General features: G+C 71.8%; 69 protein-coding genes and 2 pseudogenes (2 of these 71 cut by a window edge). 10 read left to right on the top strand and 61 right to left on the bottom strand.

The window, feature by feature from the left end:
* Nucleotides 1-1150 carry the 5' portion of a glutamine--fructose-6-phosphate transaminase (isomerizing) gene (gene glmS, locus F1D97_RS16030; RefSeq protein WP_236121491.1) on the bottom strand. 707 nt of this gene lie to the left of the window's left edge, so only the first 1150 of its 1857 coding nucleotides appear in the window; the start codon lies at nucleotides 1148-1150; its stop codon lies off the left edge, out of view.
* A 109-nt stretch (nucleotides 1151-1259) separates the two neighbouring features.
* Between glmS and coaA the strand changes: the two genes are divergently transcribed.
* Nucleotides 1260-2225 carry a type I pantothenate kinase gene (gene coaA / locus F1D97_RS16035; protein WP_236121492.1) on the top strand — a complete coding sequence of 322 codons (966 nt, stop codon included), beginning with the start codon at nucleotides 1260-1262 and terminating at the stop codon, nucleotides 2223-2225.
* Between the two features lie 40 nt (nucleotides 2226-2265).
* Here coaA and F1D97_RS16040 read toward each other — a convergent pair whose 3' ends face one another.
* The 6 genes from F1D97_RS16040 to F1D97_RS16065 all read right to left on the bottom strand — a co-directional run bounded on the left by F1D97_RS16040 (nucleotide 2266) and on the right by F1D97_RS16065 (nucleotide 7738).
* Complete coding sequence (locus F1D97_RS16040; protein WP_236121493.1) at nucleotides 2266-2991, bottom strand: DedA family protein; 726 nt, start codon at nucleotides 2989-2991, stop codon at nucleotides 2266-2268.
* Between the two features lie 214 nt (nucleotides 2992-3205).
* Entirely contained in the window at nucleotides 3206-3856 is a 651-nt protein-coding gene (gene def, locus F1D97_RS16045; RefSeq protein WP_236121494.1) for a peptide deformylase, read from the bottom strand.
* On the bottom strand, nucleotides 3853-5199 hold the full coding sequence (gene glmM / locus F1D97_RS16050) for a phosphoglucosamine mutase (protein ID WP_236121495.1): 1347 nt from the start codon (nucleotides 5197-5199) through the stop codon (nucleotides 3853-3855). The genes def and glmM overlap by 4 nt, the downstream gene beginning before the upstream one ends.
* A gap of 147 nt (nucleotides 5200-5346) precedes the next feature.
* Nucleotides 5347-5832 carry a 30S ribosomal protein S9 gene (gene rpsI / locus F1D97_RS16055; protein WP_236121496.1) on the bottom strand — a complete coding sequence of 162 codons (486 nt, stop codon included), beginning with the start codon at nucleotides 5830-5832 and terminating at the stop codon, nucleotides 5347-5349.
* Between the two features lie 36 nt (nucleotides 5833-5868).
* Nucleotides 5869-6318 (bottom strand): 50S ribosomal protein L13, encoded by a 450-nt coding sequence (gene rplM, locus F1D97_RS16060; protein WP_236121497.1) that lies wholly within the window; start codon nucleotides 6316-6318, stop codon nucleotides 5869-5871.
* A 511-nt stretch (nucleotides 6319-6829) separates the two neighbouring features.
* Nucleotides 6830-7738, bottom strand: coding sequence for a LysR family transcriptional regulator ArgP (locus F1D97_RS16065; RefSeq protein ID WP_236121498.1), 909 nt, complete (start codon nucleotides 7736-7738; stop codon nucleotides 6830-6832).
* Between the two features lie 71 nt (nucleotides 7739-7809).
* Between F1D97_RS16065 and F1D97_RS16070 the strand changes: the two genes are divergently transcribed.
* Nucleotides 7810-8415, top strand: coding sequence for a LysE/ArgO family amino acid transporter (locus F1D97_RS16070; RefSeq protein WP_236121499.1), 606 nt, complete (start codon nucleotides 7810-7812; stop codon nucleotides 8413-8415).
* Between the two features lie 25 nt (nucleotides 8416-8440).
* Here the strand turns inward: F1D97_RS16070 and F1D97_RS16075 are convergent, their stop codons facing one another.
* The gene (locus F1D97_RS16075) at nucleotides 8441-10123 is read right to left on the bottom strand and encodes an ABC-F family ATP-binding cassette domain-containing protein (protein ID WP_236121500.1); all 1683 of its coding nucleotides are present in this window, start codon (nucleotides 10121-10123) and stop codon (nucleotides 8441-8443) included.
* 85 nt (nucleotides 10124-10208) lie between these two features.
* Here F1D97_RS16075 and F1D97_RS16080 point away from each other — a divergent pair, with 85 nt between their 5' ends.
* Nucleotides 10209-10643 carry a DUF5709 domain-containing protein gene (locus tag F1D97_RS16080; protein ID WP_236121501.1) on the top strand — a complete coding sequence of 145 codons (435 nt, stop codon included), beginning with the start codon at nucleotides 10209-10211 and terminating at the stop codon, nucleotides 10641-10643.
* Nucleotides 10644-10712: 69 nt separating this feature from the next.
* Complete coding sequence (locus tag F1D97_RS16085; RefSeq protein ID WP_236121502.1) at nucleotides 10713-11567, top strand: CAP domain-containing protein; 855 nt, start codon at nucleotides 10713-10715, stop codon at nucleotides 11565-11567.
* Between the two features lie 3 nt (nucleotides 11568-11570).
* Here the strand turns inward: F1D97_RS16085 and F1D97_RS16090 are convergent, their stop codons facing one another.
* From F1D97_RS16090 to F1D97_RS16130, 10 genes and pseudogenes are all read right to left on the bottom strand, one after another.
* A complete protein-coding gene (locus F1D97_RS16090; RefSeq protein WP_236121503.1) occupies nucleotides 11571-14300 on the bottom strand; it encodes a cation-translocating P-type ATPase in 2730 nt (909 codons plus the stop codon).
* 39 nt (nucleotides 14301-14339) lie between these two features.
* Nucleotides 14340-15233, bottom strand: a complete 894-nt coding sequence (truA, locus tag F1D97_RS16095; protein WP_236121504.1) for a tRNA pseudouridine(38-40) synthase TruA — start codon at nucleotides 15231-15233, stop codon at nucleotides 14340-14342.
* 322 nt (nucleotides 15234-15555) lie between these two features.
* Nucleotides 15556-15897, bottom strand: a complete 342-nt coding sequence (locus F1D97_RS16100; RefSeq protein WP_236121505.1) for a hypothetical protein — start codon at nucleotides 15895-15897, stop codon at nucleotides 15556-15558.
* Nucleotides 15894-16019: a hypothetical protein gene (locus F1D97_RS17395; protein WP_255701579.1), complete on the bottom strand. Its 126-nt coding sequence runs from the start codon at nucleotides 16017-16019 to the stop codon at nucleotides 15894-15896. The genes F1D97_RS16100 and F1D97_RS17395 overlap by 4 nt, the downstream gene beginning before the upstream one ends.
* A 298-nt stretch (nucleotides 16020-16317) precedes the next feature.
* Nucleotides 16318-16674: a hypothetical protein gene (locus F1D97_RS16105; RefSeq protein WP_236121506.1), complete on the bottom strand. Its 357-nt coding sequence runs from the start codon at nucleotides 16672-16674 to the stop codon at nucleotides 16318-16320.
* Nucleotides 16675-16935: 261 nt separating this feature from the next.
* Nucleotides 16936-17250: a hypothetical protein gene (locus F1D97_RS16110; protein ID WP_236121507.1), complete on the bottom strand. Its 315-nt coding sequence runs from the start codon at nucleotides 17248-17250 to the stop codon at nucleotides 16936-16938.
* A 69-nt stretch (nucleotides 17251-17319) separates the two neighbouring features.
* A pseudogene (locus tag F1D97_RS16115) lies at nucleotides 17320-17619 on the bottom strand (integrase core domain-containing protein); the annotation flags it as partial.
* Between the two features lies 1 nt (nucleotide 17620).
* Nucleotides 17621-18967: an IS30 family transposase gene (locus F1D97_RS16120; protein ID WP_449727692.1), complete on the bottom strand. Its 1347-nt coding sequence runs from the start codon at nucleotides 18965-18967 to the stop codon at nucleotides 17621-17623.
* 148 nt (nucleotides 18968-19115) lie between these two features.
* Nucleotides 19116-19652 (bottom strand): annotated as a pseudogene (locus F1D97_RS17580) (DDE-type integrase/transposase/recombinase); the annotation flags it as partial.
* Nucleotides 19649-19933, bottom strand: a complete 285-nt coding sequence (locus F1D97_RS16130) for a transposase (RefSeq protein ID WP_236121509.1) — start codon at nucleotides 19931-19933, stop codon at nucleotides 19649-19651. The pseudogene F1D97_RS17580 and the gene F1D97_RS16130, both read right to left, overlap by 4 nt.
* Before the next feature lie 90 nt (nucleotides 19934-20023).
* Between F1D97_RS16130 and F1D97_RS16135 the strand changes: the two genes are divergently transcribed.
* Nucleotides 20024-20206, top strand: a complete 183-nt coding sequence (locus tag F1D97_RS16135; protein WP_236121510.1) for a hypothetical protein — start codon at nucleotides 20024-20026, stop codon at nucleotides 20204-20206.
* Nucleotides 20207-20227: 21 nt separating this feature from the next.
* Here F1D97_RS16135 and F1D97_RS16140 read toward each other — a convergent pair whose 3' ends face one another.
* The 8 genes from F1D97_RS16140 to F1D97_RS16175 form a co-directional block, all read right to left on the bottom strand.
* Nucleotides 20228-20590 (bottom strand): barstar family protein, encoded by a 363-nt coding sequence (locus tag F1D97_RS16140; protein ID WP_236121511.1) that lies wholly within the window; start codon nucleotides 20588-20590, stop codon nucleotides 20228-20230.
* Between the two features lie 146 nt (nucleotides 20591-20736).
* Nucleotides 20737-21456, bottom strand: a complete 720-nt coding sequence (locus tag F1D97_RS16145; RefSeq protein WP_236121512.1) for a ribonuclease domain-containing protein — start codon at nucleotides 21454-21456, stop codon at nucleotides 20737-20739.
* Entirely contained in the window at nucleotides 21453-21767 is a 315-nt protein-coding gene (locus tag F1D97_RS16150) for a hypothetical protein (RefSeq protein ID WP_236121513.1), read from the bottom strand. Before F1D97_RS16150 ends, F1D97_RS16145 begins: the two co-directional genes overlap by 4 nt.
* Complete coding sequence (locus F1D97_RS16155) at nucleotides 21767-22336, bottom strand: hypothetical protein (protein WP_236121514.1); 570 nt, start codon at nucleotides 22334-22336, stop codon at nucleotides 21767-21769. Before F1D97_RS16155 ends, F1D97_RS16150 begins: the two co-directional genes overlap by 1 nt.
* Complete coding sequence (locus tag F1D97_RS16160) at nucleotides 22333-22530, bottom strand: hypothetical protein (protein ID WP_236121515.1); 198 nt, start codon at nucleotides 22528-22530, stop codon at nucleotides 22333-22335. The genes F1D97_RS16155 and F1D97_RS16160 overlap by 4 nt, the downstream gene beginning before the upstream one ends.
* A 32-nt stretch (nucleotides 22531-22562) precedes the next feature.
* Nucleotides 22563-23180: a hypothetical protein gene (locus F1D97_RS16165; protein ID WP_236121516.1), complete on the bottom strand. Its 618-nt coding sequence runs from the start codon at nucleotides 23178-23180 to the stop codon at nucleotides 22563-22565.
* The gene (locus tag F1D97_RS16170; RefSeq protein WP_236121517.1) at nucleotides 23177-23590 is read right to left on the bottom strand and encodes a hypothetical protein; all 414 of its coding nucleotides are present in this window, start codon (nucleotides 23588-23590) and stop codon (nucleotides 23177-23179) included. Before F1D97_RS16170 ends, F1D97_RS16165 begins: the two co-directional genes overlap by 4 nt.
* Complete coding sequence (locus tag F1D97_RS16175; RefSeq protein WP_236121518.1) at nucleotides 23587-25068, bottom strand: RHS repeat-associated core domain-containing protein; 1482 nt, start codon at nucleotides 25066-25068, stop codon at nucleotides 23587-23589. The genes F1D97_RS16170 and F1D97_RS16175 overlap by 4 nt, the downstream gene beginning before the upstream one ends.
* A gap of 31 nt (nucleotides 25069-25099) precedes the next feature.
* Between F1D97_RS16175 and F1D97_RS16180 the strand changes: the two genes are divergently transcribed.
* The 3 genes from F1D97_RS16180 to F1D97_RS16190 all read left to right on the top strand — a co-directional run bounded on the left by F1D97_RS16180 (nucleotide 25100) and on the right by F1D97_RS16190 (nucleotide 27096).
* Nucleotides 25100-25867, top strand: a complete 768-nt coding sequence (locus F1D97_RS16180; RefSeq protein WP_236121519.1) for an ROK family protein — start codon at nucleotides 25100-25102, stop codon at nucleotides 25865-25867.
* A gap of 67 nt (nucleotides 25868-25934) precedes the next feature.
* The gene (locus F1D97_RS16185; protein ID WP_236121520.1) at nucleotides 25935-26501 is read left to right on the top strand and encodes a hypothetical protein; all 567 of its coding nucleotides are present in this window, start codon (nucleotides 25935-25937) and stop codon (nucleotides 26499-26501) included.
* Nucleotides 26502-26550: 49 nt separating this feature from the next.
* Nucleotides 26551-27096: a DUF488 domain-containing protein gene (locus F1D97_RS16190; RefSeq protein ID WP_236121521.1), complete on the top strand. Its 546-nt coding sequence runs from the start codon at nucleotides 26551-26553 to the stop codon at nucleotides 27094-27096.
* On the opposite strand, the gene F1D97_RS16195 is transcribed toward F1D97_RS16190, so the two are convergent.
* Nucleotides 27078-27824 carry an alpha/beta fold hydrolase gene (locus F1D97_RS16195; RefSeq protein WP_236121522.1) on the bottom strand — a complete coding sequence of 249 codons (747 nt, stop codon included), beginning with the start codon at nucleotides 27822-27824 and terminating at the stop codon, nucleotides 27078-27080. The two genes, F1D97_RS16190 and F1D97_RS16195, sit on opposite strands and share 19 nt — an antisense overlap.
* A 153-nt stretch (nucleotides 27825-27977) precedes the next feature.
* Between F1D97_RS16195 and F1D97_RS16200 the strand changes: the two genes are divergently transcribed.
* The gene (locus tag F1D97_RS16200; protein ID WP_236121523.1) at nucleotides 27978-32525 is read left to right on the top strand and encodes a beta strand repeat-containing protein; all 4548 of its coding nucleotides are present in this window, start codon (nucleotides 27978-27980) and stop codon (nucleotides 32523-32525) included.
* 129 nt (nucleotides 32526-32654) lie between these two features.
* Nucleotides 32655-33041 (top strand): VOC family protein, encoded by a 387-nt coding sequence (locus tag F1D97_RS16205; protein ID WP_236121524.1) that lies wholly within the window; start codon nucleotides 32655-32657, stop codon nucleotides 33039-33041.
* A gap of 80 nt (nucleotides 33042-33121) precedes the next feature.
* Here the strand turns inward: F1D97_RS16205 and rplQ are convergent, their stop codons facing one another.
* The 34 genes from rplQ to rplD all read right to left on the bottom strand — a co-directional run.
* Nucleotides 33122-33643 carry a 50S ribosomal protein L17 gene (gene rplQ / locus F1D97_RS16210; RefSeq protein WP_236121525.1) on the bottom strand — a complete coding sequence of 174 codons (522 nt, stop codon included), beginning with the start codon at nucleotides 33641-33643 and terminating at the stop codon, nucleotides 33122-33124.
* A gap of 78 nt (nucleotides 33644-33721) precedes the next feature.
* Nucleotides 33722-34732, bottom strand: a complete 1011-nt coding sequence (locus tag F1D97_RS16215) for a DNA-directed RNA polymerase subunit alpha (RefSeq protein WP_236121526.1) — start codon at nucleotides 34730-34732, stop codon at nucleotides 33722-33724.
* Between the two features lie 149 nt (nucleotides 34733-34881).
* Complete coding sequence (rpsK, locus tag F1D97_RS16220; protein ID WP_019136350.1) at nucleotides 34882-35283, bottom strand: 30S ribosomal protein S11; 402 nt, start codon at nucleotides 35281-35283, stop codon at nucleotides 34882-34884.
* A gap of 47 nt (nucleotides 35284-35330) precedes the next feature.
* Nucleotides 35331-35711, bottom strand: coding sequence for a 30S ribosomal protein S13 (gene rpsM / locus F1D97_RS16225; RefSeq protein ID WP_236121527.1), 381 nt, complete (start codon nucleotides 35709-35711; stop codon nucleotides 35331-35333).
* Between the two features lie 160 nt (nucleotides 35712-35871).
* Entirely contained in the window at nucleotides 35872-35985 is a 114-nt protein-coding gene (rpmJ, locus tag F1D97_RS16230) for a 50S ribosomal protein L36 (RefSeq protein WP_013117849.1), read from the bottom strand.
* Nucleotides 35986-36043: 58 nt separating this feature from the next.
* Nucleotides 36044-36265, bottom strand: a complete 222-nt coding sequence (gene infA / locus F1D97_RS16235; RefSeq protein WP_013770189.1) for a translation initiation factor IF-1 — start codon at nucleotides 36263-36265, stop codon at nucleotides 36044-36046.
* Between the two features lie 309 nt (nucleotides 36266-36574).
* A complete protein-coding gene (gene map / locus F1D97_RS16240) occupies nucleotides 36575-37417 on the bottom strand; it encodes a type I methionyl aminopeptidase (protein ID WP_236121528.1) in 843 nt (280 codons plus the stop codon).
* Nucleotides 37418-37440: 23 nt separating this feature from the next.
* On the bottom strand, nucleotides 37441-38019 hold the full coding sequence (locus F1D97_RS16245; protein ID WP_236121529.1) for an adenylate kinase: 579 nt from the start codon (nucleotides 38017-38019) through the stop codon (nucleotides 37441-37443).
* A complete protein-coding gene (gene secY / locus F1D97_RS16250; protein WP_236121530.1) occupies nucleotides 38016-39314 on the bottom strand; it encodes a preprotein translocase subunit SecY in 1299 nt (432 codons plus the stop codon). The genes F1D97_RS16245 and secY overlap by 4 nt, the downstream gene beginning before the upstream one ends.
* A 112-nt stretch (nucleotides 39315-39426) precedes the next feature.
* Entirely contained in the window at nucleotides 39427-40197 is a 771-nt protein-coding gene (locus tag F1D97_RS16255) for a hypothetical protein (protein ID WP_236121531.1), read from the bottom strand.
* A complete protein-coding gene (locus F1D97_RS16260; protein WP_236121532.1) occupies nucleotides 40194-40952 on the bottom strand; it encodes a hypothetical protein in 759 nt (252 codons plus the stop codon). The genes F1D97_RS16255 and F1D97_RS16260 overlap by 4 nt, the downstream gene beginning before the upstream one ends.
* Nucleotides 40949-41587 (bottom strand): hypothetical protein, encoded by a 639-nt coding sequence (locus F1D97_RS16265; RefSeq protein ID WP_236121533.1) that lies wholly within the window; start codon nucleotides 41585-41587, stop codon nucleotides 40949-40951. Before F1D97_RS16265 ends, F1D97_RS16260 begins: the two co-directional genes overlap by 4 nt.
* Entirely contained in the window at nucleotides 41584-42195 is a 612-nt protein-coding gene (locus F1D97_RS16270; RefSeq protein WP_236121534.1) for a signal peptidase I, read from the bottom strand. The genes F1D97_RS16265 and F1D97_RS16270 overlap by 4 nt, the downstream gene beginning before the upstream one ends.
* Before the next feature lie 77 nt (nucleotides 42196-42272).
* On the bottom strand, nucleotides 42273-42947 hold the full coding sequence (locus F1D97_RS16275; protein WP_236121535.1) for an alternate-type signal peptide domain-containing protein: 675 nt from the start codon (nucleotides 42945-42947) through the stop codon (nucleotides 42273-42275).
* A 74-nt stretch (nucleotides 42948-43021) separates the two neighbouring features.
* The gene (locus F1D97_RS16280; protein WP_236121536.1) at nucleotides 43022-45193 is read right to left on the bottom strand and encodes a CshA/CshB family fibrillar adhesin-related protein; all 2172 of its coding nucleotides are present in this window, start codon (nucleotides 45191-45193) and stop codon (nucleotides 43022-43024) included.
* A 300-nt stretch (nucleotides 45194-45493) separates the two neighbouring features.
* Nucleotides 45494-46180, bottom strand: a complete 687-nt coding sequence (gene rplO / locus F1D97_RS16285; protein WP_236121537.1) for a 50S ribosomal protein L15 — start codon at nucleotides 46178-46180, stop codon at nucleotides 45494-45496.
* 2 nt (nucleotides 46181-46182) lie between these two features.
* On the bottom strand, nucleotides 46183-46365 hold the full coding sequence (gene rpmD, locus F1D97_RS16290; RefSeq protein ID WP_094180742.1) for a 50S ribosomal protein L30: 183 nt from the start codon (nucleotides 46363-46365) through the stop codon (nucleotides 46183-46185).
* Nucleotides 46365-47009: a 30S ribosomal protein S5 gene (gene rpsE, locus F1D97_RS16295; protein WP_236121538.1), complete on the bottom strand. Its 645-nt coding sequence runs from the start codon at nucleotides 47007-47009 to the stop codon at nucleotides 46365-46367. Before rpsE ends, rpmD begins: the two co-directional genes overlap by 1 nt.
* Before the next feature lie 31 nt (nucleotides 47010-47040).
* Nucleotides 47041-47412: a 50S ribosomal protein L18 gene (gene rplR / locus F1D97_RS16300; protein WP_236121539.1), complete on the bottom strand. Its 372-nt coding sequence runs from the start codon at nucleotides 47410-47412 to the stop codon at nucleotides 47041-47043.
* 3 nt (nucleotides 47413-47415) lie between these two features.
* Nucleotides 47416-47952 carry a 50S ribosomal protein L6 gene (gene rplF / locus F1D97_RS16305; RefSeq protein ID WP_236121540.1) on the bottom strand — a complete coding sequence of 179 codons (537 nt, stop codon included), beginning with the start codon at nucleotides 47950-47952 and terminating at the stop codon, nucleotides 47416-47418.
* A gap of 27 nt (nucleotides 47953-47979) precedes the next feature.
* Nucleotides 47980-48378, bottom strand: coding sequence for a 30S ribosomal protein S8 (gene rpsH, locus F1D97_RS16310; protein ID WP_236121541.1), 399 nt, complete (start codon nucleotides 48376-48378; stop codon nucleotides 47980-47982).
* 77 nt (nucleotides 48379-48455) lie between these two features.
* On the bottom strand, nucleotides 48456-48641 hold the full coding sequence (locus tag F1D97_RS16315; protein ID WP_048342538.1) for a type Z 30S ribosomal protein S14: 186 nt from the start codon (nucleotides 48639-48641) through the stop codon (nucleotides 48456-48458).
* Between the two features lie 4 nt (nucleotides 48642-48645).
* Complete coding sequence (gene rplE, locus F1D97_RS16320; protein WP_094180747.1) at nucleotides 48646-49218, bottom strand: 50S ribosomal protein L5; 573 nt, start codon at nucleotides 49216-49218, stop codon at nucleotides 48646-48648.
* Nucleotide 49219: 1 nt separating this feature from the next.
* Complete coding sequence (gene rplX, locus F1D97_RS16325; protein ID WP_236121542.1) at nucleotides 49220-49561, bottom strand: 50S ribosomal protein L24; 342 nt, start codon at nucleotides 49559-49561, stop codon at nucleotides 49220-49222.
* A gap of 2 nt (nucleotides 49562-49563) precedes the next feature.
* Nucleotides 49564-49932, bottom strand: coding sequence for a 50S ribosomal protein L14 (gene rplN, locus F1D97_RS16330; RefSeq protein ID WP_013882866.1), 369 nt, complete (start codon nucleotides 49930-49932; stop codon nucleotides 49564-49566).
* Nucleotides 49933-50140: 208 nt separating this feature from the next.
* Nucleotides 50141-50425: a 30S ribosomal protein S17 gene (gene rpsQ / locus F1D97_RS16335; protein ID WP_236121543.1), complete on the bottom strand. Its 285-nt coding sequence runs from the start codon at nucleotides 50423-50425 to the stop codon at nucleotides 50141-50143.
* A gap of 8 nt (nucleotides 50426-50433) precedes the next feature.
* Nucleotides 50434-50673: a 50S ribosomal protein L29 gene (gene rpmC / locus F1D97_RS16340; protein WP_094180750.1), complete on the bottom strand. Its 240-nt coding sequence runs from the start codon at nucleotides 50671-50673 to the stop codon at nucleotides 50434-50436.
* Entirely contained in the window at nucleotides 50673-51089 is a 417-nt protein-coding gene (gene rplP / locus F1D97_RS16345; RefSeq protein ID WP_094180751.1) for a 50S ribosomal protein L16, read from the bottom strand. The genes rpmC and rplP overlap by 1 nt, the downstream gene beginning before the upstream one ends.
* A gap of 3 nt (nucleotides 51090-51092) precedes the next feature.
* On the bottom strand, nucleotides 51093-51917 hold the full coding sequence (gene rpsC, locus F1D97_RS16350; RefSeq protein ID WP_236121544.1) for a 30S ribosomal protein S3: 825 nt from the start codon (nucleotides 51915-51917) through the stop codon (nucleotides 51093-51095).
* Between the two features lie 2 nt (nucleotides 51918-51919).
* On the bottom strand, nucleotides 51920-52285 hold the full coding sequence (rplV, locus tag F1D97_RS16355) for a 50S ribosomal protein L22 (RefSeq protein ID WP_048342530.1): 366 nt from the start codon (nucleotides 52283-52285) through the stop codon (nucleotides 51920-51922).
* Nucleotides 52286-52335: 50 nt separating this feature from the next.
* Nucleotides 52336-52617, bottom strand: coding sequence for a 30S ribosomal protein S19 (rpsS, locus tag F1D97_RS16360; RefSeq protein WP_236121545.1), 282 nt, complete (start codon nucleotides 52615-52617; stop codon nucleotides 52336-52338).
* Nucleotides 52618-52632: 15 nt separating this feature from the next.
* Nucleotides 52633-53469 carry a 50S ribosomal protein L2 gene (rplB, locus tag F1D97_RS16365; RefSeq protein WP_236121546.1) on the bottom strand — a complete coding sequence of 279 codons (837 nt, stop codon included), beginning with the start codon at nucleotides 53467-53469 and terminating at the stop codon, nucleotides 52633-52635.
* A gap of 16 nt (nucleotides 53470-53485) precedes the next feature.
* On the bottom strand, nucleotides 53486-53788 hold the full coding sequence (rplW, locus tag F1D97_RS16370) for a 50S ribosomal protein L23 (protein ID WP_048342528.1): 303 nt from the start codon (nucleotides 53786-53788) through the stop codon (nucleotides 53486-53488).
* Nucleotides 53785-53817, bottom strand: partial view of a 50S ribosomal protein L4 gene (rplD, locus tag F1D97_RS16375; RefSeq protein ID WP_094182299.1) — the 3' end only. Its footprint extends 654 nt past the window's final position; 33 of the gene's 687 nt are visible here — the last part of the coding sequence; its start codon lies beyond the right edge, outside the window; it ends in the stop codon at nucleotides 53785-53787. The genes rplW and rplD overlap by 4 nt, the downstream gene beginning before the upstream one ends.

The raw sequence follows: 53817 nt of genomic DNA on the forward strand, positions 1-53817 counted from the left end.
AGCCGTGCGTGTTGACGATCGCGAGGACCTTCGCACCCTGCTCGCGCGCGTGCCGCACGGCCATGAGCGTGTCCATGGTCTCGCCGGACTGCGACACGGCGACCACCAGCGTGCGCTCGTTCACGACCGGGTCGCGGTAGCGGAACTCGTGCGCGAGCTCGACCTCGACGGGGATGCGGCACCAGTGCTCGATCGCGTACTTCGCGACGTGCCCCGCGTACGCGGCGGTGCCGCACGCGACGACGACGATCTTGTCGACCGAGCGCAGCACCGACTCGTCGATGCGCACCTCGTCGAGCACCAGGCGGCCGCTGACGTCCGTGCGGCCGAGCAGCGTGTCCGCGACCGCGTGCGGCTGGTCGTGGATCTCCTTGTCCATGAAGGAGCGGAAGCCGCCCTTCTCCGCGGCGGCCGCGTCCCAGTCGACCGTGTAGCGGCGCGCGTCGGCGGGAGCGCCGTCGAAGTCGGTGACGCTCACCGAGGTCGGCGTGATCGTCACGACCTGGTCCTGGCCCAGCTCGAGCGCCTCGCGCGAGTGCGCGATGAACGCCGCGACGTCCGAGCCGAGGAAGTTCTCCCCCTCGCCCAGCCCGACGACGAGCGGCGAGTCGTGCCGCGCGCCGACGACCGTGTCCGGCACGTCGGCGTGCACGGCCAGCAGCGTGAACGTGCCCTCGAGCGCGCGCGCGACGCGACCCATCGCGGTCGTCAGGTCGCGGGTCTCGCGGTAGGCGCGCGCGAGCAGGTGCGCGACGACCTCGGTGTCGGTCTCCGAGGCGAACTCGACGCCGTCCGCGACGAGCTGCGCCTTGAGCACGGCGAAGTTCTCGACGATGCCGTTGTGGATCACCGCGAGGTCGCCCGCGACGTGCGGGTGCGCGTTGACGTCCGTCGGACCGCCGTGCGTGGCCCAGCGCGTGTGGCCGATCGCGGCGGTCGCGTCGGGCAGCGGGTGCGCGTCGATCTCCTCGACGAGGTTGGCGAGCTTGCCGGCCTTCTTGGCGGTCGCGAGCGCACCCGACGTGCCGACGAGCGCGACGCCCGCGGAGTCGTACCCGCGGTACTCGAGCCGCCGCAGGCCCTCGATCACGACGTCGAGGGGGCGGGCGCTGGCGACCGGGCTACCGACGTAGCCGACGATTCCACACATGCCGGCGAGTCTATCCGCCGCCCCGTGCGCGACCGGTGGCGCGGCAGGTCGCCCACGTCACGTCGCCGCCCGTCACGTCCCTGCTCGCCGCGTCCGGCACAATCGGTGTGTGCTCCCGTCGTCGTCGACGCCGTCCCTGGCTCCCGCCACCCCGTACGTCGACCTCGACCGCGAGGCGTGGCGGCGGCTGTCGGCGTCCACCCCCCTGCCGCTCACCGACGCGGACGTCGAGCGCCTCGCGGGCATCGGCGACCCGATCGACCTCGCCGAGGTGGACGCGATCTACCGCCCGATCTCGCGGCTGCTCGACCTGTACATCGAGGCCACGCGCGGCCTGCACGCCGCGTCGTCGACGTTCCTGCGCGAGGACATCACGCCCACGCCGTTCGTCATCGGCGTCGCGGGCTCGGTCGCGGTCGGCAAGTCCACGACGGCCCGCCTGCTGCGCGAGCTCCTGGCCCGGTGGCCCGCGACCCCGCGCGTGCAGCTCATCACCACCGACGGGTTCCTGTACCCCAACGCGGAGCTCGAACGTCGCGGCCTCATGCAGCGCAAGGGCTTCCCCGAGTCGTACGACCGGCGCGCGCTGCTGCGGTTCGTCTCCAAGGTCAAGGCGGGCAAGCCCGAGGTCACCGCGCCGGTGTACTCGCACCTGACGTACGACATCGTCCCCGACGAGCACATCGTCGTGCGGCGCCCCGACGTGCTCATCGTCGAGGGCCTCAACGTCCTGCAGCCCGCGCGGCCGTCCGCGGAGGGCAGCTCGAGCCTCGCGGTGAGCGACTTCTTCGACTTCTCGATCTACGTGGACGCCAAGCCGCGCGACGTGCGCCAGTGGTACGTCGACCGGTTCCTCAGCCTGCGGCAGACCGCGTTCGCCGACCCGGCGTCGTACTTCCACCGGTACGCGTCGCTGTCCGACGACGAGGCCGTCGAGCGCGCCGAGTCGATCTGGGACTCGATCAACTCCCCGAACCTCGAGCAGAACATCCTGCCGACGCGCAGCCGCGCGACTCTGGTGCTCACCAAGGGCTCGGACCACAGCGTCCAGCGCGTGCGCCTGCGCAAGCTCTGAGCGCCGCGCCGGGCCACTCGCCGGGCCGCTCGCCGGGCCGCTACGGGGTGGGCCGGCCGTGGTGCTGCGGCGTGCGCACCTCGTCGGCCGGTGCGATCGCGGCGGGCTCGTCCGAGCCGTCGCGACCCGACGCCTCGTCGGCCTCGAGGATCGCGGCACCCTCGGGGTCCTTGCGCGCGAGCCACCTGCGCAGCGCCCAGTCGACGACGATGCCGATGACGACACCCCCGACGACCCCGACGACGACGCCCCACAGCGGCGAGTGGTCGCGCAGCGCGGCGCCCGCGCTCACGCCGATCACGGTCGAGTACACCGCCCAGGTGACCGCGGCGATCCCCGCCAGGAACGTGAACCGCCGGCGCGGGAAGCCGACCGCACCCGCGGTCATGTTCACCGCGACACGACCGACCGGGATGTAGCGCGCCGCGATGATGAACGACGCGCCGCGTCGCTCGAGCGCCCGCTCGGCCCACGCCAGCGCGGACTGCCCCCGGCCCGAACGGAAGATCCGCAACCGGTGCACGGGCACCTTGCGCCCGATGCTGAACGCGATCTGGTCACCCGTGAACGCGCCGAGCGCGGCGACGGGCACGACGAGCCACAGGTTCGGCTCACCGCCCGGGCCGACGGCGAGCGCGGCGAGCGCGATCACGACCGACTCGCTGGGGATCGGCGGGAAGAAGCCGTCGATCGTCGCGAACAGGTACATGACCAGGTAGATCCACGGCGAGGCCGCGAGATCGAGCGCCCACTGCTCCAAGCCCATCCCGCTCCCCTCAGGTCCCCCTCGCGGCCCGCTGACCACGCGCCCTGGTCCACCGTACGGGCCCGCGACCCCTCGTGGCATCCGTGACCACCCGGGGCTCACCCCCTGGTCGGGGCCGAACCACCTGATCGGGCAACCGCCTCGCCTGCCCCAACGCGCGCGGGCACCTCAGGGTTCCGTGCCCGACGCGTCCGTCCTGGTCGGCCGCCCCCGGTCAGGCGGGCAGCGGGAAGCCGAGCGCCGCCGAGGCCGCCTCGGGGCGCGGCTCGCCCGCCCACCGCAGCCCGAGCTCGTCGGACGCCGCGAGCGAGCGCAGCTCCGCCCGGTCCAGGTACAGCGTGCCGCGCAGGTGGTCGGTCTCGTGCTGCACGATGCGCGCCGGCCAGCCGGTCAGCACCTCGTCGAGCGCGGCACCCGTCTCGTCGGAGCCCGTGAGCCGCACGCGGCGGTGCCGCGCGACGACCGCCTGGTAGCCGGGGACCGACAGGCAGCCCTCGTAGAACGCCGCGCGCTCGTCGTCGACCGCCGCGTACGACGGGTTGACCAGCACGCGGGGCTGCACGCGGACCCGCTCGCGCACCTCCGCGACGCGCTCGTCGGTCACTCCCGGGTCCTCGACCACGGCGATCGCGAGCGGGAGACCGATCTGCGGTGCCGCGAGCCCGACCCCGGGTGCGTGCCGCATGGTGCGGTGCATGAGCGCGACGAGGGCCGCGAGCTCGTCGTCCGCGAGCTGACCGTCGTACGGGTGCGCCGTGGCCCGCAGCACGGGGTGCCCCGCCCGCACGATGGGCGCGACGTCCTCACCGGCCGCCTCGACGACCCGCAGGACCAGGTCGCGCAGCCGGGCGTCCAGCGACGTCACAGGGCGAGCCGCTCACGCACCACGTCCGCGAGGCCCGCCGCGACGTCGTCCGCCTCGGCCTGCGTCGCCGCCTCGACCATGACGCGCACGAGCGGCTCGGTGCCGCTGGGACGCAGCAGCACGCGGCCCGTGCGGCCCAGCTTCGCCTCCGCCGCGGCGACGGCCGCGAGCAGCGCCTCGTCGTCCGTGCGGTTCTTGTCGACACCCGGCACGTTGACGAGCGTCTGCGGCAGGCGCTCGACGAGCTTGGCCAGCTCGTGCAGCGGCGTGCCCGTCGCCGCGACGCGCGACGCGAGGTGCAGCGCCGTCAGCACGCCGTCACCCGTGGTCGCGTGCTTCGACATGATGATGTGCCCCGACTGCTCGCCGCCGAGCGTGTACCCGCCCGCGCGCATCGCCTCGAGCACGTACCGGTCCCCCACCGCGGTGTCGAGCACCCGGATGCCGACGGACTCCATCGCGAGCTTGAGCCCCAGGTTGCTCATCACGGTCGCGACGAGCGTGTCCTGCGCGAGCTCGCCCGCGTCGCGCAGCGCGACCGCGAGGACGCCCATGATCTGGTCGCCGTCGACGAGCGTGCCCGAGCGGTCCACCGCGAGGCAGCGGTCCGCGTCGCCGTCGAACGCGACGCCCAGGTCCGCGCCCGACGCCACGACGAACGCCTGCAGCTGCTCGGGGTGCGTGGACCCGCACTTCTCGTTGATGTTGCGACCGTCGGGCGAGGCGTTGATGACGACGACGTCCGCGCCGGCCTCGCGCAGCGCGACCGGGCCGACCTCGCTCGCCGCGCCGTTCGCGCAGTCCACCGCGATGCGCAGCCCGGTCAGCGGCGTGCCGATGCTGCCGACGAGGTGCTGCACGTACGCGTCGCCCGCGCCGCCCGTGTCGACGCGGATCCGGCCGACCGCGCCACCCGTCGGGCGGTCCCAGTCCTCACCGATGCGCGCCTCGATCTGCGCCTCGAGGTCGTCGTCGAGCTTGTGCCCGCCGCGCGCGAGGAACTTGATGCCGTTGTCCGGCATCGGGTTGTGCGACGCGGACAGCACGACGCCGATGTCGACGCCCGTCGTCGCGGTCAGGTACGCGACCGCGGGCGTGGGCAGCACGCCCACGTTGTGCACGTCGACGCCCGCCGACGCGAGGCCGGCGGCGATCGCCGCGGTCAGGAACTCGCCCGACGCACGCGAGTCGCGCCCGACCACCGCACGGGGCCGGTGCCCCTCGAACTCCCCGCGTGTGCCGAGCACGTGCGCCGCCGCGACCGCCAGGTCGAGCGCGAGCTCCGCCGTGACGTCCCGGTTCGCGAGCCCGCGCACCCCGTCGGTACCGAACAGCTGGCCCATGTCAGACCCCTTCGTCGTCGCGCTGCAACGTTACTGGTCCCGCGACCTGCTCGCGGGCGGGCACCGGCGTCCCGCAGGACGCGGCCCGGACATGCCGATGGCCCCGACGGTCGTGCGACCGCGGGGCCATCGGGCCGCGCTGGAAGATCAGCGCTTCGAGTACTGCGGCGCCTTGCGGGCCTTCTTGAGACCGGCCTTCTTGCGCTCGACCACACGCGCGTCACGCGTGAGGAAGCCGGCCTTCTTGAGGGCCGGGCGGTTCGACTCGGCGTCGATCGCGTTGAGCGCACGCGCGATGCCGAGGCGGACGGCACCGGCCTGGCCGGACACGCCACCACCGGTCACGCGGACGATGACGTCGAAGCGACCCTCGACGTCCACGACCTTGAGCGGGGAGTTGACGAGCTGCTGGTGCACCTTGTTCGGGAAGTAGTCCTCGAGGGTGCGACCGTTGATCTTCCACTCACCGGTGCCGGGGACGAGGCGCACGCGCGCGATCGCCTCCTTGCGGCGGCCGAGCGCCTGGCCCGGCGCGGTGATGCTCTGGCCACGGCCGGTCGGGGCCGAGGTCTCGCTGGTGTAGCTGCTGGGCGCGTCGCCCTCGAGGTCGATGTCGACCGTCGTCTCTGCCACGGGGATGTCCTGTCGTCTCTACTGTCGCGCCGGCCGTCAGGCCTGCTGCGCGACCTGGGTGATCTCGAACGGCTTCGGCTGCTGCGCCTGGTGCGGGTGCTCGGCGCCCGCGTAGACCTTGAGCTTGCCGAGCTGCTGACGGCCGAGCGAGCTCTTCGGGAGCATGCCCCGGACAGCCTTCTCGATCGCCCGCTCGGGCTGCTTGGCCAGGAGCTCCGAGTACGGGGTGGCCCGCAGACCGCCCGGGTAGCCGGAGTGGCGGTACGCGAGCTTGGTCTCGCGCTTGTTGCCGGTCAGCGCGACCTTGTCCGCGTTGATGACGATGACGAAGTCACCGCCGTCGACGTGCGGCGCGAAGGTCGCCTTGTGCTTGCCGCGCAGCAGCGTGGCCACGTGGGTGGCCAGACGGCCGAGGACGACGTCGGTCGCGTCGATGACGTACCAGTTCCGCTCGATCTCGCCCGGCTTCGGGGTGTACGTACGCACGGTCGTTGCCTTTGTCTCGTGTTGCGTCGTGTGGCGGCCGTCCATCCGCGCGCGGGCGCGGCGGGACGGTCGATGCTGTCGGTGGCGCATCCGCGACCGGCGAGTGGGAACGCACCGACCTACCATCGCCTCCGCGTGGTGAGAAGCCACGGGCGCACGACAGGGACGCACAACGACTCAACAGACTACCTGTGCCCGAGAACACGGGTCAAAACCACGTCCGTCACACCGCCACCCCTGCGCGCCGTCACCCCGGGGCCCTCCCGTCACCCCTGGGCCCTACCGTCACCCACTCCTCGTTCCCCCACACCGCCGACCCCGCCATCCCTCCGGCTATGAGCGCCGGCAGCCGGAGCAACCGCGGGGTCGACCGGTCCTCCTTCGTCGAGACCGCGGTTGCTCCGGGAATGGACGACGAGAGCCGGAGCAACCCCGGGTTCGGCGGCCAGTCAGTCGGACGGTCGGGCGGTTGGGGTCAGCCGGGCGGTTGGGGTCGGCCGGGCGGTTCGGGTCAGCGGAGGGCGGTGGTGGCGGCGCGGACGACTCGGGTGGTGAGGTCGTCGAGGGTCGGGGTGCGCAGGGACCAGTGCTGCCAGTAGAGCGGGACGTCGAGCCAGCGGCCCGGCGCGAGGTCGACGAGCGTGCCGTCCGCGAGCCCCGACCCGGCGGCGGACTCCGGCGCCATCCCCCAGCCGAGCCCCGCGGCGAGCACCTCGAGGAACGCGGCGTTGGACGGCACGTAGTGCACCGGCGGGCCGACCTCGCGTCCGACGAGCGCCGCGGCGAACCGGTGCTGCAGCGTGTCGGCGCGGTTGAACGCGACCATCGGGGCCCGCGCGAGCGACGAGCCGTCGACCCCGTCGGGGAACCAGCGGTCGCGGGCCGCGGGGGCGACGAGCGCGAGGTACCGCATCGCGCCGAGCGGCCGGACCCGGCAGCCCTGGACGGCGTGCGCGTCGGCCGTGACCGCCGCGGTGACGGTGCCGTCGCGCAGGAGCTCGGCCGTGCGGTCCTGGTCCTCGCGTCGCAGGTCGACGACGACGCCCTCGGGCAGCCCGACGAGCGCGGCGGGGAACCAGCTCGACAGCGAGTCGGCGTTGACGGCGACCGTGAGCCGCGTGGGCGATCCGGCCGCACTCTCGTCGGACGCGGCGTCGGACCTCGTGCCCCCGAGCTTGGCCACGGCGTCGCGCTCGAGCAGCGCGAGCTGACCCGCCAGGCGCGCGAGCACCGCGCCGGGTTCGGTCGCGCGGCACGGCCGCGCACGCACGACGAGCACGCGGCCGACCCGTTGCTCGAGCGCGCGCACGCGCTGGCTCACGGCGGACGGGGTGACGTGCAGGCGGGCGGCGGCGGCGTCGAACGTGCCCTCGTCGAGCACGGCCGCGAGCGCGCGGAGCTGCTCGGCATCCAGGTTCATGAAGCCAGGCTAATGCTAACCAAGAAACCTGAGATGGACTGCATCCGAGCGATCGACCTAGCGTCGTCGTCGTGCCCTCCCTCCTCGGTGCCCTCGCGGCCGGGTTCGTCACGTGCCTCGGCCTGATCGTCGCGATCGGGGCGCAGAACGCGTTCGTCCTGCGTCAGGGCATCCGCCGCGAGCACGTCGCGGTCGTCGTCGCGCTGTGCCTCACCGGCGACGTCGTGCTCACCGCGGCGGGGATCGCGGGGCTCGGGCCGCTCGTGTCGGCGCACCCGGCGGCCCTGACCGTGACGCGCTGGTGCGGTGCGGTCTTCCTCGCCTGGCTCGCCGTCGCGGCCGTGCGCCGCGCCCGCCACCCCGAGCGCCTCGACCCCGCCGCGGCCGGCCCCGCGTCGCGGCGCAGCGTGGTCACCACGTGCCTCGCGCTGACGTTCCTCAACCCGCACGTGTACCTGGACACGGTCGTGCTGCTCGGTTCGCTCGCGCACGTGCAGCCGCACCCGTGGGGGTTCGGCGTGGGCGTGGTGCTCGGCAGCGCGGGCTGGTTCAGCGCGCTGGGCTTCGGGGCGACGCGGCTCGCGCCGCTGTTCGCCCGGCCGCGCGCGTGGCAGGTGCTCGACCTCGTCGTCGCCGCCGTCATGGCGACGCTGGCGGTCACGCTCGTCGTCGCCTGACGGGCCGACGACGAGCGAGCGCCCCTCAGCGCACGCGGTCGACGCGCCCCTCGTCCCACACGGCGGTCGGCGTCTCGCGCACGCGGCCGTCCGCGCCGAACACGAGGTAGCGGTCGAACGTGCGCGTGAACCAGCGGTCGTGCGTGACGGCCAGGACCGTGCCGTCGAACGCCGCGAGCCCGTCCTCGAGCGCCTCGGCCGAGTGGAGGTCGAGGTTGTCGGTGGGCTCGTCGAGCAGCAGCAGGGTCGCGCCGCCGAGCTCGAGCAGCAGGATCTGGAACCGCGCCTGCTGACCGCCGGACAGCGTCTCGTAGCGCTGCTCGGCCTGCGCGACGAGCTCGTACCGGTCGAGCGCCCGGCTCGCCTGCTCGCGCCCCAGGCCCGCGCGGCGGCCGTCGCCGCGGTGCAAGATGTCGAGCAGCGTGCGCCCCTCGAGGTCGAGGTGGGTGCGGTTCTGGGCGAACCAGCCGGGCCGCACGCGCGAGCCGAGCACCACGGTGCCGGTGTGCTCGACCGGCTCGACCACGGCGTCGTCGGCGGGCTCGTGCTCCGGGCCCGGGTCCGAGCCGCCGCCCGCGAGCAGCCGCAGGAAGTGCGACTTGCCCGAGCCGTTGGAGCCGAGGACCGCGACGCGCTCGCCGTAGAACACCTCGAGGTCGAACGGCTGCATGAGCCCGGTCAGCTCGAGGTGCTTCGCGACGACCGCGCGCTTGGCGGTGCGGCCGCCGCGCAGGCGCATCGTCACCGACTGCTCGCGCACGCGCACCGCGGGCGGGCCGGCATCCTCGAACTTGCGCAGGCGGGTCTGCGCGGCCTGGTAGCGCGAGGACATGCCGTCGTTGTAAGCGGCCTTCTGCTTGAGCGTCGTGACGAGCGTGCGGAGCTTGGTGTGCTCCTCCTCCCAGCGGCGCAGCAGCTCGTCGGCCCGGCTCAGACGCTCCTCGCGGGCCTCGTGGTACGTCGCGAAGCTCCCGCCGTGCACCCACACCGACGCGCCCGCGGGCGACGGCTCGAGCGTCGCGACGTGCGTGGCGACGCGGGACAGCAGCTCGCGGTCGTGACTCACCAGCAGCACGGTCTTGCCCGCGGTGACGAGCCTGTCCTCGAGCCAGCGCTTGGTGGGCACGTCGAGCGCGTTGTCGGGCTCGTCGAGCAGCAGGACCTCGTCGGGACCGCGCAGCAGGGCCTCCAGGACGAGCCGCTTCTGCTCGCCGCCGGACAGCGTGCGGACCTCGCGGTACTGCGCGCGCTCGAACGGGATCGACAGCACCGCGTCGGTCACCCGGTCCCAGCCCGCCTCGGCCTCGTACCCGCCGACGTCCGCCCAGTCGACGAGGGCCTGCGCGTACCGCAGCTGCGCGGGCTCGTCGTCGACCTGCATCATCGCGAGCTCGGCCGCGGTGAGCTCGGCGGCCGCGTCACGCACCGCCGCGGGCGCGAGCGAGGCGAGCAGGTCCCGGATGCTGCGGTCGTCGTCGATGCGCCCCACGTCCTGGCGCATGACGCCCAGCCCACCGGACCGCGCGACCGAACCGGCGTGGGCCTGCTCGTCGCCCGTCACGATGCGCAGCAGCGTGGACTTGCCCACCCCGTTGGGGCCGACGAGCGCGACCCGCGCACCGTCGCCCACCCGGAACGTGACGTCGTCGAGCAGCGGTCGGCCGTCGGGCAGCACGTACCCGACACCCATGACGTCGAGGTGTCCCACGACCGTCAGTGTGGGGCGCTGCGCCGTCCGGGCCAAAGTGTTTGCGCCGGTGGCGAGCGCGGTGCGGCGGTGCGAAGGTCGAGTCATGACCGACACGCCTGCCAGCAGCACCGACCCGGCCCTCGGCTCGGAGGGCGACACCGACCAGCTCCCCCGTGAGGACACGCTCGTCGACCGGGGTGTCGACGACCTGCTCGACGAGGGCTACTCCCCGCCCGAGCGGGACAACCGCTCGCACTACGGCGAGACGGCGTGGGAGGAGAAGCACCGCGAGACGATCGACCAGCGCATCGGGCAGGAGGAGCCCGAGGTCTGGGAGCAGACGCCGCGGGTGACGGGTGACCGCGAGGAGAACCGCGCCGGTCGGCTGGTGGAGGACGACGACGCCGTGACGGCCGGCGGCACCGACGCGTTCGCGGTCGACTCGGGAGTCGCGGGCGGGGCTGCGAGCGCCGAGGAGGCCGCGATGCACGTGGTCGAGGAGGTCTACGTCGACCCCGCGTACCGCGACGAGGACTGAGCACACGATCGGGGGCAGTCTTCCGGGACGGGCTGCCGCGTCAGGTCACGATCCGATAACGTCCGGTTCGTGCCGGTTCCCCCCTCCTCCCCCGGACGCCGCCCGCAGGGTCCTGACCTGGGCGTGCACGGCGCTCTGCCCCGTGACCCGCGCCGCCGCGACCTGCGGCGTCGCGCCGCGTCGCGTCGGACGCGCCGGCGGTGGCGTCGGCTGACGGTCGTGGCGTCGGCGTTCGTCGCGCTCGGTGCGCTCGCGCTCGTCGTGCCCGCGGTGCTCTCCCCGGACGGTCCCGACGAGGCCGGCGCGGTCGTCGAGGTCCCGGCGGCGCCGACGACCCCGGCGTCCGAGACCCGCGACGCGACACGCGACCCCGCGAGCCGCTCGGGCCGGCGGACCGCGACGGCCACGCCGAGCGCACCGGCGACCACGACGGCACCGGAACCGAGCACCGCGCCCCCGGCGACCAAGAAGCCCGCACGGCACGCGGACGCCTCCCCGGCTCCCACGCGTCATTCGTCGTCCCCGCGTGCGACGAGCGCACCCTCGTCGTCGCCGACGACGCAGGCCGGACCCACGATCGAGGACGAGATCGTGGCACTCACCAACGAGGCCCGCCGCGACGCGGGACTCGAGCCGCTCGAGGTCTCCACGTGCGCGGCCGACCAGGCGGCGAGCCGCACGGCGGTGCTGGTCGCCGAGGGGCGCTTCGAGCACGACCCGCTCGAGCCGATCCTGCGGGACTGCGGGAGCCGGTCCGTCGGGGAGAACCTCGCGCTGGGCTACCCGACCGCGCAGGCGACGGTCGACGGATGGCTGGACTCCCCCGGGCACCGCGACAACCTGCTGGGGGACTTCACGGAGATCGGCGTGGGCTGCACCGACAGCGACCGCGGCCCGCTGTGCGCGCAGGTGTTCCTCGGCTGAGCGTCACTCGCGCAGCGTGCGCCGCGTGACCACCTTCGCGGCCTCCAGCACGAGGAACACGACGAGCGCACCGAGCGCGGCGATCCCCCACTCGCGCGCGCCGATCGACGCCGAGCCGAACCAGTCGTGCATGAACGGCGCGTACGTGAACACGAGCTGCAGCACCAGCAGCGCCCCGGCGGCGACCCACACGAGCCGGTTCCCGACGAGCACGCGCCACGTGAGGCTCGTCGAGCCGAGGAACCGGCAGTTGAACAGGTAGGCGAGCTGCCCGAGCGCGAGCATCAGGACCGCCGCGGTCTGGGCGTACTCGTCGGACACGCCGAGCTGCTCCTTCTCCAGGAGGAACACCGCGAGGGTCGAGGCGCCGATCACGACGGACGCCACGAGGATCAGCCCGAGCGAGCGCGGCGAGACCACGTGCGCATCCGGTGAGCGGGGCGGGCGGGTCATGACGTCCGGCTCGGCAGGCTCGCCCGCGAGCGCGAGCGACAGCGTGACCGCGGTGATGAGGTTGACCCACAGGATCTGCACGGGCGTCAGCGGGAGCGCGAGCCCGGCGAGCACCGCGACGAGGATGACGAGCGACTGCGCGCCGTTCGTCGGCAGCAGGAACGCCACGGACTTGCGGATGTTGTCGTAGATCCGCCGCCCCTCCTCGACCGCGCGCTCGATGGTCGCGAAGTTGTCGTCGGCGAGGACGATGTCCGCGGCCTCCTTGGTGGCCTCGGTGCCCTTGATGCCCATCGCGATGCCCACGTCGGCGCGCGTGAGCGCGGGCGCGTCGTTGACGCCGTCACCCGTCATCGCGACGACCTCGCGGTGCGACTGCAGCGCGCGCACGATGCGGATCTTGTGCTCGGGTGACGTGCGCGCGAACACGTCGACCCCGCGCACACGCTGCCGCAGCTGCTCGTTGGACATCGCCTCGAGCTCGGCGCCCGTGATGACCTCGGCGTCGTCGTGCGGCTCACCCGCCTCGCCTGCCACGCGGCCGCCGACGATGCCGAGCTCACGTGCGATCGCGAGCGCGGTGCCCGCGTGGTCGCCCGTGATCATCTTGACCCGGATGCCTGCGCGGTGGCAGTCGGCGATCGCCGCGACCGCCTCGGGCCGCGGCGGGTCCACGATCCCGAACAGCCCCAGCAGCTCGAGCTCGGTGCCGACGTCGTCGCCGGTCAGCGCGGTCTCGTCGGTCGCGTCGCGGCGGGCGGCCGCGAGGACCCGCAGGCCCTGCGCGCCGAGCTCGTCGATCTGCCGTTCCCAGTACGCGGTGTCCAGCGGTGCGGAGCCGTAGTCGTCGCGCTGCGTGGTGCACCGGTCCAGCAGACGGTCGGGCGCACCGAGGAGGTGCACGACGCGCGTGCCGTCGCCCAGGTCGTCGAGCGTCGCGGCGAACTTCGTCGACGACTCGAACGGCACCTGCGCGAGCCGCTGCCCCGCGGGCGCGTACCCCAGCTTGTCGCCCAGCACGACGACCGCGCCCTCGGTGGGCTGCCCGACGATCCCCCAGTGCCCGTCGGTCTGCACGGCGCGCGCGTCGTTGCACCGCACGCCCGCGCCGACGAGCGCGGCGAGGTCCGCCCGGGTGTCGAGCGTGGCCGGGTCGCCCGGCCCCTCGTCGTCGTGCACGCGCACCGCGCCCACGGGCTCGTACCCGAGGCCCTCGACGTCGTACGTCGCCTCCGGTGTGACGACCGTGCGCACCGTCATCTCGTTGCGCGTGAGCGTGCCGGTCTTGTCGGAGCAGATCGTCGTGACCGAGCCCAGCCCCTCGACGGACGTGAGCTTGCGCGTGATCGCGCGGCGACGCGCCATCTGCTGCACGCCCAGCGCGAGCGTCACGGTGACGAGCGCCGGAAGCCCTTCCGGGACGGCGGCGACGGCGAACCCGATGGCCGCGGACACGAGCTCGTCGAGCGCGAAGTCGTGGATCACGCGGCCGATGACGAGCATCGCGGCGGCCATGAGCAGGATCAGCAGGCTGAGCTGCTTCCCGAGCCGCGCGAGCTGGCGCGTGAGCGGGGTGTCGAGGTGGTCGACCTCCGCGACGAGCTGCTGGATCCGTCCGATCTCCGTGGCACCCGCGGTCGCGGTGACGACCGCGACCCCGCGCCCGGCCGTGACGATCGTGCCGGAGAACAGCATCGAGGACCGGTCCCCCACGCCCGCGTCCGCCCCGACCGGCTCCACGTCCTTGCTCGCCGGCACCGACTCGCCCGTGAGCGCGGCCTCCTCGACCTGCAGCGTCGTCGCCTCGACGAGCCGTGCGTCCGCGGGCACCCGGTCGCCCGACCGCACGCGCACCACGTCACCCGGCACCAGGTCGTCGGCCGCGACCGTGCGCCACCCGCCGTCACGTCGCACGTCCGCCTCGAGCGACAGCATCGTCGCGATGCCCGCGAGCGCCTTGTCCGCGCGCCCCTCCTGCACGAACCCGACGACCGCGTTCGCGACCGCCACCGCGAGGATCACCGCGAAGTCGACCCAGTCACCCAGGATCGCCTTGAGCACCGCGGCGGCGAGCAGGATGTAGATGAGCACGTCGTCGAAGTGCTCGAGGAAGCGCAGGACGACGTTCTTGCGCGGCGGCTCGGGCAGCCGGTTCGGGCCGACCTCGGCGAGCCGGTGAGCCGCCTGCGCCTCGGTGAGCCCGTCGGGCGAGCTGGCGAGGGTCGTGAACACCGCATCGGGTGTCTCGGCGTGGGCGGCGAGCTCCGGCGCGACCGTCATGGCCTCATCCTGGCCGGGTGCCCGGCCGGGCGCCACGGCTCAGCAGCAGTCGGCCGCCGGGCGCACCTCGTGCTCGCCGCGACGCGCGCGCGTCTGTTCGGCACGAGCTTCGAGCTCGTCGTCGGCCGGGTACTGCACGGCCTCGAGCGTCAGCCCGTGCGCGGCGACCACGTGCGCGGCCGCGTCACGCCGCCGCGCCGCGAGAACCTCCGCGGGCCACGACACCGCGCGCCGCCCCTCGCCCACGGCCAGGCTCGCGCCGACGAGCGAGCGCACCATCGAGTGGCAGAACGCGTCGGCCTGCACAGTCGCGACGACGAGCCCGGCATCGGCACCCTCCGCCGGTCGGGTCCACTCGAAGCGTTCGAGCGTGCGGATCGTCGTCGCGTCCGGGCGCGGCTTGCAGTACGCCGCGAAGTCGTGCAGCCCGACGAGCGCCGCTGCCGCCTCGCACATCGCGTCGACGTCCAGCGCGCGCGCGTGCCACAGCACGTGGCTGCGGGTCAGCGGGTCGCGCGCCGCCGCGTCGTCGCACACCCGGTAGGAGTACCGGCGGCGCAGCGCCGAGAACCGTGCGTCGAACCCCGGCGGCGCGAGCGTCACACGGTGCACGACGAGGTCCGGCGGCAGCACCCCTGCCAGCCGCGTGACCACCGCGTCGAGCGGGTCACGCTCGCTACGCCCCTGTGCCGCAGCGAGCGCGTGGTTGTCCACCTCCACGTGCGCGACCTGCCCACGCGCGTGCACCCCGGCGTCGGTGCGCCCCGCGACCACCAGCCGAGGCGCGGGCACCCCGCGCGGACCCGTGCGCAGGATCGTCGCGAGCCCGTCCTCGAGCGTCCCCTGCACGGTCCGCAGCGCGGGCTGACGCGCCCACCCGGCGAAGTCGCTCCCGTCGTACGCGAGATCCAGACGCAGGCGCACGGCATTCACGCCGCCACGCTACCGGCCCAGCCGACCTGCTCCGCCCCGGACCGGCGACGACCCGCACGCACGGTTGTCCACAGCCCGCGCTGAAGCTCTTGTCGCGGGCCCGACTCGCTGGCAGGGTGCTCGACGACGTACGCACTCGTCCTCGGCGCGGTCGTCGTCCCGGCGCTCGTCGCCTGGATCGCTCACCGGGGCAGCCGATAAACCCGCCCGACGTCAGGCGCGCTCCGCTGGGCCATCCACAGGGCGCGTCCGCTCCGCCGGGCCGCAGCCGGGTGGTGGACCGCGAACGTCGGCCGCGTCGTCCCCGCGTTCAGCCGAATCCCTACTGCGTGGGACGCTGCGGCGCCGAACCTCGGGAGGCGGTTCGTGCGCATCGAGACTCGACCACCACCGGTTGTCCCGGCAGATCCGCCACACCCCGCGGGTCACACGCCCGGATGCCGGCCCGGGCGGCCTCGTCGGCCAGCAGCCGGTGCACGAACTCCCGGTCGTCACGGTGCGCGTCGAACAGCGCGTTCACCAGATACGCCTCCGCGAGGTCGCGGGCGGTCACCGGTGCGGTCAGCCAGCGGTAGTAGGGCTGTCGGGCGAGTTTGAGGACCCGGCACGTCACCGCGACGGGAATCCCGTGACCGGCGAGCTCTTTCACGAGCGGGTACATCATTTTCCCGGCAGATGCGCCTGGGACAGGTACGCCGCCGCCCGGCGCAGCACCTCGACCTCCTGCTCGAGCAGCCGGTTGCGGCGGCGCAGCTCACGCAGCTCGACCGACTCGCTCGCCGTCACGCCCGGACGGTTTGCCGTCCTCGACGTCCGCGGCATGCATCCAGTTGCGCAGGCACGAGTCGCTGATGCCGAAGTCCTTCGCGATCTGGGAGACCGGGGCCTCGCCCCGACGGGCGATCGCCACAACGTCGTCGCGGAACTCCTTGGGATGGGGTCTGGGCACGATTCACATCGTTCCAGCGGCACCTCACGGCACCACAAGTAAGGTGTCACCTATCCGTGCAGCAGACCCGCCCTCGGGTTCCGCAACCTGACCAGCTACATCGTCCGCAGCCTGCTCGAAACCGGCGCTTCACGACTACACCCTCGACTGCGATGGGCCGCGGAAGCTCGCGCGGACCTCATGCGCCCCCCGAACGAACTTTCCGGAAGCGACGAGCCTCGATCCCTCGTAGAGCTCGACCTTCTCGAGCTGAGCAAATGCCGCGCCGAGCATTTGAGGGTGCATTACTCGAATGTCGACAAGCACCTCTCCGCCGAGCGCAAAATGCGAAATGCCCGTAGCGCTCTCGACGACACATGAGGTCTGGAACTCGCCGAGTTCCAGTTGCGAGCGAACACCAGACAGCGGCGCGCTCGCCCGCCCACCCTCTTCAGACCGAAGGAAACGAATCAGCGCCCGTCGAACCGAGAGCTCTTTCGATTCAGAATGCATGCGTAACCCCTATGAGCCCGGCATGAAACACGTCGCTCTGCCACCCCGGCTGAACGGTGTGCACGCCGTTTCTGAAGATCAGCGGATCAATGCGAGTGGAAAACTCTGCGACTCCGTCGATCGCCGATCTATTCACTGTTGCCTTGAGCACCGCGACCTTCGAAAGGTCCCAATCTGCATATCGGAGAGCTTCGTCGAGCGTCGTCGCGAACTGGCGAGCGTTGAGGCTGTTCCCGCCCGGGTCGAAACGGCCAGTTGTCATCACAGAGTCAAACTCCCGAACTCCGACCGCCTGAACAGCTCGACGGCGTCATCAGCTACGCGCCCGGCGGAATTCGCCGCCGTTTCGACGGCTGCGCGAGCGGAGAGTGACGCCGCGGCCTCCGCAAGTACCCTCTCTCCCACGTTACCGACGTAGGAGGTCGCCTTGGCGGCGTTGCCCGCGTTCCCGCCGATCAGGATCTGGGGGCCGGCCCACTCTCCGATGTCGTCGGAGTACGCGTAGATGCTGTTGGTGTTCGGGTTCCCGAACCGCCCGATGGTTCCTGGGGTGACGAGGTCGACCGCGCCGAGCACGGCGTCGGCTGATCCGGCGCCCCACGACTGGGACTGCTGCAGGGTCGGTTGACACCGGGTGAGTGGTGATCATGCCGCAAGGGCGGCGTTCTGGGCGGTGAAGGCGAGCTCGAACTCGACCGGGGTGAGCTTGCCGAGGGCGCGCTGGCGGCGGCGACGGTTGTAGGTCCTCTCGATCCAGAACACGATCGCGTCGTGCAGCTCGTCGCGGGTGGTCCAGCGGCGACGATTGAGAACGTTCTTCTGCAGCAGTGCGTTCCATGACTCCATGGCGGCGTTGTCGCCGACTGAGGCGACGCGACCCATCGATCCCTGCAGACCGGCGGCGGTCAGGACCGCCCGGAAGCTTCGCGCTCGAAACTGACTGGGTTCAACCGGTCGATGCAACACCTGCCCGTTGGAGCGACCGTAGCTGCTCATCGAGGACCTCGGCCGGTGTTCTCCAGCCGAGGACCTTGCGGGGTCTGCTGTTGATCGCGGCCTGGACGGCCAGGAGGTCCTCGGCCGGCCAGCGGGACAGGTCGGTGCCCTTGGGGAAGTACTGGCGCAGCAGCCCGTTGGTGTTCTCGTTCGTGCCGCGCTGCCAGGGTGAGTGCGGGTCGGCGAAGTAGACGGCGATCCCGGTGTCGATCTTGAACTGCGCGTGGGCGGACAGCTCCTTGCCGCGGTCCCAAGTCAACGACCGCAACAGCTCGGACGGCATCGTGGTCATCGTCGCGGTCAGGGCGTCCTTCATCGCGATGGCGCCGTAGCCGCCAAGCGCGGGCCCGTTCTTGACCGGTGGGACTGTCCCGTAGCCCTCGAGACGTGGCAGGTGGACCAGCAGGGTGTAGCGGCTCGTGCGTTCCACGACGGTGCCGATCGCGGACCGGTTCAGCCCGATCATCAAGTCGCCCTCCCAGTGCCCGGGCACTGCCCGGTCCTCGGCCTCGGCGGGCCGCTCGGCCAGGACGACGTCAGCCGTGACGTGCCCCTGGGGCCTGTTGCGGGCCCGCTCCCGGGGCTTGCGCAGCGCCCGGCCGGTCCGCAGGCAGGTCACCAGCTCGCGCTGCAGCGCCCCGCGTCCCTGGATGTAGAGCGCCTGGTAGATCGCCTCGTGGCTGATGCGCATGTCCTCATCGTCGGGGAAGTCGATGACCAGCCGCCGCGAAATCTGCTCCGGGCTCCAGGCCGTCGCCCACCGCCGGTCGCTGCGGTGCGGCTTGTTCAGGCCCTTCCAGGTCGTCGCCGGCCCTGCCGCCAGCGTCCCGTCCGGTCGGCGCAACTGGCCGCTCAGCCGGACCTGGACGTACTCCTGCAGACGAGCGTTGATGACGAGCTTGGCTGGCTTGGGGCGCCGGGCGGCGGTCTGCGCCTTCCACTGCGCGACCGTCGCCCGGTACTCGGGCTTGCCGCCCCGGGTCGCCGCGTTGCGTCGCAGCTCCCGCGAGATCGTCCCCGGATCACGCCCCAGCTCGCGGGCGATCGCGCGAACACCAAGCCCGCGCGCTTTGAGAAGTGCGAGCTCCTCGCGCTCGTGGAACGACAGGTAGCGGCCGGTCGGCTCGGCCAGCGGCAACGGCGCCATCCCGCCAGCGTGACGAAACCACCGCGACCCGACCGGCCACGACACACCAACCCCGGCCGCGGCCTCCTCGGAACTCTTGCCCGCCGCGATCAACCGCCAGAACTCCCGCTCCACATGCCGAGCGGGAATCGGCCGCCCCGGTGAACGCATCGCCGGTCGCAACGCCCGGTCCGCCTGCTGCTGCCGTCGCACCACCTGACACCTCCGTGATCACGAGGTGTTGCGACGACCGGTTGAGTCCGCCCTGCGAGCCTCGGTCCGAGTGCACCACCACGACAGCGGTTGGCCGGCGGCGGGCGACGGCGGTGCGCAGCGCGGTGACGGCGAGCTGGGCGGTCATCCGCTCGTCGATCGAGTAGCCGACGATCCGGTTGCTGAACAGGTCCTTGATCGCGCAGCAGTAGACCTTGCCCTCGTCGGTCGGGTGCTCGGTGATGTCGGTGACCCACACCCGGTCCGGCTCGGTCGCGGTGAAGTTCCGCTGGACGTGGTCGTCGTGGACCGCAGGTCCCGGGGACTTCCCGGTCCCGCGGCGGCCCTTGCGGACCGTGGTCGACCACAGCTTCTGCTGGGAGCACAGCCGCCAGACGCGACGCTCGCCGACGTCGTGACCGGCGCGTTCGAGTTCGTCGGCCAGGAACCGGTAGCCGAACTCCGGGTCGTCGCCGTGGGCGTCGATCAGCGCGTTGGTCAGGTAGGCGTCCTGCAGCTCGCGATCGCTGATCGGATCGGCGAGCCAGGCGTGGTACGCCTGCCTGGAGTGGCCGAGCACCCCGCAGGTCAACCACACCGGGATGCCCTCGGCGGCCAGGTCACGGACCAGCGGGTAGCTCATTTTGGGAGCGAGCCGGCGGCGAAGTAGGCCGCGGCGCGGCGCAGGATCTCGTTCTCCATCTCCAGGCGGCGCTTCTCCCGCCGCAACTGGACCAGCTCGTTCTGCTCGCTGGTGGTCTTGCCGTCCACGACGCCGTCGTCGATGTCGGCCTGGCGCACCCAGCGCCGGACCGACTCGATGGAGATGTCGAAGTCGGCCGCGACCTCGGCGTGGCTCAGATCGCCACGACGGGCGACCCGCACGACGTCACGCTTGAACTCGGGAGGGAACTTCTTGGGCACAGCAACATCCTTCCAGCGGGACCTCGTCCCACAGATGGAGTGTCAACCAGCCCCGCAGCAGTCCCCATCGCCGAGACCTTCGACGTCACCGTGGACTACCTCGTCCTCCCCGACGCACCCCGCCGGCCCCTGCACGCCCCCACCAACGCCCTCGCCGACCAGCTCGCAGCCTTCGCCACCCTGCCCCCCGACGACCAAGCAGCACTACTCAAAGTCCTCGACGCCCTCGTCACCAAGACCAAGCTCCGCGCCCTGACCACCGACGCCAGCTGACCAACGCCCGCCGCGCCGCCGTCAGTTGAGTACGGAGAGCACCGCGCCCGACGCACCCCAGCGTGTGCGCAACAGCGCTTCCTCGCCTTCCTGGACCTGCAGGACCACGTGAAATGGCAGCGGCGGGCGGTCCCACCACTCACCCGAGTCGATCGGTTCGGCGTAGGTCTCCGAGGCATGAGCGATCGCCCGCACCAGAGTGGTCAACTCCGCCGCAGGCTCGTCGGACAGCACCTCGGCTGCGTCGACGACCACGACCACGACGCCCACCCGCAACGGCAGCCAGTCCATATCGGCCAGGCACTCGTCGAACGCAGGCCAGTTCTCGCCGAAGTAGTACGGGAACTGAAGCGCAGCGGAGACCTCGTCGAAGAGCTTGCTCACCGTCCGCATCTTCCGACCGCGAACAAGCCGCGCCGTGAGGCCTGCCTCCCCCCACCCGCGCACCTCTTCGGCCGCACGCTTGTGATCACCGCGAAGCAGCATCAGCGGTGCCGATCCGTGGATCTCGAGCAGAGCCCTCGGGTCCATCAGCCACCGGACCAGAACTGGATGAACGAACGGTAGTGATCGCTCGTGTAGTAGGCCGACCCGTCGCTACCCGTCACGATCCGCTCAGCTCCGCGATCAACTCCCTTCACGTACGGGTTGACGTCCCACTCCCGGTACGTGATCGGACTCCCTCCGCTGGTCGACCGAGGGAGAACCTGACCGCCAGCCTGCCCGGTGTTTCCGAACGTCGAGCCGCCCTTGTAGCCAGGCAGCGGCGACCCCTTGGACTGCACCCTGCCGAAGGTCGCCCACGCGTTCTCGGGCACCGGCCCGAAAGCCACTTGCGCAGGGCGAACTGCGGTGTTTGCGGCAACACGCGATCGTCGAACGACGACAGGACCCGGCTCGGCGCTGCCGACTTGCTCGACTTGCTCCTCGGCACCGCGACTACTGCGGGCACTCTGTGCAAACCGACCGAGGACGTCGTAGCCGTAGGCCAGGCGGGTTCTGGGTGGGTTCGGGCTCGCCGAAGCGCCGCACGACCAACGGTCGCCGGCGTCGTAGGCGGTGTTGTGCTCACACCTCGCGGGTGGGCCACGCTCGGTCGTCGTGCAGATCGACCCGGCGTCCTCGCGGTAGCCGTCGTAGCTGTGGGAGGCGACTGCCTGGGGAGCGAGCGGAACCGCGCCGGCGGTCTGCGGCAACAAGCCGAGCCACGCAACGACGAGCGCGACGGTCAGCACGAGAAGGCGCTTCATGAGCGCACCGTCACCTCAAGCGAGCTGCAAGTCCAGACGAGCTCGGAATCCTCGGACCATAGGAGGAGTTCGACGGCACACCGGCCGGAGGTGGTCTGGGTGACGTGAATCTCCGTGACCTCGGCGTATGACCACGGCTCGGGGATTGAGTTGGCGAAGCGCAAGTCCGAGACACCGGGACAAACCACGTCGTAGGCGGTGGTCACACCTTCGTCGAGCACTTCCACCTGGAGCGTGAGCTCGTGGACCACCGGGTCGAAGGCGACAGCCGTCAACCGGCCACCCCAGAGGGCATCAGTGGAGATGGACATCAGCCGGCTCCTTGGATTCGCGCGATGATCGAGAGGATGTCGTCAAGTGACGACTCCCCGATGTCCATGTGCGTCAGTGCCGCGTCGGTCGATGCCTCGCCGGTGACGGTGTAGGTCTCCTTTCCGGGAACGCTCACCCGGTAGTAGTTGGTCCTCGACCCTCCGCGCTCCATCACGCGGACGGAGATGCCGCGGGCCCCGTTGGGGACGTCGATCGTGAAGCCGCCCTTGTTCGTCTTGAGGACTCCGCCCGTGGCGTTCGCTACTTCGTCGGCGAGTGAACTTGGCGACAGCAGTCGCGGCGCGGTGTTTGCGGCAACACCGGTAGCCACCACGACTTCGGCCCGCGGAGGCTCGTTTCCTAGCCGCTGATCTGCGGAAACATCTTGCGGCGGCCGGTCGAGAGTCTGCGCCGCGATACTGGAAGCCCGGATGCGATTTTCGGGCGCGGGTGCCGTTGCCGCCGATGCCGTTCCAGCGGCTAGGACGAGAGCGCAGAGCGTGATCAGCGCCGTCAGGACGGCGCGTGACCAAGGCAACCTCGCTGGAGGATCAGCGGTGCAGTTCATGTCTCTCCCTCTCGACCTGCCTGGGCGACCGGAATCAGGTGTTCCCAGGATTCAGGCAGGCCGCGCTCGGCAAAGATCTCGAAAAGATGCATGAAACCAGGAACTCTGAGTTCAGCGTCTGGGAGCCATGTGGCGTCGCATTCGTCGCAGATCTGGAAGCGTTCGCTGGTCGCGTCGATCGCGTAGAGCGCCACGGTTCCCTGATGGCATCGAGGACAGAGAATCATCACTGCACCGCCCAGGGGTAGGCCGAGATGACCTCGCTGGTCCCTGGCTTGACGATGATGCGGACTCCGGTCTCGCCGGCTGTCCCTACCTGGCGGCCCATTTGAACCACGAACGCTCCCGGGTCACCAACTTCTGGCGCCCCGCGCAGGGTCCACGCCTCGTCGACGGTCTTCAAAGCTCCATTCCCACTCGAGAACACCGAGTGCGCCTTCTTGGTCGGATCCGCGATGCTGTGCTGTAGCACATGCGTCAGCCGATGCCCATGCTTCGACCCAGGGCCGTAGATCAAACCAGCCGGCGACTCATAGACCGAGTTCCCGAGACTCTTTAGCTCGAACGGCACCGACTTTGCGGTGTTTGCGGCAACTACGCCACGCGCGACGAAGACAGGACTCGCCCACGGCACCGCTTCCGGCCCCGACGGCGAACCCCGCACGTACGACGCCGCTGCGCTCTGCGACGACAACAGCGCGGGGGCGTCGTAGACGTAGGAGGGCGAGTCGTAGGTGGAGGCGTGCGTCGCCGCAGCCGATGGCGAAGCCCCGAGTAGGGCGAACATGACGGCAAGGGCCGCCGCCAAGACGTGCCACACCGTCGCCCTGAGCCGCACGATCAACGTCCCGCCAGACTGCCCAGGACCCGGGTGAACGGTTCACGGTCGAACGCCACACGCCGCCGGAGCGACCACGCCTCCGCCTCGGCGACGGCGTCCTCGAGCAGCGCCAGGAGCTCGGCTCGCGGCTCCGCCGGTGCCGCTTCGGCAAGCGCGACTTGAACCATGAGCAGCCTCTGAGCCTTGCGGAAGGTGCCGGTTCGCACCCCCTCGAAGTCCGGTTGGATCAGGTGCCCGGCAACGTGGAACACGACATTCAGGTTCAGGGGCGCCTCCATGCCAGTGCGAACTGCGGCGACCTCCGACGTGAGCCGCGCGATCTCATCTGTCCACGCCCGATTTCCCGCCGTGCGACCGCCGACGACCGATCCGATCGAGAAGACCTTGGCCTGCTCCTCCCGATCACGTATCACGGGATGTCTCCTGCGAACTGGCCAGCCCATCGCTCGAAGTTCAGCAGGCCTGGGTCTCGCTCGACGATGAACCGCTCCAGGTTGAGCATCTCGCGGCGGGTCCCGGACTGGAGGATCTCCATGGTCTTGTCCTGCATGAAGGTTTGGCTGTAACGGGTCATCGGGTTCTGGGAGATGCCCGTCTTCAAGTAGCCCGTCTCCGTGCTTGAGAGCCTGTACAGGTACGCCGTCGCCGGGCTCGACGCGGAGTTGCCGTGAACGACCCTCGGTGCAACGGTCGCGACCTCGCTCGCGGTGTTTGCGGCAGTCGCGGGCAACTCAGGTGTTGTTGCCTCGGGGACCGTAGCACGGCGGCCTCCGCCGCCGTTGACCGTGGTGGTGGGGCGCGTCCCCTTGCCGGTCATGGCGCCGATTCCGCCCTTGGCGGGGAGGTACAAGGTGGCGGCGGTGATCGCAGTGGTCTGGACTGCGCTGGTGGCGTGGAACGCCGCGGCTTCGACGTCCCCTGCCTGCACCGCGTCCACGGTCGCATAGGTGTTCGCGACCGCCCCGTACATCGGGTTGAACGTCAACGTCGCAGACGTGTACCAGCCCCACGCGCCGCCACCGTTCTCCTTCGCGATTGCCGGCATCGCGGTGATGGACTGGACGACGGACACCGGGTTGAGCGACCGCGTGACGGAGGTGACGGTGTTGTACGTGCCCTTGCCGAACCCGCTGAGAACATCCCCGATCGACCCCCAGCTGAACAGGCCGGTGGGGTCGGACCAGGTGGTCGGGTTGTTGTTGGCGTAGACGTAGGCGTTCCACTGCTGAGGGTTGGTCAGGTCGAGCACCGGGTCGACGGAGATGAACCGGCCGGTGGTCTCGTCGTAGTAGCGGGCACCGACCTGCGTCAGACCGGTACTCACGTCTCGGGTCTTGTCGAGGAACTGCCGCTCACCGGGGACGTCGACGCCCGCGCCGCGGGCCGCGCCGAACGGGTCGGTGTACTGCTTGACGACCCCGGCCGCGGTCCATGTGGTGTTCGCGATCGCGATCAGGGCCGTGCCGTGCAGGTCGGCGAACAGGGACGTGACCGCCCCCAGACCCTTGCCGGTGCGCACGGCCACGGTCTGCCCGTCGAACGAGTAGTACCGCACCGCGGAGACGACCTTGCCGTGCTCGACGCGGATCTCCTGCCCACCGGGCAGGTAGACCGTCGTGCCGGAGGAGTCCGTGCGGGTCAGACGCTCACCGTTCGCGTCGTAGAGCATCGAGGTCCTCGACCCAGCAGCGCCCACCGCCGTGAGCTCACCCTCACCGTCCCACACCAGCGGCCCCGAACCCGGCCGGGAGGTCTGCCGCCCGGCCGCGTCGTACTCGTAGCCCGCGGTCGTGGGCGCCGCTCCGTTCACCGAGGATGCGCGGCCGATTGACCCGGCTTGTCCCGGGACCTTCGTCTCGGTGGTCAGTCGGGGCGGCTTGTCGCGCTCCACGTGGGCGCGGGGCGTCCTCTAGCGTGGCGGTGTGCCTGAGGTGGAGCCGTACACGCTCGCCGTGGACTGCGGCGGGGGTGGCATCAAGGCGTCGGTGCTCGACGCGGCCGGGACGTTGCACGCGCCCGCGGTGCGGGTGCCGACGCCGTACCCGCTGCCGCCGCAGCGGCTCGTGGAGACGATCGCGGGGATCGCGGCGGACCTGCCGCGCGCGGACCGGCTGACGGTCGGGATGCCGGGGATGATCCGGCACGGCGTGGTCGTCGCGACCCCGCACTACGTGACGAAGCACGGGCCGCGGACGGCGGTCGACCCGGACCTCGTCGTGGCATGGGCGGGGTGCGACATCCGCGCGGCGCTCGAGGCCGGGCTGGGGCTGGCGACGATCGTGCTGAACGACGCCGAGGTGCACGGGGCGGGCGTGGTCTCGGGGACGGGGCTGGAGCTGGTGCTGACGCTCGGCACGGGGCTCGGGTCGGCGCTGTTCGACGGCGGGGCGATCGCGCCGCACCTGGAGCTGTCGCACGCGCCGGTGCGGCGCGGGGTGACGTACGACGAGTACATCGGGCAGCCGGAGCGCCGACGGCTGGGCAACCCGCTGTGGTCGCGGCGCGTGCAGCGCGTGGTCGAGGGGTTCCGGCCGGTGTTCCACTGGGACCGCCTCTACCTGGGCGGGGGCAACGCGCGGCACGTGACCCCGACGGTGCTGGAGCGCCTCGGTGACGACGTGGTCGTCGTGCCGAACCAGGCCGGGATCGTCGGCGGCGTGCGCGCCTGGACGCTCACCCGCGCGAGCTGACCACCCGGCAGGCGGCGCCGATCGTCGGCTGACCGATCTCGCCGCGCGCTCGGTACAGTCGGACGCCATGTCGACCGATGCGCCGAGCCCCGAGCAGCCGCAGGATCCTGTGGCGGTCGCCCTGCCGGACGGCTCGACCGCGACGCTCCGCGAGGGCGAGGCGCCAGCGGTCGACGAGGCTGCACTGGCGGACCTGCGCGCGCTGCCCGCACCCGAGCACCAGGTCGCGTCGTTCGCGGTGCACGCGTTCTCGGGTGACGCCCTGACCGCGAGCCGCGCGCTCGTCGTCGAGGACCTGCTGGCGACGGTGGACGACGAGCCGACCCCGCATGGCCTGCTCGTCGCGCTGCCCGACGCGCGTTCGCTGCTGGTGCACGCGGTGCGCGACGAGCACGTGCTGCGCGCCGCGCACCTCATGGCGACCATCGCGCGCCTGCGCCAGAGCGAGACGGACGCGATCGACGCGGACGTGTTCTACCGCGCCCCGGACGGCACGCTGCAGCGCATCACGGCGCACGCGGACGTCGAGGTCGAGGTGCACGTCGAGGGCGCGTTCGCGGACGCGCTCGCGGCGATGGGCCTGATCGACCCCAGCCGCCGCGCGCGCCGCGCGGCGAGGCGCACGAAGCGCTGAGGCCGCCGCTCGCGCTGCCGTCCGCGAGCGCCGCGGGCACGATGGCCCGATGGCCGGCGACACGACGAACGGTCCGACGAGCCCACCCACGCTGTGGACCGTCGGGCACTCGACGCGCCCGTTCGACGAGCTGCGCGCGATGCTCGACGACGCGGGCGTGACGTGCCTGGTGGACGTGCGCCGGTTCGCCGGCTCGCGCCGCAACCCGCAGTACTCCCCCGACGCGCTGCGCGAACAGCTCGGCGAGGCGTACCTGCCGCTGCCCGCGCTGGGCGGGCGGCGCAGTCCCGCGCCGGACTCGCCCAACGGCGCGTGGCGCGTCGCGGCGTTCCGCGGCTACGCGGACCACCTCGCGAGCGAGGAGTACACCGGCGCCCGCGCGGTGCTCGTGGACCGCGCTCGGCGCGAGCGGTGCGCGGTGATGTGCGCCGAGGCGGTGTGGTGGCGCTGTCACCGCCGGCTCATCGCCGACGACCTCACCGCGCACGGCTGGCGGGTGCTGCACCTCATGGGCCCCGGCAAGACGGTCCCGCACCCGCTCAACCCGGCCGCTCGCCTGGTCGACGGGACGCTGCGCTACCCCGCCGCCGACTGACCGCGGCGCGCACCTGCCAGGCCCGCCACCTCGTCGTACGCCTCCAGCACGGCGCGCGTGAACCGCACGGGCGCGACCACGCTCACCAGGTGCGTCGCGCCGGGCACGACGACGAGCCGCCCGTCCCGGCACGCGGCGAGGAACGCGCGCTCGTCGCCGCGGAAGTGGTCGTAGCGACCGTTGACCAGCCACACCGGTGCGGGCACGCGCGCGAGGTCACCCACCGGGTCGAGCGCGCCGACCTCGCGCAGCACGTCCGCCATGACGTCGAGCGCGAACCCGCCCGCGCCCAGGTCCTCGCCCGCGGCGGGCGGGAGCATGAGACGCACGAACGCGTCGTTGAGCCCCGCACCCCGGTCGGGCAGCCGCGCGATCGCCGACGCGAGCGCCGCCCACCCGCCGACGAGCAAGCGCCGCGGCCGCGTGCAGCAGCCCGCCGCGACGAGCCCCGCGACCTGCTCAGGGTGGCGCGCGGCGTGCGTCACGGCGACGTACGCGCCGAGCGACAGCCCGACGACGAGCGCGCGCCCGCCGAGCCCGTCGACCGCGTCCGCGATCGTCGTGACCGCTCCGTCGACCGTGAACCGTTCCGCGGCACGTGTGCCGTGCCCGGGCAGGTCGACCGCGGTCGTCGGCACGCCCGCGCGCGTGAGCGCCTCCACCTGAGGCCGCCACATGGTGCGCGACGTCCGCACCCCGTGGACCAGCACCACCCCCACGTCCCCCACGTGCACGACCGTACTCCGGACACCCGGGACCTAGGTCACCCGTCCGGCCCTGTGACCAAACGGGGCGTTCCCGGCGCGTTCGTCGGCGGGTGGTCCGCCTCGCGCGCGCGATCCCTAACGTCGACGACACCCCATCTCCGAGCCGAGGACCTCATGCGTCTGACCGCACCGCTGCGCCGCGTGACCGCCGCGCTCGCCACCGCCTCACTCACGTTCGCGGCCCTCGCGACGGGGCTCGTCGCCCCCGCGTCCGCCGCCGTCGGCCTCGTCGTCGACGACTTCGCGGGCACCTCCATGGGCACGCGCGAGCTCCTCGTGCCCAGCGGGTACGACTGCCAGCCCACGCGCAGCACCACGGCCACGCCCGGCACGGGCACGCTGACGGTCGACGTCCGGGTCCCCGACTCCGTCGGCTGCACCTTCGCCGACGCGCGGATCCGGTGGACCGCCGCGAGCAGCGTCGACATCACGGCGGGCGGCGCGGACCGGATCGAGCTCCGCTACCGCGACGTGCTGCCCAACCAGCCCGGTGCGGTGTCGTTCGGGCTCGAGCTGAGGGACGTCAACGGTCGGGTCGCGACGGTGGGCGGGCTGTCCCGCAACGGCGGCGCGGCGTCCGACTGGCTCACGGTCCGCTACACGCCCGCGTACGTCGGTGACGTCGCGGTGCTGAACTTCCAGTCCGGGTTCGACCGCCAGCAGGTCAAGAGCGTGACCCTGTCCGTGGCAGCGGCGACCTCGTACCAGAACATCTCGGTGACGCTCCAGCAGATCGGCACGAGCAACGGCGAGCCCGTCTACGAGGCTCCCGCGTTCACGAGCACCGCTGCGCTCGTCTTCCCGCCGTCGACGACCACGACCCGCACGGTCACGGTCACGGGCAACCCGGCACCGGACGTCACCCTCACCTCCGCGAAGCCGGCGTGGATGACGGTCTCGACGAGCAAGGCGGGCTCGACGACGACCGTCACGCTCTCCGGTGACCCGGGCACGTCCTACACCGACACCTCGATCTCGCTGCGCGCCGACGGCGCGGGCTCGCTCACCACGAACGCGACCATCCCGGTGGTCGTGCCCTCGCCGGTCTCGGTCACCTACTCGGGCGCCAACGCGACGCTCGGCACCGTCACCAGCACGACGATCGGCACCGCGGCGTCGACGCCCGCATCCTCGATCCTCGGCCCGACCACCGGGCTCCCCCCGGGCACGTCCCTGTCGATGTCCGGCTCCGACCTGCGTCTGACCGGCACCCCCACCACCACGGGCACCTACACGGTGGCGACGACCGTCGGCAACGCCTACCGGACCGCGCCGTTCAGCACGCAGGTCGTCGTCGGCGTGAAGCCCACCCTCGAACCGGTCGACGACCTCTGGCTCGTCCACGGCGAGCCGTTCGAGATCCCGCTCACGACGACCGGGTACCCGGCACCGAACGTCTCCATCCTGAGCCGGCCGGTCTGGGCCAACTTCGCCGGCGGAGTCCTCAGCGGCACCGCCCCGACCACCGACAGCGCGGTCTCGGTCATGGTGCTCGCCAACAACGCGTGGGGCTCCGACGTCGACACCTTCGTGATCAACGTCGGTCCGCGGCCCACCGTGACCGCACCCGGCACGACCGTCGTCACCGCCGGAGAGCTCACCGCGATCCCGCTGACGGCCACGGGTGCCACCTCCACGTCGGCCACGGGGCTGCCCGCGGGGCTCTCGGTCGTCTCGAGCGGCGGCACCTGGACGATCACCGGGACCCCGACGCGCCCGACGAGCGTCGCCGAGACCTCCGGCACCGCGACGATCACCGCGACGAGCGCGTTCGGCACGGCGACCGCCACCTGGGCGTGGACCGTTCAGGCGGCCCCCCTGCTCACCGGGCCGACGGCGGTGTCGACGACGGTCGGCACCGCGCTGAGCGGCGCGACCCTCACCTCGACCGGCTACCCCGCCCCGACGCTCGCCGCGGAGGTCCTCGACGACGGCGCGCTGCCGGCGGGCCTGTCGTTCGACACGAGCACCCCGGGGACCGTCGCGGTCGTCGGGACGCCCACCACGAGCGGCACGGTCGTCGTCCGGGTCACCGCGGACAACGGCGTCGGTCCCGTCGTGGTGCGTGACGTGACGGTGAGCGCGCTGACCGGCCCGTCGTTCGCCCAGACCTCCCCGGGCCTCACCGTGGCCGCGGGCTCGTCCGCCGCGCTCACGCTGGTGTGGAGCGGGCACGAGCGTCCGACGCTCACGCTCGGCTCCACGCTGCCGTCGTGGCTGTCCTTCGACGCCGCGAGCGGCACGTTCTCCGCCGAGCCGACCGCGGGCGTCGAGGGCGTGTTCGGCCCGTACGCGGTGACCGCGACGAACGCCACGGGCACCGCGGTCGCGAACGTGACCGTCACGGTCACAGCACCGCCGGTGGTCGAGCTGAACGTCGGCGGGATCACGGCGGGCGTCGGGTACGACCTGGGCGCGTGGACGATCGCGCGGTACAGCGGCTACCCCGTGCCCACGGTCGAGGTGACGGACCTGCCCCCGGGCGTCGTCGCCACCGCCGCCCACGGCGAGATCACGCTCACCGGCACCGCGACGGCGACCGGCACGTACACCGCCACGTTCGTCGCGACGAACGCGCACGGCACCGACGTCGAGGAGCTCCGGGTCGAGATCACGTCGCCCCCGACGCTCTCGGCACCGACGACGCTCGCGATCCCGGTCGGCGTCGAGACGACCCTGCCGATCACGGTCGGCGGCTACCCGCGTCCGACGCTCGAGGCGACCGGCCTGCCGGCGGGCCTCGTGCTCGACGGCGCCGCGGGGACCGTCTCCGGCACCCCGACCACGCCCGGTCGGTACACCGTCGAGCTCGAGGTCACGTACGACGGCAGCCCGACGGACGCCGACCCGGTGACGATGACGCTCGACGTCACCGCTGCCCCGACGTTCGCGACCACCCCGGTCACGACGGCCCTGCGCCTGGGCACGGCGGCCGACGTCGCCGCGTTCACGGTCGCCGGGCACCCGACGCCCACCGTGACCGCCGTCGGCCTGCCCGCGGGTCTGTCGCTCGCGCAGGACGGCGCGGCCGTGCGGCTCGTCGGCACGCCGTCGCAGACCGGCACGTTCGACGTGGAGGTCGGGCTGACCTCGACCGTCGGCACCGACTCGCTCGACTGGACCGTCGTCGTGCAGGAGCCTGCGGGCGTCTCTGTCCCCGTGACGGTCACCGTGGACGTCGACGAGGAGATCACCCCGGTCGTCGTCACGACGAGCGGCTACCCCGTTCCGGCCGTCACCGCCACCGGCCTGCCGGACGGTCTCGAGGTCGTCACGGACGGCTCCGGGACGCGCATCGTCGGCACGCCCACGCAGGACGGTGCGCACGCCGTCGTCCTGACGGCGATCAACGGCGTCGGCACGGCCGCGATCACGTCCCTGCTGATCCACGTGCAGTCCACGCCGGACCTCGGCGACGACCGCGAGATCACGTGGGCGGCGGGGGTCGCCAACGCGCACCGGATCGACGCGACCGGGTACCCCGCACCGGTCCTCGCGGTGTCGGGTCTGCCGACGTGGCTCTCCTTCAACGCGGCCACCCAGGTCCTCTCCGGTGTCCCCACCGAGGCCGACCAGGGCGCCGACAGCGTCGTCACCGTGACCGCGACCAACGCCGCGGGCACCGACACGGCCGAGATCCGGCTCGTCGTCACCGCCGCGCCGAGCGCGGCGGACACCGACGGCACGACGACCGTGCGCGCCGGCGTCGCGGTCGACGAGGCACTCACGACGGTGGCGGGCTACCCCGTCCCGACGCCCACCGCGGTCGGGCTGCCCGACGGGCTGGACGTGGCCGTCGTCGGCGGCGAGCTCCGGCTCACGGGCACGACGACCGAGTCCGGCACCCACGAGGTCGAGGTCACGCTCACGAACGGCTCCGGCCCCGACCTCGTCGTCCCGTGGACCGTCGTGGTCGAGGAGCCCGCGGCGCTGACCGGCCCCGACACCGTGCAGGTGACGCTGGGCGGCGCGGTCGACGAGACGTTCACCGCGACCGGTCACCCGCTGCCGTCGGTCACCGCGACCGGTCTGCCCGCGGGGCTCGCCTGGGTGCCGACCGTCGGCGGCGGCCGCCTCGTCGGCACGCCGACCGCGCCGGGGACGTCGACGGTCGTCGTCACCGCGCACAACGGCGTCGACGCCGACGCGGCCCTGGAGGTCACGCTCACCGTCGACCTGCGTCCCGTCGTGGTGACGCTGTCGACCGGTGCGGTCCGCGTCGGTGAGGACCTCGAGGTGCGCGCCAGCGGCCTCCAGGACGGCGAGGCCGTCGAGGTCTGGCTGCACTCCACGCCGCAGCTGCTGGCCACCGCCACGGCCGACGCCGACGGCGAGCTCGACCTGACGGTCACGGTGCCGGCCGGGACCCCGGTCGGGGCGCACAGCGTCGTCGTCGAGGCCGCGTCCGGCGCGACCGGGACCGCAGCGGTCCTGGTGCTCGCCGCCGCGGAGCCGGAGCCCACCCCGACGGACCCCGAGCCGACGACGGACCCGGAGCCGACGACCGGGCCGACGCCGAACCCGTCCCCGACGGCCGGCAGCGGGTCGGGCGACGACGACCTCGCGACCACCGGGTCGGACCTGGCCGGGCTCCTGGCCCTCGGCGTCCTCGGCATGGCCGCGGGTGCGATGGTCCTCCTGGTCCGGCGGCGCCGGGCCTGACGGACGCGACGAGGGCGGGCACCCGGTGCGGGGTGCCCGCCCTCGTCGCGTCCGGGCGGGCCGTGGAGCCCGGTGCGCCCGGTGAGCACGGGGCGTAGCGTGGCGGGGTCGCCGACCGCAGGAGGTCGCATGAACCGGCCCGTCGTGAGGCTCACGTCCGTCACCCTCGGCACCGACGAGCCCGCGCTGCTCGCCGCGTTCTACGCCCGGCTCCTGGGCGGGGAGGTGGCCGCCACCGAAGCGCCCTCCCCCGAGGGCCCCGGCTGGGCGCAGGTGCGCGTCCCCGACGGCCCGACGCTCAACTTCGAGGGCGAGGTGCAGTTCCGGCGACCCGCGTGGCCCGCCGTCCCGGGCGGGCAGAACGCGACCGAGCACCTCGATCTGTGGGTCGACGACCTCGTCGCCGCCACGCGCTGGGCGATCGAGTGCGGTGCGACCCTCGCCGGCGTCCAGCCGCAGGCGGACGTCCGGGTGCTGCTCGACCCCTCGGGTCACCCGTTCTGCCTGTTCCTCTGACCCGGCGCGCGCCAGGACCCGGGATGCACGAAGGCCCGGACACCTGACGGCGTCCGGGCCTTGCGACGTGCTGTGCGGACTCAGGCCTTGTCGGCCGACTCCTCGGCGGGCGCCTCGTCGACGACGGGCGCCTCGTCGACGACGGTCTCCTCGACCTTGGCGTCCTCGACCTTCTCGGCCTTCTTCGGCGCGGCCTTCGCGGTGGCCTTCGTGGCCTCCTTGACGACGGCCTGCTTCGGCGAGAGCGGCTCACGCACGATCTCGATCACGGCGAGGGGCGCGTTGTCACCCTTGCGCGGACCGATCTTCGTGATGCGCGTGTAGCCACCGTTGCGCTCGGCCAGGGCCGGGGCGATCTCGGTGAACAGCGTGTGCACGACGCTCTTGTCCTTGACGACGGTCAGGACGCGACGACGCGCGTGCAGGTCGCCGCGCTTGGCGAACGTGATGAGGCGCTCGGCGAGGGGGCGCAGGCGCTTGGCCTTGGCCTCCGTCGTCGTGATGCGGCCGTGCTCGAACAGCGACGTCGCGAGGTTCGCGAGGATCAGCCGCTCGTGCGCCGGTCCGCCACCGAGCCGGGGACCCTTGGTGGGCGTAGGCATTGGTCAAATCTCCTTGAAGTTCTTCGTCAAGTACCGAGTCAGTGGTCCCGAGTCAGTACTGCCAACCGGTGCTGAGGGTCAGTACTGCTCGTCCTCGACGAAGTCGCCCTCGTCGTCGCCGTAGTAGGCCGACGCGGACGGGTCGAAGTCGAGCGGGCTGTCCTTGAGGGACAGACCGAGCTCGGCGAGCTTCTCCTTGACCTCCGTGATCGACTTCGCGCCGAAGTTGCGGATGTCCAGGAGGTCGGCCTCCGAACGGGCGACGAGCTCGCCGACCGTGTGGATGCCCTCACGCTTGAGGCAGTTGTACGAACGGATCGTCAGCTGCAGGTCCTCGATCGGCAGCGCCAGGTCCGCGGCCAGGGCCGCGTCCGTCGGCGACGGGCCGATCTCGATGCCCTCGGCCTCGACGTTCAGCTCACGCGCCAGGCCGAACAGCTCGACGAGCGTCTTGCCGGCCGACGCGAGCGCGTCGCGCGGGCTGATGGCCGCCTTCGTCTCGACGTCGACGATGAGCTTGTCGAAGTCCGTGCGCTGCTCGACACGCGTCGCCTCGACCTTGTAGGTCACCTTGAGGACCGGCGAGTAGATCGAGTCGACCGGGATGCGGCCGATCTCGGCGTCGAACGTCTTGTTCTGCGCGGCCGACACGTAGCCACGGCCGCGCTCGACGGTCAGCTCGATCTCGAGCTTGCCCTTGTCGTTGAGCGTCGCGAGGTGCAGGTCGGGGTTGTGCACCTCGACGCCCGCCGGCGGCACGATGTCCGCGGCGGTGACCTCACCCGGGCCCTGCTTGCGCAGGTACATCACGACGGGCTCGTCGTTCTCCGACGAGACCACGAGGTTCTTGATGTTGAGGATGATCTCGGTGACGTCCTCCTTGACCCCCGGCACGGTCGAGAACTCGTGCAGGACGCCGTCGATACGGATCGACGTGACGGCGGCACCGGGGATGGAGGACAGCAGCGTCCGGCGGAGCGAGTTGCCGAGCGTGTAGCCGAAGCCCGGCTCGAGCGGCTCGATGGAGAACCGCGAACGGTTCTCCGAGATGACCTCTTCGGCCAGGGTGGGGCGCTGTGCGATCAGCACGGTGTGATTCCTCTCAGCGGACGTCCGCCATATGACGCCACGCAGGTGTTGCGATCCCGGTCATGCCTCGGTCCGCATCCCGGGAGATGACTTGACGACCTACGCCCGTGCCGGGCCGAGCAGGGGCACGGCCCGGCACGGGCGAGGGGTCAGACGCGGCGGCGCTTCGGCGGACGGCAGCCGTTGTGCGCCTGCGGCGTGACGTCCTGGATCGAACCGACCTCGAGACCGGCGGCCTGCAGCGAACGGATCGCCGTCTCGCGGCCCGAGCCCGGGCCCTTGACGAAGACGTCGACCTTGCGCATGCCGTGCTCCTGCGCACGACGGGCGGCGGCCTCGGCGGCGAGCTGCGCGGCGAACGGCGTCGACTTGCGCGAGCCCTTGAAGCCGACCTGGCCGGACGACGCCGACGAGATCACGGCACCCGAGGGGTCGGTGATCGAGATGATCGTGTTGTTGAACGTGCTCTTGATGTGCGCCTGGCCGTGGGAGACGTTCTTCTTCTCCTTGCGGCGCGGCTTGCGCACGGCGGTACGGGACTTGGGAGGCATCTGCTCTTCTTCTCTCTACGGATCGGGCTGCCGGAAGCGGCGGGCGGTTACTTGCGCCCGGCCTTCTTCTTGCCGGCGACGGTGCGCTTCGGGCCCTTGCGGGTACGCGCGTTGGTCTTCGTGCGCTGGCCGCGCACCGGAAGGCCGCGGCGGTGACGCAGGCCCTCGTAGCAGCCGATCTCCACCTTGCGGCGGATGTCCGCGGCGACCTCACGGCGGAGGTCACCCTCGAGCTTGTAGTTGCCCTCGAGGTAGTCACGCAGCGCGACGAGCTCGGTGTCGCCGAGCTCCTTCACGCGCAGGTCGCCGGAGATGCCGGTGGCCGCAAGGGTCTCCTTGGCGCGCGTGCGGCCAACTCCGTAGATGTAGGTGAGCGCGATCTCCAGCCGCTTCTCGCGGGGGAGGTCGACGCCGACAAGACGTGCCATGTGCCTGGTGGCTCCTGTTACTGCTCGGAGGTCTTCCGCAGCACCCTCCCGCGTTCGTGCGGGCCCCGGCCTCCGAGCCGAGGGTTCAACGGTCCCGGCGATGCCGGACCCGAGGTGATGCTGCGCTGGGTTGCCCCGGAGGGCAGGTGATGCGTGGGCGTCAGCCCTGACGCTGCTTGTGGCGCAGGTTCTCGCAGATCACCTGGACGCGACCGTGCCGGCGGATCACCTTGCACTTGTCGCAGATCTTCTTGACGCTGGGCTTGACCTTCATCGCGTGTTTCCTCCGCCGCCGCGTGACCCGGAGGGGACCGGCGGCGATGTCGTGGTGATTACTTGTAGCGGTAGACGATGCGACCGCGGGACAGGTCGTACGGGCTCAGCTCGACGACCACCCGGTCCTCAGGGAGGATCCGGATGTAGTGCTGTCGCATCTTGCCCGAGATGTGGGCGAGCACCTTGTGGCCGTTGGTGAGCTCCACGCGGAACATCGCGTTCGGCAGCGCCTCGACGACACTGCCCTCGATCTCGATGACGCCGTCCTTCTTCGCCATGTCCTCCGCTAACTGTCGGTCGTGTCGAGCACCACGAGGTCCACGCGAACCGGCATGCCGCCGGAACGTCGTCGAGATCGTGGAAGGGAGCGGGTGCTGCCCCGGTGCCGTCCGGCCGGTCTCCCGGTCACGGACGACGAACAGAGCGCACACACCCAACGGGCTACTTTACGCCATGCCACCCATTCGACGAAACCGCTCCGGTGACCCCGAGACGTGACGTCCGACTCCCCCGCCGCGTGCTCAGGGGCGTCGGAGCCCGTGCCGGGCCGCAGCACCGGCGGTGGGAGCGGGCGTCGCCCGCTCCGGTCAGTCGAGGGGCGTCGGCGTCACACCGTGCGGCGCGAGACCCGCCAGACCGCCGTCGCGCGCCGTGAGCACCCAGATCCCGCCGTCGAGGATCGCGACCGTGTGCTCCCAGTGGGCCGCGCGCGAGCCGTCCTCCGTGACGACCGTCCAGTCGTCGGCGAGCACCCGCGTCGCCTGCTCACCGCGCACGAGCATCGGCTCGACCGCGACGCACAGGCCCGGGCGGACCTTCGCCCCGCGGTCCCGCGTGCGGTAGTTCAGCACGTCCGGCGGCTGGTGCATCGCCGACCCGATGCCGTGACCGACGTAGTCCTCCACCACGCCGAGCCGCACGCCACCGTTGCGCCCGGCCGTGTGCGCGCCGTCCACGACGTCCTCGACCGCGTCACCGACGGCACCGAGGCGGTCGGCACCGGCGAGCGCCGCGATGCCGGCCCACATGGCCTCCTCGCCGGTCGCGACGAGCTCGCGGTCCTCGACCGTGCCGTCGCCCAGGACGAACGACAGCGCGCTGTCGCCGTGCCACCCGTCGACGACCGCACCGCAGTCGATCGACACGACGTCGCCCTCCGCGAGCACCCGCCCGCCGGGGATGCCGTGCACCACCTCGTCGTTCACCGACACGCACACCGTCGCGGGGTACCCGTGGTAGCCCAGGAACGACGGCGCCGCACCCGCCTGCACGATCACCCGTGCCGCGGCCGCGTCGACGTCCGCCGTCGTCGCGCCGGGCACAGCAGCCGCACGGGCCGCGTCGAGCGCGTCGGCGACGACGAGCCCGGCACGCCGCATGACGCGCACCTGGTCGGCGCTCTTGTACTCGATCCGTTCGCGGCCGAACACGTGAACCACCGTCCTCCGCCCGCTCAGCGGGCGGGCGAGCCGATCGCCACGAGCAGGCGCTCAGTGACCTCGTCGACCTCGCCGATGCCGTCGACGCGCGCCAGCAGGCCGCGCTGCGAGTAGACGTCCGAGATCGGGGCGGTCTGCTCGGCGTAGACGTCGAGCCGGTGGCGGATGACGTCCTCGGTGTCGTCCTCGCGACCCTCGATCTCGGCGCGCTTGAGCAGGCGCTCCGCGACGACCTCGGGGTCCGCGGTGATCTCGACCGCGAGGTCGAGGGACAGGCCGGCGTCCGCGAGGATCGCGTCGAGCTCGGCGACCTGGGCGACGTTGCGGGGGTAGCCGTCGAGCAGGAACCCACCCGCGGTGTCGTCCTGCGCGAGTCGGTCACGGACCATCGCGTTCGTGATCTCGTCGGGCACCAAGGCGCCCCGCGACGAGTACTCCTGCGCCTTGCGGCCGAGCTCCGTGCCGCCCTTGATGTTGGCGCGGAAGATGTCGCCCGTCGAGATCGCGGGGACCGCGAGGCGCTCGGCGAGGCGGGCCGCCTGCGTGCCCTTGCCCGCTCCGGGCGGGCCGAGCAGGACCAGACGCGTGCTCATCGGAGGAACCCTTCGTAGTGCCGCTGCTGCAGCTGGGACTCGATCTGCTTGACGGTCTCGAGGCCGACGCCGACGACGATCAGGATCGACGAGCCGCCGAACGGGATGTTCTGGCCGACGTCGAGCATGATGAACGCGATCGTCGGGATCAGCGCCACGACCGCGAGGTACAGCGAGCCGGGCGCCGTGATGCGCGAGATCACGTAGCTGAGGTAGTCGGCGGTCGGGCGGCCGGCACGGATGCCGGGGATGAAGCCGCCGTACTTCTTCATGTTGTCCGCGACCTCGTCCGGGTTGAACGTGATCGCCGTGTAGAAGTAGCAGAAGAAGATGATCAGCACGACGTACAGCGCGAGGTTCAGCGGCGCGTCCTGCGCGGCGAGGTTCTGCGAGACCCACCGGACCCAGTCCGCGGTCTGGTCGCCGAACTGCGCGATGATCCCCGGGATCGCCAGGAGCGACGACGCGAAGATGATCGGGATGACGCCGGCCATGTTGATCTTGATCGGGATGTAGGTGCTCGACCCGCCGTACATGCGGCGGCCCACCATGCGCTTGGCGTACTGCACCGGGATGCGGCGCTGGCTCTGCTCGACGAAGACGACGAGCGCGATGACGAGCACGATGATCGCCAGGACGACGATGAACTTCGTCAGGCCGTTGTTGCCACCCGCGATCGACCACATGGCGGTCGGGAAGCTCGCGGCGATCGACGTGAAGATGAGCAGCGACATGCCGTTGCCGACGCCGCGCTCGGTGATGAGCTCGCCGAGCCACATGATCAGGCCCGTGCCCGCGGTCATCGTGATGACCATGATGACGAGCGTCGTCCACGACGAGTCCGGGATGACGTCGACGGTGCACCCGCCGAAGAGCTGGCCGCTGCGCGCGATCGTGATGACCGTCGTCGACTGCAGGACGGCGAGCGCGATGGTCAGGTAGCGGGTGTACTGCGTGAGCTTCGCGGTACCCGACTGCCCTTCCTTGTGCAGCTCCTCGAACTTCGGGATCACGACGCGCAGCAGCTGCACGATGATGCTCGCGGTGATGTACGGCATGATCCCGAGCGCGAACACCGACAGCTGGAGCAGGGCTCCACCGCTGAACAGGTTCACCAGCCCGAGCAGGTCGTTCTCCGTACCCGCCTCGTCGATGCACTGCTGCACGTTGGGGTAGGACACCCCGGGCGTGGGCAGGAAGGATCCGATGCGGAACACCACCATGATGCCGATGGTGAAGAGCAGCTTCCGCCGCAGGTCGGGCGTCCGGAACGCCCGCACGAATGCGCCTAGCACCTGTCCTCCTGGGTAGCCGCTCGTGCGGCAGTCGTCAGCCACCCGGCGATGGCCGCAGGCAAGACTACCTGCAACCTCACCGAGCTCGGTTCTTCGCGGGTGAGCGCCTTCGCTACACGCGTGCCCGCCGCCGCCGACGCGCGACGAGCAGGAGCAGTATGCCCCCTGTGGCGCACGCCACGGCCCACGTGCCCAGGAACAGGACGTCGGCCCCCGTCCGGGCGAGCGGCGGCGTCCGCCCCGGTCCCGGTGTGGCCGCGGGTGACGGCGCCGGCGTCGGGGCGATCCCGTCCTGGCTCGGGCCGGGTCCGGGCGTGGGCTCGACCGTAGGGTCCGGCGTGGGTGCGACCGCGACGTCCGCGAGGTGCAGCAGCACGTCGAAGGACGCCTCGAGGCGTCCTTCGTGCGTGCCGTTCCCCGAGGTCGCGGCGACGTCGAAGACGTACCCGACCGTCAGCCGGGTCGACTCGCCCGGCGCCAGGACGCGGCTCGCGATGCGGGTGCGGCCCGCGTCCGCGAGCGCCCGCAGCGAGCGCTCGCCGCCGTCCCACCGCAGCCGCACGTCGTCGAAGAAGGTCGTGGTGCTCCCCGCGGGCGCGTCGAGGTCGACGTCGACCAGCCACGCCGTCAGCCGGCCCGCGCTCGGCCCGTCGTTGCGCACGACGAGGGTGCGGCGCGCCTGGTCACCGGGCACGGAGACGGGCACCCCGACGAAGCTCGTCGTCGCGGTGCTCTGCGTCGTGCCGTCCCACGCGAGCGAGACCGTCGGGCCCGCCCAGCCGACGCCCAGCTCGTCGTCGGCCACCGCGGCGGCGGCCGGGGCCGTCACCGCCAGCGTGAGACCGGCGGCGACCGCGGCGAGCACCCTCGTCGCGCGCCTCACGGCGTGGTCCGGAAGGTCGTGAACGTGAACGTGACGGTGTGCACGGGCTCCGCCGCGACGACGAACGTGCGGGCGGCCGTCGCCGTCCACGCGGACGACGCCCCGGACACCGTCCCGGCGGGGCCCGTCGCGGTCACCTGCGCGGTGTCGGTGTGCGTCCAGCGGGTCGGCACGTAGCGCGCGACGAGGCACCAGTACTCGTCGCTGGGCGTCGTCGACGCGGTGTACGCCGAGGTCCAGGGGGTCGAGGCGAGCGTCGCACCCGCGCCCGTCAGGCTCGTCGTGCAGGCCGCCGCCGACGCGACGCGGTACGTGCTGACCTGCGACGCGCCGAACACGCCGCCCGCGGTGTCGACCGTCAGCGTGTACGCCAGGCCGCGATGCCCCTGCGCGAGGCTGCGGACCTGCAGCGGGATCGCGACCGCTCCCCCGCTGAGGCTGTTGTTGTTGTAGAGCGTCGTCGTCGCGGCCGCCGGGATCGTGTACGTCACCGAGCCGCGGTTGCGCGACGCGTCGAGGGGCGTGCTCGTCGTCGCGAAGACCGGGCTGCCGGGAGCGCCCGCGCCGAACACCGTCACCCCCACGGGCATGCGCTGCGTCCCGGTCACGGACACGCGCCACAGCGCGAGCGTCCCGCCCGTCCCGACGCCGACGAGCGCCGCGACCAGCACGACGACCGCGACGACCGCGACGTCCCGCCGGCGCACCGCGCGGCGCACCCGCCCCACGACCGCGGCCGTCGTCGCGCGTATCACGGCGAGAACCCGTCGCCGTCGCGTACCTGCTCCCACGTCACGACGACCGTGCCGAGCCCGGTCGTCGGCGCCGAGGCGATCGCGGTGTCCGCGACCATCACGTCCGCGCCCGAGTACGTGAGCGTCACCGTCACCGCCCACGTCGCGGTCCCCCACGCCGCCACCTCGGCGGCCGTGAGGTTGTCCGGTGCGCCCGGCAGCAGGGTCGGCGTGCCGACCGGCACCGCGGTGGACGTGACGCCGTCCGGACGGGTGACCGTGTACGTCGCCGTCACGCCGCCCGCGGGCAGCAGCGCGGGTGCGGAGTCCCAGCTGACGCGCAGGCGCGCCGCGAGGTTGTCGCCCAGGAGCACCGGGCGGAAGCGCTGCACGACACGGAACGAGTCGCCGGGCGTTGCGAGGTGGTCGGCGGTGATCCCGTCCGACCTCGTCGCCACCGCGTGCGCCGGGCTCACGTCCGGGCTCGTCTCGGTCCAGGTGGGCGTCCCGACGAGCGCCAGGTCCAGGGTGCCGCTGCGCACCACGGAGGCGGCGACGGTCACCCCCGCGCCCCACAGCGCATAGGTCAGCCCCGCCGCGGCACCCGCGACGAGGAGGGCCGCGGCGGCGAGGGAGACGGGGCGCCGGGTCCTCATCGGGCGCCCTCCACCTCGCCCGTGGGGGCGCGCTCGTCGTCGGCGGGCGTGTCGGCGGGCGCGTCGGCGGTGGGCTCGTCGTCGCGCGTGCGCCTCTCGGGGCGCAGGATCATCACCGCGGCGTACCCGAGCAGCGCGGCCGCGACGAGCGCGACGGCCAGACCCTTGCGCTCGCCGAGCCACAGCGACACGTGGCCCACCCACGGCACCGAGTACACCGCCACCGCCTGGATCTGCGCGGGCTCGATCGGGTCGTCGTCCGCCCCGTTCGCGTCGCCGCGCGTCACGAACGTCGTCCCTGCGGCGCTGATGCGCTTGGCGACCACGCGGTGCGTGACGAGCGTCGGGTCGCCCGAGACCGGCTGGAACGTCACGACGTCGCCCACGTGGACCTCGGTGGCCGGGTCGGACACGGTCCGCACCGCGACGACGTCGCCCGGCGAGAACGTCGGCTCCATCGAGCCGGTGAGCACGGTGAGGGTGGTGCCGCCGAGCGCCTTGGGCACCACGACGAGCACCGCGACCGCCGCCACGACGACCAGCAGCACCGCCCACATGAGGACGGAGAGCACACCGGACAGCGCGCTGTCGTGTCGTCGTGCGGTCATCGGGGCTCCTCGTGCTCGTCAGGGCGGGAGATGGGCGGTAGGTGGGCGGGACGCGAACGCCCCGCCCACCTGCGCGGTCAGCTGAAGTCGGCGCCGCTGCGGTCCTGCTGCAGCGAGACGGCCAGGTTCTTCAGCGCCGTCGCCGCGTTCATCGTCGAAGCGGCGGTCGTGCCGCTCGCCTCGGCGGACCAGTCCGCGGTGACGACCACGAACAGGTCGGCGGCGGTCGTGCCGTCGACGACGACCGTGCCGGTGTTCACCGGGGCGCCCGCGGCCTGGCCGGTGCGCGGCGCGGCGAACCGCAGCGTCGTCGAGGTGCCGTCGAGCACGCCGGCGGTCACGTCGGTGCCGTTCGCGTCGAACACCTGGTAGGAGACGACCAGGCCCTCGGGCAGGGGCGTCGTGCCGCCCGAGCTCGTGACGTCGAGGTTCGCGACGAGGTTGTCGCCGACGAGCGTGACGTCCAGGCCGTACGTGCCCTCGGCGACGTCACCCGGGACCATGCGCCACGTCTGCAGGTCGACCGTGTGGCCGTCCAGCTCGGTCACGGGCGTCGCGGCGACCGTGACGTCCGTGCGGTCCGGGGACACGTCGAACCAGCCGACGCTCGTGGCCGACACGCCGAGCTCACCGTTGGTGATCGTGCCGCCCGGGATCGAGTCCGAGTCGGACCACAGGGCGAACGTCGTGCCGCCGGACAGGAGCGCGAGACCGGCGAGCCCGGCGATGACGCCCTTCGTCTTGTTCTTCATGGTCGTGCCTTTCTGTGGAGGGTTCGCCCCGCGAGGGGCCGCAGTCCGTCCGGGCTCGGGCGGTCTGGATCCGGTCAGAGCACGCCGACCGGCGCGGTGGCGGTGCACACCCGGCTGGCGCCGGCCGCGAGGGAGGAGATCGTCACGCTCGTGCCTGGCGTGACCGTGGGAGTCCCCGGGCAGGAGATGACCGGGGAGGTCGTGGCGGACGTCGTGCCGCCGGCATCGGTACGGGTGTCCGTCGCCGTGTCGGTGAGCACCACGTCCGTGAGCGGCGCCGAGCCGGTGTTCTGCACCGTGTAGCGCCAGTAGACGGTCGTCCCCGGCGCGAGCGACGCGCCGGACGTGATCGGCGTCGTGAACGCCGCGCTCGTGAACGCCTCCTTGGTCACGCGGACCTCGGAGCGGTACAGGACGTGGCGCGCGCAGAGCTGCGCGGCCTCGTCGGACGACCCCGCGGCGCACGTCACCGAACCCGCCGCGAGCACCGTGTGGGACACGCGCGCGACGTTGGTCATCACGCGGTCCCCCGGGGTCGCGAGCACGGTGACCGGGATCGTCAGCGTCACCGACGCGCCGGGGTCCAGCGCACCGGACCACGAGACGAGCTGGCCCGACACGGTCACGCCCGTCGGGCTCGACGTCACGGTGCCGCGCGTCGCGTCGTCCGTGACGGCAGTCAGGTCGTCGTAGACGCGCGCCGGCGTCGCAGCCGTGTAGGAGCCGTTGCCGACGTTCGTCGCGACGACCGTGTACGTGACCACCCCGCCCGCGGCCGGCATGACCGTCGCGTTCGCCGTCTTGGTGACCTGGAGGCGCGGGACCCGCAGGCGCACCGGCCAGTCCTCGACCTCGCCGCGCGCCGTGAACCCGGTGGGTGCGAGCTGCGCCTGGACGGTCGAGGCCATCAGGCGCAGGAACGTCCGGTCACCCCCGGCTGCCTGCCCCTCGGGCACGGCGCTCGGTACGGCGAAGCTCAGCGTGACGTTGGTCGAGGTCGTCGACGTGCAGGTGGCGTCCGCGCTGGACGCCTCGCCCGCGTCGAACTGGCCGTTGCGGTTCCAGTCCAGCCACCCGCGCACGTACGTGGTCGCGCCGTCGGCGGCGCACCGGATGTTCGCGACGGCGTACGTCGTCGTCACGCCGCGCACGTAGGTGATGTCCGCCAACGCCGCCGCGAGCGCGTCCTCGTCGGGCGTGTCACCCGAGGCGTCGGCCGACGACGCGGGCAGCAGCTCGGGGACCGCGTTCGGTCCGAGGCGGGTCGCCGGCGGTCCGAGCACGGCACGGGTGAAGGACACCGACCCGTTGCTCGCGAGCGTGGTCCACGTGTTGAAGATGCTGTTGACCGGCGGGCTGCCGCCCGACCACGTCGGCTGCACGACTCCGCCCCCGAGGCCGTACGAGGCCGGGGCGTCGCCGTAGTCGACCCCCACCACGACGCCGAACGCGGCGGCGGCGAGTCCCGAGCCCTCGAGGCTCACCGCGAGCGTCGTCGCACCGTCGGCGAACGCCACGGCGGTCGCCGAACGTCCGGGCGCCGAGCACTCCGCGGATGAGCCGAGCGTCAGCCGGTTCGCGTTGTCGCGCTGCACCCGGTAGGTCGCCGAGCACGTCCCCGGGTAGACGTCGAGAATCCGCCAGGTCGCCGTGCTCGGCGTCGGCGTCGCGCGCGTGAACTCGCCGCCATTCGTCGACTCGGCGTCGGCGAACACGAGGCCCGACAGCGTGACCGCTGCGGTGGACGTCGGCGCCCCCGTGAAGGCCGACGACGCGTACGTCGCGAGCCGGGCCGTCCCGCAGCCCACGTTGAACGTGGCGGCGACACCCTGGTTCACCGTGCCGATGCCGTTCACCAGGTCGTTGGCGGGCGTGTTGTAGAGCACCTGCAGACCGTCCGCGCCCCACTGGCCCGAGCGGTACGCCTGGAGGGAGTCCCCGCTGCGGCCGCTGAGCGTGCACTGCACCTCGAGACGCGTGAGGTCGCCCACCTGGAGGTACGTCCACACCGTGGTGCTCGTCGCGTTGAGCGACGCGCCCTGGGCTCCCCAGTTGACCCACAGGATGCGGTCCCGGTACAGCCCGCTGCCCGTGGTCGCCCGGACGGGCGCGCCCGACCCGCTGGACGAGCTCGCGTCGCCGACCGCCGACCGGGCCGGTGCGGCCGGCTGCACCGCGACGCCGGCGGCGGCGACGACGAGCACGGCCACCGCCGTCCACGCCGCACGCATCAGCCGCGAGCTCATCGACAACCCTCCTCCGGACACGGACCCGGGCGGGCCCGCACCGATCATCGGGAGTTGGACGAGCGACCTGAAGGGACGAAGGTGTGACCGGGATCGCCCCTGGGTGGCAGCACCTCACCCTCTCTCCGGGCACCGCAGGACAAACCCGGATGCACACGGCACCGCGGTGATGACGCAGGTCAGCCGACTGCCACGCCCACGCCGCGCACGCGGCCCGCGGCGAGGGGCCCCGGGCACGACGAAGCGGGCGGCCCCGGGATCTCTCCCAGGACCGCCCGCTGCGGCGATCTCGTCGCGAGGTCAGTCCTCCTGGACCGACCCGCCGGCCGCCACGATCTTCTCCTTGGCGGACGCCGAGAGGGCGTCGACAGCCACGGAGACCTTGACCGTGATGTCGCCGGTGCCGAGCACCTTGACCGGCTGGCCCTTGCGGACCGCGCCCTTGGCGACCAGGTCGGCGACCGTCACGTCGCCACCGTCCGGGTACAGCGCCGAGAGCTTGTCCAGGTTGACGACCTGGTACTCGACGCGGAACGGGTTCTTGAAGCCGCGAAGCTTCGGCAGGCGCATGTGGAGGGGCATCTGGCCACCCTCGAAGCGCTGCGGGACCTGGTAGCGGGCCTTGGTGCCCTTGGTGCCACGGCCCGCGGTCTTGCCCTTCGACGCCTCACCACGGCCCACACGGGTCTTCGCGGTCTTGGCGCCCGGGGCCGGACGCAGGTGGTGCACCTTGAGCGTGCCGCCGGCACCCGGCTTCGCCGCCTCCTCCGCCGCCTTCTTGGCAGCGGCGGACTTGGCAGCCGGGGCCTTCTTCGCGGCGGCGGCCGGGGCGGCCGCAGCCGCCTCGTCCTTCGCCGCAGCCTTCGACGACGCCTTCTTCGCGGGCGCCTTCTCGGCGGCAGCAGCCGTCGCCTTCTTGGCCGGGGCCTTCTTGGCGGCCTTCGGCGCGTCCTGCGCCTCGGTCACCTCGTTCGTCTCGTCAGCCATGGTCACTCGACCTCCTCGACCACCACGAGGTGCTGCACGGTCTTCACCATGCCGCGGATCTCGGGACGGTCCTCCTTGACGACCACGTCGCCGATGCGCTTGAGACCAAGCGTGCGGAGCGTGTCGCGCTGGTTCTGCTTGCCACCGATGCCGGAGCGCTTCTGCGTCACCTTGAGACGGGCCATCACGCACCCACCTTCTCGGCGGCCTTCGCGGCCTGGCCGGCAGCCTGCGCCCGCAGGAGCGGGGCGGGCACGACGTGCTCGAGCGGCAGACCACGGCGCGCGGCCACGGCCTGCGGCTCCTCGAGACCGCGCAGGGCCTCGACCGTCGCCTTGACGATGTTGATCGCGTTCGACGAGCCGAGCGACTTGCTCAGCACGTCGTGGATGCCGGCGCACTCGAGCACCGCACGCACCGGGCCACCGGCGATCACACCGGTACCGGGCGCCGCGGGGCGCAGGTGGACGATGCCGGCAGCGGCCTCGGCCGTGATGGGGTGCGGGATGGTGCCCTGGATGCGGGGGACGCGGAAGAAGTTCTTCTTCGCCTCCTCGACACCCTTGGCGATCGCCGCGGGCACCTCCTTGGCCTTGCCGTAACCGACACCGACCGTGCCGTCACCGTCGCCCACCACGACGAGCGCGGTGAAGCTGAAGCGGCGACCACCCTTGACGACCTTGGCCACGCGGTTGATCGTCACGACGCGCTCGAGGAACGCGCTCTTCTCCGCCGCGTCGCCGCGACGGCCTCCGTCACGACGACCGCCGTCGCGGCGCTCGCCGCCGGTGCCCTGAGCACCGGTGTTGCTGCGTGCAGGAGCAGCCATCAGTGAGTCCTCTTCTTCCGGTTCGTCGTGGTCACAGGGCCAGGCCGCCCTCGCGGGCACCGTCGGCGACCGCGGCCACACGACCGTGGTACTTGTTGCCGCCGCGGTCGAACACGACCGCCTCGACGCCCTTGGCCTTCGCGCGCTCGGCGACGAGCTCGCCGACCTTCTTCGCCTTGGCCGTCTTGTCGCCGTCCGTCGCGCGCAGGTCCGCCTCGAGCGTGGAGGCCGACGCGAGCGTCTGGCCGATCGCGTCGTCGACGACCTGGGCGGTGATGTGGCGCGCCGAGCGCGTCACGACGAGACGCGGACGAGCCGCGGTGCCGGTGACCTTCTTGCGCAGACGCAGGTGACGACGCTTGCGCGAGATCGCCTTGCCCTTGCCCTTGATGCTGATCGCCATGGCTTACTTACCAGCCTTTCCGACCTTGCGGCGCACGTTCTCGCCCGCGTAGCGCACACCCTTGCCCTTGTACGGCTCGGGCTTGCGGATCTTGCGGATGTTCGCGGCGACCTCGCCGACCTGCTGCTTGTCGATGCCCTGCACCGAGAAGCGCGTCGGGGCCTCGACCACGAAGGAGATGCCCTCCGGCGGCGAGACGACGACGGGGTGGCTGAAGCCGAGCGCGAACTCGAGGTCCGTGCCCTTGGCGGTCACGCGGTAACCGGTGCCGACGATCTCGAGCTTCTTGGTGTAGCCCTCCGTCACACCCGTGACCAGGTTGGCCAGGAGCGTGCGGGTGAGGCCGTGCAGCGAACGCGAGTTGCGCTCGTCGTCAGGACGGGACACGACGAGCGTGCCGTCCTCCTGCTTGACCTCGATGGGCGCGGCGACCGTGTGCGTGAGGGTGCCCTTGGGGCCCTTCACCGTCACGACGGCGCCGTCGATGGTGACGTCCACCCCGGCCGGGACCGGGACGGGAATCCGTCCGATGCGGGACATGGATTCTGCTCCTTTCCTGGTCTCAGCTCACCAGACGTAGGCGAGGACTTCCCCACCCACGCCCTTCTTCGCGGCCTGCTTGTCGGTGAGGAGGCCCGAGGACGTGGACAGGATCGCCACGCCGAGGCCGCCGAGCACCTTCGGCAGGTTGGTGGACTTGGCGTAGACGCGCAGGCCCGGCTTGGACACGCGCTTCACGCCGGCGAGCGCACGCTCGCGGTTCGGGCCGTACTTGAGCTCGACGACGAGGTTCTTGCCCACGGGGGCGTCCTCGACCTTCCAGCCCTGGATGTAACCCTCGGCCTGCAGGATCTCCGCGATGTGCGACTTGAGCTTCGAGAACGGGATCGTCACCGTGTCGTGGTGCGCCGAGTTCGCGTTGCGCAGACGCGTCAGGAAGTCTGCGATCGGGTCGGTCATGGTCATGGCTTGTCAGCCTTTCTGCCGGGGTATCCCGGGCCGCTGCGCGGCACGGGACCTACCGACTGGGTCTTGCGAACGGATTACCAGCTGCTCTTGGTGACGCCGGGGAGCTCGCCGCGGTGGGCCATCTCCCGCACGCAGATCCGGCACAGGCCGAACTTGCGGTACACCGAGTGCGGACGGCCGCAGCGCTGGCAGCGCGTGTAGCCGCGCACCGCGAACTTCGGCTTGGCGTTCGCCTTGTTGATCAGAGCGGTCTTCGCCATGGGGTCAGTCCTCCTTGAACGGGAAGCCGAGGAGCTTGAGGAACGCGCGGCCCTCGTCGTCGGTGCCCGCCGTCGTGACGACCGTGATGTCCATGCCGCGGACGCGGTCGATCTTGTCCTGGTCGATCTCGTGGAACACGGACTGCTCCACGAGGCCGAACGTGTAGTTGCCGTTGCCGTCGAACTGCTTGGGCGACAGGCCGCGGAAGTCGCGGATGCGCGGCAGAGCGGTCGACAGCAGGCGGTCGAGGAACTCCCAGGCACGGTCGCCGCGCAGCGTGACGTGCGCGCCGATCGGCATGCCCTCGCGCAGCTTGAACTGCGCGATGGACTTGCGGGCCTTGGTGACCTGCGGCTTCTGGCCCGTGATCTGGGTCAGGTCGCGGATCGCGCCCTCGATGAGCTTGGAGTCCTTGGCGGCCTCGCCCACACCCATGTTCACGACGACCTTCACCAGGCGCGCGACCTGGTTGATGTTCTCGTGGCCGAACTGCTCACGCAGGGCGGCACGGATCTCGTCGTTGTACTTGGTCTTGAGGCGGGGCAGGGCCGGAGCCTGGATCGTCGTCTCGGTCATGTCAGACGTCCTTCCCGGAGCGCTTGGCGACGCGGACACGAACCGTCCGCGTGCGGCCGTCGCGCTCGACCTGCTCGGTGCGGTAGCCGACCCGGGTGCCCTTCTTGGTCTCCGGGTCCACGAGCATCACGTTGCTGATGTGGATGGGCGCCTCGACCGTCTCGATGCCACCCGTGCGGGTGCCACGAGCCGTCTGGCCGGCCTTCACGTGCTTCTGCACGCGCTGGACGCCCTCGACGACGACGCGCTGGGTCTGCGTGAGGACCTCGAGCACACGGCCCTGCTTGCCCTTGTCACGGCCCGAGATGACGACCACGAGGTCGCCCTTCTTGATCTTCGCCATGGTCAGAGCACCTCCGGAGCCAGCGAGATGATCTTCATGAACTTCTTGTCGCGCAGCTCGCGGCCCACGGGGCCGAAGATGCGGGTGCCGCGGGGCTCCCCGTCGTTCTTGAGGATCACGGCCGCGTTCTCGTCGAACTTGATGTACGAGCCGTCCGGGCGGCGGCGCTCCTTGCGGGTGCGCACGACGACCGCCTTGACGACGTCGCCCTTCTTGACGTTGCCGCCGGGGATGGCGTCCTTGACGGTGGCGACGATGACGTCGCCGATCCCGGCGTAGCGGCGGCCGGAACCGCCGAGCACACGGATGCAGAGGATCTCCTTGGCACCCGTGTTGTCGGCGACGCGAAGCCGCGTCTCCTGCTGGATCATCTACCTACTCCTGTCGTCTGGCGGGTTCTCGGTCACGCTGATCGCGCCGAGCCTGGCCGAACGGATAGTTGCCGTGATGCACACGTCGCGGCGGGGAGCCGGCTCGAGCTCTCGGATCGAGCACTCGGACCGGACTTCCCCGCCGCCCGTGGGCAACTGTGGTGACCGCCGGACGGCGGCCGTTTCACGCAGCCGAAGCCGCGTGATCTTACTTGGCCTTCTCCAGGATCTCCACCAGGCGCCAGCGCTTGGTCGCGCTGAGCGGGCGGGTCTCCATGATGAGGACCAGGTCGCCGATGCCGGCGGTGTTCTGCTCGTCGTGCGCCTTGACCTTGGAGGTGCGGCGGATGACCTTGCCGTAGAGCGGGTGCTTGACCCGGTCCTCGACCTCGACCACGACGGTCTTGTCCATCTTGTCGCTCACGACGTAACCACGACGCGTCTTGCGGTACGCGCGGTGCTCAGCCGTGGCGGTGGTGTGCTTCTCGCTCATGTCCAGCCTCACTCGCTCGCGGTCGGCGCGGTACGGATGCCGAGCTCACGCTCGCGCAGGATGGTGTAGATCCGCGCGATGTCACGGCGCACGGCCTTCAGACGCCCGTGGCTCTCGAGCTGACCGGTCGCGGACTGGAAGCGGAGGTTGAACAGCTCCTCCTTGGCCTTCTTCAGCTCGCTCACCAGCTTCTCGTCGTCGAAGGCGTCCAGCTCGCTGGGAGCCAGGTCCTTGGTTCCGATAGCCATCAGTTACCACCCTCGCGAACCACGAAACGGGTCTTCATCGGGAGCTTGTGCTGCGCGCGGCGCATGGCCTCGCGCGCCAGGGGCTCCGGGACGCCGGCGAGCTCGAACATCACTCGGCCGGGCTTGACGTTGGCGATCCACCACTCGGGCGAACCCTTACCGGAACCCATGCGGGTCTCGGCGGGCTTCTTCGTGAGCGGACGGTCCGGGTAGATGTTGATCCAGACCTTGCCGCCACGCTTGATGTGGCGGGTCATCGCGATACGAGCAGCCTCGATCTGGCGGTTCGTGACGTAGGCGGGCTCGAGAGCCTGGATGCCGTACTCACCGAACGAGATCGTGGTGCCACCCGTGGCCGCGCCGGAGCGCTTCGGGTGGTGCTGCTTGCGGTGCTTCAGCCTGCGCGGGATCAGCACGGCTCAGGCCTCCGTTCCGGTCTCGGGGGTCGCCTCGGGGTTCGCCTCGACCGGAGCCTCGGCGGGGGCCGGAGCCTGCGCCTCGCGCTCACGACGACCGCCACCACGCGGGCCGCGGTCACCGCGGTCGCCGCGCGGACCGCGCGACGGACGCGGAGCGGCGCTCGCCTGCTCGCGGGCGTACTCCTTCTCGGTCATGTCGCCCTTGTAGACCCACACCTTGACGCCGATGCGGCCGAAGGTGGTGCGAGCCTCGAAGAACCCGTAGTCGATGTTCGCGCGGAGCGTGTGCAGCGGCACACGACCCTCGCGGTAGAACTCCGTGCGGCTCATCTCCGCGCCGCCGAGACGGCCGGAGACCTGCACGCGGATGCCCTTGGCGCCGGCGCGCTGCGCGGACTGGATGCCCTTGCGCATCGCGCGACGGAAGGACACGCGGCTCGCGAGCTGCTCGGCGATGCCCTGGGCGACCAGCTGAGCCTCGAGCTCGGCGTTCTTGACCTCGAGGATGTTGAGCTGGACCTGCTTGCCCGTGAGCTTCTCGAGCTCGCCGCGGATGCGGTCGGCCTCCGCGCCACGACGCCCGATGACGATGCCCGGGCGGGCGGTGTGGATGTCGACGCGGACGCGGTCACGCGTGCGCTCGATCTCGACCTTCGCGATGCCCGCGCGCTCCAGACCCGTGCTCATGAGCTTGCGGATCTGCACGTCCTCACGGACGTAGTCGCGGTAGCGCTGACCCGGCTTGGTCGAGTCGGCGAACCACCGCGAGCGGTGGTCGGTGGTGATGCCCAGGCGGTACCCGAGCGGGTTGACCTTCTGCCCCACTGTCAGGACCGTCCCTTCGTCTCACGCTCCGCGACGACCACGGTGATGTGGCTCGTGCGCTTGAGGATCTGGCTGGCGCGACCCTGCGCACGCGGCCGGAACCGCTTCAGGGTCGGGCCCTCGTCGACGAAGACCTCCGAGATGTAGAGGTTGGCCTCGTCGAGGCGCTCGCTGTTGCGCTTGGCGCCCTCGACCGCGTTCGCGATCGCCGACTGCACCGTCTTGAGGACGGGCTCCGCGGCCGCCTGCGGCGCGAACTTCAGCACCGCCACGGCCTCCCCGGCCTGCTTGCCACGGATGAGGTCGACGACGCGTCGGGCCTTCTGGGGCGTGACGCGGACGAACCGCGCCTTCGCCTTGGCTTCCATCGTGTCTGCTCCTGTCTCTGCCGTCAGGGCGTCACCTGCTGACCCGGGGGTCAGCGGCGACGGCCCTTCCGGTCGTCCTTCTCGTGGCCGCGGAACGTGCGCGTCGGGGCGAACTCGCCGAGCTTGTGCCCGACCATCGCCTCCGTCACGAACACCGGGGTGTGCTTACGACCGTCGTGGACGGCGAAGGTGTGGCCGAGGAAGTCCGGCGTGATGACCGAACGACGCGACCACGTCTTGATGACGTTCTTCGTGCCGGCCTCGTTCTGCGCGTCGACCTTCTTCTGCAGGTGGCCGTCGACGAACGGGCCCTTCTTGAGGCTGCGAGGCATTCTCTCGGGCTCCTATCAGCGCTTCTTGCCGGTGCGCCGACGGCGCACGATGAGCTTGTCGCTCGGCTTGTTCGGACGGCGGGTGCGACCCTCGGGCTGACCCCACGGGCTCACCGGGTGGCGACCGCCGGAGGTCTTGCCCTCACCACCACCGTGCGGGTGGTCGATCGGGTTCATCGCGACACCGCGGACGGTCGGGCGCTTGCCCTTCCACCGCATGCGGCCCGCCTTGCCCCAGTTGATGTTCGACTGCTCGGCGTTGCCGACCTCGCCGATCGTCGCGCGGCAGCGCAGGTCGACGTTGCGGATCTCGCCGGACGGCATGCGCAGCTGCGCGTACGGGCCGTCCTTCGCGACGAGCTGCACCGAGGTGCCGGCCGAGCGGGCGATCTTCGCACCGCCGCCGGGCCGCAGCTCGATGGCGTGGATGACCGTACCGGTCGGGATGTTGCGCAGCGGCAGGTTGTTGCCGGGCTTGATGTCGGCGCCGGGACCGGCCTCGACGACGTCGCCCTGCGACAGCTTGTTCGGCGCGATGATGTAGCGCTTCTCGCCGTCCGCGTAGTGCAGCAGCGCGATGCGCGCGGTGCGGTTGGGGTCGTACTCGATGTGCGCGACCTTGGCCGGCACGCCGTCCTTGTCGTGACGACGGAAGTCGATCACGCGGTAGGCGCGCTTGTGCCCGCCACCGTGGTGACGCGTGGTCACACGACCCGTGTTGTTGCGGCCGCCCGACTTGGTCAGCGGCTTGACGAGCGACTTCTCCGGCGTGGAGCGCGTGATCTCGACGAAGTCGGCCACGCTCGAGCCACGGCGACCCGGCGTCGTCGGCTTGTACTTACGGATACCCATGAGTCCTCAGTCCTTCTCAGCCGACCGGACCACCGAAGATGTCGATCGTGCCCTCGCGGAGGGTGACGATCGCACGCTTCGTGTCCTTGCGGCGGCCGATGCCGAAACGGGTCCGGCGGGCCTTGCCCTGACGGTTGGCGGTGTTGACCGAGTCGACCTTCACGCCGAACACCTGCTCGACGGCGATCTTGATCTCGGTCTTGTTCGCCCGCGGGTCGACGAGGAACGTGTACTTGCCCTCGTCGAGCAGGCCGTAGCTCTTCTCGGAGACGACCGGCGCGATCAGGATGTCGCGGGGGTCCTTGCCGACGTTGGTCACTTGGACTCCTCCTCGGCCTCGGTCGAGGT

Origin of the sequence: Cellulomonas palmilytica, from assembly GCF_021590045.1 — a bacterium.
GTDB lineage: Bacteria > Actinomycetota > Actinomycetes > Actinomycetales > Cellulomonadaceae > Cellulomonas > Cellulomonas palmilytica.

Excerpts from the sequence above, each read along its gene's own strand:
- rplO (WP_236121537.1), bottom strand. The coding sequence starts at position 46,180 with ATGGCTGACGAGACGAACGAGGTGACCGAGGCGCAGGACGCGCCGAAG.
- rplX (WP_236121542.1), bottom strand. The coding sequence starts at position 49,561 with ATGGCGAAGATCAAGAAGGGCGACCTCGTGGTCGTCATCTCGGGCCGT.
- F1D97_RS16105 (WP_236121506.1), bottom strand. The coding sequence starts at position 16,674 with ATGCATTCTGAATCGAAAGAGCTCTCGGTTCGACGGGCGCTGATTCGT.
- F1D97_RS16245 (WP_236121529.1), bottom strand. The coding sequence starts at position 38,019 with ATGAGCACGCGTCTGGTCCTGCTCGGCCCGCCCGGAGCGGGCAAGGGC.
- F1D97_RS16270 (WP_236121534.1), bottom strand. The coding sequence starts at position 42,195 with ATGACCGCACGACGACACGACAGCGCGCTGTCCGGTGTGCTCTCCGTC.
- rplE (WP_094180747.1), bottom strand. The coding sequence starts at position 49,218 with ATGACCGAGACGACGATCCAGGCTCCGGCCCTGCCCCGCCTCAAGACC.
- rplB (WP_236121546.1), bottom strand. The coding sequence starts at position 53,469 with ATGGGTATCCGTAAGTACAAGCCGACGACGCCGGGTCGCCGTGGCTCG.
- F1D97_RS16265 (WP_236121533.1), bottom strand. The coding sequence starts at position 41,587 with ATGAGGACCCGGCGCCCCGTCTCCCTCGCCGCCGCGGCCCTCCTCGTC.
- rplV (WP_048342530.1), bottom strand. The coding sequence starts at position 52,285 with ATGGAAGCCAAGGCGAAGGCGCGGTTCGTCCGCGTCACGCCCCAGAAG.
- F1D97_RS16120 (WP_449727692.1), bottom strand. The coding sequence starts at position 18,967 with ATGCGTTCACCGGGGCGGCCGATTCCCGCTCGGCATGTGGAGCGGGAG.
- F1D97_RS16145 (WP_236121512.1), bottom strand. The coding sequence starts at position 21,456 with ATGAAGCGCCTTCTCGTGCTGACCGTCGCGCTCGTCGTTGCGTGGCTC.
- F1D97_RS16080 (WP_236121501.1), top strand. The coding sequence starts at position 10,209 with ATGACCGACACGCCTGCCAGCAGCACCGACCCGGCCCTCGGCTCGGAG.
- F1D97_RS16150 (WP_236121513.1), bottom strand. The coding sequence starts at position 21,767 with ATGTCCATCTCCACTGATGCCCTCTGGGGTGGCCGGTTGACGGCTGTC.
- F1D97_RS16200 (WP_236121523.1), top strand. The coding sequence starts at position 27,978 with ATGCGTCTGACCGCACCGCTGCGCCGCGTGACCGCCGCGCTCGCCACC.
- F1D97_RS16205 (WP_236121524.1), top strand. The coding sequence starts at position 32,655 with ATGAACCGGCCCGTCGTGAGGCTCACGTCCGTCACCCTCGGCACCGAC.
- rpsH (WP_236121541.1), bottom strand. The coding sequence starts at position 48,378 with ATGACCATGACCGACCCGATCGCAGACTTCCTGACGCGTCTGCGCAAC.
- F1D97_RS16280 (WP_236121536.1), bottom strand. The coding sequence starts at position 45,193 with ATGAGCTCGCGGCTGATGCGTGCGGCGTGGACGGCGGTGGCCGTGCTC.
- F1D97_RS16100 (WP_236121505.1), bottom strand. The coding sequence starts at position 15,897 with ATGATGTACCCGCTCGTGAAAGAGCTCGCCGGTCACGGGATTCCCGTC.
- rpmD (WP_094180742.1), bottom strand. The coding sequence starts at position 46,365 with ATGGCCCGTCTCAAGGTGACGCAGAAGCGCTCCGGCATCGGTGGCAAG.
- F1D97_RS16155 (WP_236121514.1), bottom strand. The coding sequence starts at position 22,336 with ATGAACTGCACCGCTGATCCTCCAGCGAGGTTGCCTTGGTCACGCGCC.
- rpsE (WP_236121538.1), bottom strand. The coding sequence starts at position 47,009 with ATGGCTGCTCCTGCACGCAGCAACACCGGTGCTCAGGGCACCGGCGGC.
- rpmJ (WP_013117849.1), bottom strand. The coding sequence starts at position 35,985 with ATGAAGGTCAAGCCCAGCGTCAAGAAGATCTGCGACAAGTGCAAGGTG.
- F1D97_RS16190 (WP_236121521.1), top strand. The coding sequence starts at position 26,551 with ATGGCCGGCGACACGACGAACGGTCCGACGAGCCCACCCACGCTGTGG.
- F1D97_RS16275 (WP_236121535.1), bottom strand. The coding sequence starts at position 42,947 with ATGAAGAACAAGACGAAGGGCGTCATCGCCGGGCTCGCCGGTCTCGCG.
- rpsM (WP_236121527.1), bottom strand. The coding sequence starts at position 35,711 with ATGGCACGTCTTGTCGGCGTCGACCTCCCCCGCGAGAAGCGGCTGGAG.
- F1D97_RS16185 (WP_236121520.1), top strand. The coding sequence starts at position 25,935 with ATGTCGACCGATGCGCCGAGCCCCGAGCAGCCGCAGGATCCTGTGGCG.
- infA (WP_013770189.1), bottom strand. The coding sequence starts at position 36,265 with ATGGCGAAGAAGGACGGCGTCATCGAGATCGAGGGCAGTGTCGTCGAG.
- rplN (WP_013882866.1), bottom strand. The coding sequence starts at position 49,932 with ATGATCCAGCAGGAGACGCGGCTTCGCGTCGCCGACAACACGGGTGCC.
- rpsS (WP_236121545.1), bottom strand. The coding sequence starts at position 52,617 with ATGCCTCGCAGCCTCAAGAAGGGCCCGTTCGTCGACGGCCACCTGCAG.
- rpsQ (WP_236121543.1), bottom strand. The coding sequence starts at position 50,425 with ATGAGCGAGAAGCACACCACCGCCACGGCTGAGCACCGCGCGTACCGC.
- F1D97_RS16040 (WP_236121493.1), bottom strand. The coding sequence starts at position 2,991 with ATGGGCTTGGAGCAGTGGGCGCTCGATCTCGCGGCCTCGCCGTGGATC.
- F1D97_RS16315 (WP_048342538.1), bottom strand. The coding sequence starts at position 48,641 with ATGGCGAAGACCGCTCTGATCAACAAGGCGAACGCCAAGCCGAAGTTC.
- F1D97_RS16090 (WP_236121503.1), bottom strand. The coding sequence starts at position 14,300 with ATGACGGTCGCGCCGGAGCTCGCCGCCCACGCCGAGACACCCGATGCG.
- rpmC (WP_094180750.1), bottom strand. The coding sequence starts at position 50,673 with ATGGCTATCGGAACCAAGGACCTGGCTCCCAGCGAGCTGGACGCCTTC.
- rpsK (WP_019136350.1), bottom strand. The coding sequence starts at position 35,283 with ATGCCTCCCAAGTCCCGTACCGCCGTGCGCAAGCCGCGCCGCAAGGAG.
- glmM (WP_236121495.1), bottom strand. The coding sequence starts at position 5,199 with ATGGGCCAGCTGTTCGGTACCGACGGGGTGCGCGGGCTCGCGAACCGG.
- rplQ (WP_236121525.1), bottom strand. The coding sequence starts at position 33,643 with ATGCCTACGCCCACCAAGGGTCCCCGGCTCGGTGGCGGACCGGCGCAC.
- rplF (WP_236121540.1), bottom strand. The coding sequence starts at position 47,952 with ATGTCCCGCATCGGACGGATTCCCGTCCCGGTCCCGGCCGGGGTGGAC.
- rplR (WP_236121539.1), bottom strand. The coding sequence starts at position 47,412 with ATGGCGATCAGCATCAAGGGCAAGGGCAAGGCGATCTCGCGCAAGCGT.
- F1D97_RS16065 (WP_236121498.1), bottom strand. The coding sequence starts at position 7,738 with ATGAACCTGGATGCCGAGCAGCTCCGCGCGCTCGCGGCCGTGCTCGAC.